This window comes from Porphyrobacter sp. MBR-155 (assembly GCF_040547625.1).
Lineage (GTDB): Bacteria > Pseudomonadota > Alphaproteobacteria > Sphingomonadales > Sphingomonadaceae > Erythrobacter.
In genome coordinates, this window is sequence record NZ_JBEPQB010000001.1 from 170,808 (window position 1) to 225,913 (window position 55,106).

Sequence of the window (55,106 nt, forward strand, 5' to 3'; positions counted from 1 at the left end):
GAGCCGATCACAGCAGCTTTCCAGCGCGAGGAACCCGGCCCGGTCGATCTGCGCCCAGAACGCCAGCGCGCGGCCCAATGGCAGATCGGGATCAAGCCCGCTGGCTTCATCGAGCAACCCCAGCGCGCCCTCGCGCCGAACCTCACCCGCATAGGGCGTCATCAGCCCCGCCAGCGCGCGGATCAGCGTGGTCTTGCCCGTGCCATTCGCGCCCGTCACATGGCACGCCGCGCCAGCTTCCAAGGCGAAGGACAGCCGCCGGAACAGCAACCGCTCACCCCGCCGACAGGCGAGGTCATGCACAGACAGGGCGGGCGAGGGTGCTTGCATTGGCTTGCCGCGTTAGGGAAAAGAGCGCCTGCAAACAAGCGACACCCAACAAGGAACCTGCGCCATGGCCGTCCCCGAACTCGACCCCAGCGAAATCGAACAACTCCTCGCCGATCATCCTGCATGGAGCCTGACGCGCGATGGCAAGGCGATCACCCGCACGTTCCAGTTCAATGATTTCTCTGAGGCCTGGGGCTTCATGAGCCGCGTCGCCCTGCTGGCCGAGGCGCAGGATCACCACCCCGAATGGTTCAACGTCTATGCCAAGGTCGAAGTGACCCTGACCACGCATGATGCCGGGCCAAGCGGCGGCTTGTCCCACCGCGACGTGCGGCTGGCGCACGCGATTGATGCGCTTTTGTGATTTCGCACGCCGTCCGGCGTGCGGTATCCTCGCTCATGCGACCTGAAGGTCGCATCGCTGCGGGCGGCCAGTCGGCCTTGCGGTCGCTGGCGCGACCGTTTCAGCACTACCCGGTTGCATCCGTCGCTTAACTTACTTCCCCAGCAACCCCTGCCGCCCGGCGGCGCGTTGCTGTTTGCGCACCTTGCCGGGCATCCAGCGCTTGGCAAAGGCCAGCTGGCGCGCGGTCTTGCCGACCAGATAGTGCAGATCATCACCGTGGACCGCGTTCCACACCGCCTCGGCGACCTGCTCTACCGGAGTGATTTCCAGCCCTGCGGCTTTGACCCGCGTGCGGATATCCTCGTTGGCGTTGCGATTGCCGGTGCCATCCAGCAGCGGGGTATCGATGAAGCTGGGGCAGATCGAGGAGACTTTGATCCCGTCCGGCGCCCATTCGGCATCAAGGCTTTCGGCAATCCCGCGCACCCCGAACTTTGTCGCGCTGTAAACGCTCATCCCGCTGCCGCCGTTAAGCCCCGCCGCGCTGGCGATGTTGACCAGCGCCGATCCGGGCGCGCTTGCCTTGAGATAGGGGTAGGCCGCCTGCGCGCCATACAGCACCCCGCGCAGATTGATGTCGAGGCAGGAGTCGATCTCGTCCTTGCTCAATTCGGCCAAAGCGCCGCCGGTGCCGATCCCGGCATTGTTGATCATCGCGTCAATCCGCCCGCCTGCCGCGGCGGCAAAGGCCGCCAGCACATCGTCCCAAGCCGCGCGGTCACGCACATCAAGCCGGTGCGCGAATTTTGCATCGCCATCGATCAGGGATAGCGTTTCAGCCATCCCGGCTTCGTTGACATCGGCAATCCCGACAAACCACCCGTGCGCGCCGAAATGTAGCGCGACGGCGCGGCCAATGCCCGATGCCCCGCCGGTGATGAAGATGCTGCGCTGCTGTGCCATATGATCCCTCTCGATTGCGTTTTGCAACCTGTGTAGAGCGGTCTGCGGCGCTTGTCAGCAGTGCGAATGCAGCGTCCCCGGGGCTATCCCCCGCGCGTTGCCTCAAGGCCCTGCACGTGCTGTGCGCCTTCGACGATCTGCGCGCTTGACGGCACCAGCGCATCGCCCAGCGGTTCAGCCCGCCCGCCAAGACATTCGGCGAGGAAATTTTCAGCGATGGCGTAGAAGGCAATGCTGTTTTCGGGGCGGGCAAAGCCGTGGCCTTCATCCGGATACAGCACATAGGTCACTGGTATCCCGGCGGATGTCATGGCGCTGACGATCTGATCGCTTTCCGCCTGTTTGACGCGCGGATCATTCGCGCCTTGCGCGATCAGCAACGGCTTGATGATCTGGTCAGCCTTGTAAAGCGGGCTGGCGGCGCGCAGCAAGGCGCGGCCTTCTTCGGTATTGGGGTCGCCCATGCGTTCGTGGAAGGTCTTGACCACCGGTGCCCAATAGGGCGGGATGGTTTCCAGCAGGGTTTGAAGGTTCGACGGGCCAACAATGTCGACCCCGCAGGCAAAGGTTTCGGGCGTGAACGCCAGCCCCGCCAGCGTGGCATAACCACCATAGGAACCGCCCATGATCGCCACCTTGTCGGCCTGCGCAATGCTCTTGCCGATCGCCCATTGGGTCGCGTCGATCAGGTCATCGTGCATCTTCAGGCCCCACTGCTTGTTGCCTGCATTGATGAAGTCCTTGCCGAACCCCGTCGAGCCACGGAAATTGACGCTGAGTACCGCGTAACCGCGATTGGCGAGCATTTGGTGGGTAGAATTGAAGCCATAGGTATCGCGCCCCCACGGCCCGCCATGCACCAGCAACACCATCGGCACCGGGCTGTCCGGGCGGCCATCGCCATCGGCATCGCTGCCCGGCGGCAAGGTGAGGTAGGATGGCAGGGTAAGCCCATCGCGGCTGGGGATTTCCAATCCGTGCATCACTTGCAACGGCATCCCGGCCAGCGCGGGCCGCGACGTGTAAAACGGGGTCAGCGTTTTGGCGGTGCGATCATAGATGTAGGTCGATACCGGCTGGGTCAGCGGATCATTCCAGACGATCCATGTCTGGTCATCATCGGTGCGGCTGGAGACGCCGAAATCGCCGTCCAGTCGTTCGCCCAGCCATGCCAGCGCAGCGCCGATATCAGGATCGATCGCAGTCCATTCGGTCTTGAGGTAATCGACCGCATAGGCCTGCACCTCGCCTGTCAGCGGATCGCGCATGGTGCTGACGATATCGGCCTTGGCATCTTCGGCAATCACCCGCTTTGCGCCGGTCGATGTGTCTTGCGCAAACACGGCGGCGGTGTTGCGCCCGCGGCTGTCGATCCAATACAGCGTGGCACCATCAGTGGTGTATCCGGCGGGCATGGTGGTGAGCGCATCCTCCATCGCCGTGGTCTCGAACGGCTCAGCCGCGACAACATCATTTTCAACGCTGAAATAATCAGTTCCCCCCGCCGCGTTCTGGCGCATCGCCATGCGCAAGGTCAGGCTGTCATCGGCCATGAACCGGGCGTAGGAATTATTCTGCAGCACCAACGAAAGCGCGCCAGTCGTCAGATCAAGCAGGTGGACATCGTGCCAGCGCGGATCGCGGTTGTTGATGCCGATCAGCAGCTTGTCCTTGTGGGTGGTCGACCCGCCGACGATCTGAACCCGCGTGTTTTCAAATGGGGTCAGCGTGGTTTCTGCGCCACTGGCGATATCGATGCGGTAAAGCAGGAAATTTTCGTCCCCGCCCTTGTCTTGGATATACAATACGCCGCGCGAATCCGGCGACCAGAAATGCTGGCGGATCGGACGGTCAGTCGCGCTGGTGATCGCGCGCGCAGCGGCCGGATCATCGGCCGGAGCGACCCAGATATTGAGTACCCCGTCCTTCGGCGCGAGCCAGCTGAGCCATTGGCCATCCGGGCTGATCTGCCCTGCCGCACGGGTCGGGTTGCCGAACAGGGCACTGCGCGCGATCAGCGGGGCGGTTTGCGTTTGGGCGGTCATTGCGGTTCCATCAGTGGCGGTGTGATTATTGGCAAGAACAGCAGCAGGCAGCGCCACAATGCTCGCCGCTACGGTGGTCAGGAAACGGGCCCGCGTGCGTGTGAATGGCGACATGACTGCTTTCTCCCGATCAGAGCCGGACAGGCTAAGTGTGTTGCATACGTAATACACAAAGACAGTAAGCGCAAGCGCTGGGATGTGCCTTACAATGCCGGGTTGGCGTAGAAATGCCACGTAAAGATCGCCATGCTGCCGCGCTGCGGGGCCCAGCGTTCGGCAAGCTGGCGGGTGGCCTTTTCCGCCGGGCGTTCGGGCAGATCGAGCAAGCGTTTCACCCCTTCCTGCACCGCCAGATCGCCCGCAGGCCAGATATCGGCGCGGCCTTCGGCGAACAGCAGGTAGATTTCGGCTGACCAGCGCCCGATGCCCTTGATCCGGGTGAGGTGTGCGATCGCGTCCTCATCGTCGGCAGGCAGTCCGCCCAAATCAAGTTCGCCAGCCTCAACCAATTCGCACAAGGATCGCGCATAGCCCTGTTTCTGATGCGATAGCCCGCAGGCGCGCAGGGTATCGAAATCGCGGGCGAGCAGGCAGGCCGGGGTGAAATCCGCGCCCAGTTCGGCCTCCAGCTTGCGCCACATCGAAGCCGCCGCCGCAACCGAGACTTGCTGGCCGACGATGGTGCGCAGCAGCGTCTTGTACCCGCGTTCCCGCAGGCGCGGTTCGGGATAGCCGATCCGTTCAAGCGCACTCGCCAGCTGCGGCTCGCGCAGCGCCAGCGCGCCCAGATCCGCGCGCAATCGTTCCGCCGTCAGCCCCACTGCCACTTTCCTTAACTTGCCTTGCGCTTCAGACTATCTTAGCAGCCCGCCAAACACCCTCACAGCGCACTCCCTTGCGCGCAATAGCCCAAAAGGAAGTTTGATCCATGCCCAGACTGGTCGTCACCAACCGCGAAGGCGAAACCAGCGAGATTTCCGTCGGCGATGGCCTGACCGTGATGGAAGCGATCCGCGACAATGGTTTTGATGAACTGCTGGCGCTGTGCGGCGGGTGTTGTTCGTGCGCGACGTGTCATGTCCATGTTGATCCGGCCTTCGCCGACAAGTTGCCGAAAATGAGCGAGGACGAGGATGATCTGCTCGAATCCTCCGATCACCGCGCGGCGACCAGCCGGTTGTCGTGCCAGATTGCCCTCACCGCCGATCTTGATGGTCTGCACGTCACGATTGCACCGGAAGATTGATCGCGGGGCGTTGGGAGCAGGCCGGTGGACGATGATCTGGCCCGTTTCCTGCGCGAAGAACTGGGCCATGCGCCCACCGGCTCTGCGGGGCCGTGGCGGGTGTGCGGGACGGTGTGGCTGTGGCAGGGCAGCGCTGGCGCTGCAACCAAAGGCAGCTGGTTTTTCCTGACCATCGACGGCGAGACGGCGGCCGCGATCCGCGCCCACGCTGTCAATGCCGCGGCCTGGGGATCGGTGTATGTCGTGGCGACGATTGGCGCGACGACATGGCGAACGTCGCTGTTCCCTTCCAAAGCGGCCGGTGGCTGGTTGCTGCCGCTAAAGGCCGCAGTGCGCAAGGCAGAGGGGATAGACGAAGGCCTTGCGGTCGAGGCCATGCTCGCGCTGGCATCCTGATCGCTGGACGCGCGCCTTGACCGTTGCGGCGAGCGGCGCGAGCGACTAATCCCTGACGCATGAACATTACCCGCCCCTTTGGCGATACGCTCGCCCTGATCGGTAACACCCCGATGGTAAGGCTTGCCGGCCCCAGCGCGGTGGCGGGCTGCGACATCTGGGGCAAGTGCGAATTCGCCAACCCCGGATCGTCGGTCAAAGACCGCGCGGCCTTGTGGATCATCCGCGATGCCGAGGCGCGCGGCGAATTACTGCCCGGCGGCACTGTGGTTGAAGGCACGGCGGGGAACACCGGGATCGGCATCGCGCTGGTCGCCAATGCGCGCGGTTACAAGACGATTATCGTCATGCCCGACAACCAGTCGCAGGAGAAGATGGACACGCTGCGGGCGCTGGGTGCGCAGCTGGTGCTGGTGCCGCCGACCAAATTCGCCAATCCCGGCCATTTCGTCCACACCTCGCGCCGCTTGGCCGAAGAAACGCCCGGTGCGGTGTGGGCCAACCAGTTCGACAATATCGCCAACCGCCGCGCCCATATCGAAGGCACCGCGCCCGAAATCTGGAAGCAGCTGGGCGGGCGCATCGATGGCTTCACCTGCGCGGCGGGCACCGGCGGAACGATTGCGGGTGTGGGCCTTGGCCTGAAAGCGCAGGACGAAAATATCCGCATCGCGTTGACCGACCCGCACGGCGCGGCACTGTATAATTACTACGCTCACGGCGAATTGCAGGCAGAAGGCTCCTCGGTTGCCGAAGGGATCGGGCAGGGGCGCATCACCGCCAATCTCGAAGGTGCAGTGATCGACACGCAATACCGCATCAGCGACGAAGAAGGCCTGATGTGGGTCGCGCGGTTGTTGAAGGATGAAGGCCTGTGCCTTGGCCTGTCATCGGGGATCAATGTGGCCGGTGCGGTAATGCTGGGCAAGGAGTTGGTAGCCGAAGGGCGCGCCAATCCGCAGGTGGCGACGATCCTTTGCGATACGGGCTTTCGTTATCTTTCAACGCTCTATAATCCAGAATGGCTGGCGGCCAAGGGCCTGCCGGTGTTCGATTGGCTGGTAAGCGCGCAGGAGAGCGGCGCATGACCGGGCCTTCGCTGCTTGATCGGTTGCGGGGCATGAACCAGCGCAGCCTGTTCGGGCCGGGAAGCGGTCGTCGCGGCCTGTTTTCCGATGAGCCGGGCGAGGGCGAAGGCCCCGCACCCGCGAGCCAAACGCGCGCCGAGGCGATCCAGCGGCTGCAGGTCGGGCTGTTCGGGATTGGCGCGATGGTGCTGCTTGTCGGGTTGGCGAGCATCATCGGCAGCCAGGCCGATCTGGCCGATGAAGCCGCCGTGCCTGATGCTGCACCGACTACCGAGCCAAGCCCCGCGCCATCGCAGGCCAATCCGCTCGCCGATGCCGGGGTGGTGCCCGATATTACGCTTGAGCCAAGCCCCACGCCATCACCCACCCCGCTCGACCTGCCGCCGCCACCGCGCCCATCCGGTTCGGGCAATGCCGCGCCGTCGCAGTAATCGCGGCCATGTGCTGGCGGCGATGCTGCTGGCGATGGCCGGATGCAACCCTGCGCCGACCGACGAGACGGGTGCAGCGCAATCGCCGCAGCAGACGATCGGATTGATGACCAGCCTGCCGCTATATTGGCCTGAGGGGGCGCAGCTGCACGAACTGGCCGCCGGAAACACCGCGCCGCCATGGCAGCGCCAAGCGATTGAGGCACGCTATCGGATTGCCCCGCTCGACACGCTCTCCCCCATTCCTGCGCTCCCCCCGGATGCGGCCGAGGTTGATCCGCTGGCCGGACTTGCACGGCTGGCAGTGATCCAGCCGCGCGGATTGTCGCCTGCGGATAATGTCGCGCTGGATGCATGGGTGCGGCGCGGGGGGCGGTTATTGCTGGTGCTCGATCCGGCGCTGACGGGGGATTACGATGCGCCGCTGGGCGATCCGCGCCGTCCGGTGGATGGCGCGCTGATCCCGCCCGTGGTGGCACGCTGGGGGCTGGCGATCAGCTTTGACGAAGGCCAGGAACTGGCAGTCACCACCACGACGCTGGCAGGCGGGCAATTGCCGCTGGCGCTGGCGGGGCGCATTGCCATCACCGATCCCGGCGTGGCTGATTGCACGCGGCTGGCCGCAGGTGCAGCGGCAAGCTGCCGGGTGGGCAAGGGCCGGGTGATGGTGATCGCCGATGCGGCGCTGTTCGAGCATCCGGAACTGGCGGGCGAAGGCGGGGAGCGGCTGCACGAAGTGCTGGCCGCCGCGCTGGATTAACCACCCTTGGGGAAATCGCGGGAGCAGTCAGACTCGGAGTCGCGACGCCCGGCAAAACCACCACAAATCGGCTGATTCGCGTGCGTGTCACGGGGAGATATCGCGTCAATCACCTGCCGAGTGAGCGCCCTGATATTGGCATTAATCAATTAAAAACAATATTATAGCAAGTTATCCCGCATTTTCCCGTAAAAATCCCTTCCATCTCCGTGTCTTCCCCGATATTACCGGGGGGTATCAGACATGCTTGCTCGCACCGCGCCCGGCTGATGGGCGTCGGCGCACCGCTCGCGCTTGCGCGGGCGGCGGGGAAGAAGGCGTGTTGCACAGGGCGAGAGGGGATCAGGGAGGGTGTCTGCGTTTGGAGGATATAGCGGCCAAGCCTACTCGCCTTCGGGCGATAAGGGCCGCTTTGTCCTGCCGCCCGCCTTCCGCAAGGCTGTAAAGGAAAGTTCAGGCGGCAACCGCATCCTGTGCCTTGCCGCGCATGACCGGTTCGATTGCCTGATCGGGTTCGGCCTGTCGCGCACTGACAAACTCAACCAGCAACTCGAACGCGAAGAAGAACGCGCGATCCGGTTGGGCGATGCCGATTTCGACCGCGATGTCCGCGCCCAGCAGCTCTTCGGCTTTGAACAGCTCCCCTTCGACGACAGCGGGCGCTTCATCATGCCCGAACATCTGCGCGATCTCGGCAAGGTTGGCGATGGGCTTTATTTTCAGGGCGCGGGCGATTTCTTCTTCGTCTGGAACCCGGCCGAACTCGCGCGGATGGACCCCGCGTGGAAGGGCGCGCAGGCCGCTTGCGCCAAGCTGATCGCCGCCGCAAACAAGGGGGCGGCGTGATGGTCGACGCTCCGCACATCCCCGTGCTGCTCGGCGAAGTGATCGCGGCGATCAAGCCTGCCCCCGGCATGACCATCATCGATGCGACCTTCGGCGCGGGCGGCTATACGCAGGCGCTGCTCGATGCGGGTGCGCAGGTGCACGCGTTTGATCGTGATCCCGATGCCATTGCTGCCGGGCAGGTGATGGTGGCGCAATATCAAGGCCGCCTCGCGCTTCACCCGGCGCGCTTTTCCGCGATGCGCGAAGAATTGGCGCGGCTCGGCATTGCGCAGGTCGATGCGGTGGTGATGGATATCGGCGTGTCCTCGATGCAGCTTGATCAAGGCGACCGGGGCTTTGCCTTCATGCACGATGGCCCGCTCGATATGCGGATGAGCCGGGATGGCGAAAGCGCGGCCGATTTCCTCAACACAGCCGATGAAGAAGCAATTGCGAACGTGCTCTATCGTTACGGCGAAGAACGCCAGTCGCGCCGCGTCGCCCGCGCGATTGTCGCTGCGCGCCCGCTGGCGACCACCGGCGAACTCGCCCGCGTGGTGCGCCGCGCGCTGGGCCACAAGCCGCACGACAAGAAAGACCCCGCCACCCGCACGTTTCAGGCGGTGCGTATCCATGTGAACGATGAATTGGGCGAGCTCGAAGCTGGCCTTGCCGCGGCCGAGGCGCTGCTGGGCGAAGGCGGGGTGTTGGCGGTGGTCAGTTTTCACAGCCTTGAAGACCGCATCGTCAAACACTTCCTGCGTGAACGCAGCGGCGCGGGGCGTTCCGTATCGCGCCACCTGCCCGGCGAAATCCCCGGCCCGCCGCCGACCTTCGCCAACCTGTCAAAGGGCATCCGTCCGACCGAAGCGGAACTTGCCCGCAACCCGCGTGCCCGTTCATCCACCTTGCGCCATGCAATCCGCACCGGCGCGCCAGCCAGGAGCATTGCAGCATGATCAGCAGCACTCAGGCAAGGTCGCTGGGATGGATGGCGGTGCTGGCGGTTTGTTTTGCGCTGGTCGTCATCCTCAGCTTCAAGGTTCATGCGGTCAAAAGCCAAGTGCTGCTGGCCGAACGCCAGGTGATCGCGCTGCAACGCGAGACGCTGCTGCTGGAAACCGAATTCCAGACCCGCGCCAGCCAGCGCCAGCTTGCCATGTGGAACACTGTCGAATTCGGTTACGCCGCCCCGCGTGCCGGGCAATTTCTTGATGGCGAACGTCAGCTTGCCAGCCTTGGCCAGCGGCCCGGCCCGAATGCGCCCGCACCGATCCGCCTTGCGCGGGCGGACATCCCCGATGGGAGCCTTGCCGCCGAAGCCCCGATGCGTTCACCAGTGTCGGGCGCGACCGTCACGCTCGCCTCGGCCGTCGGCGAAAGGGGCGCGGGCGAAGTGTTCAGCGATGCCTTTGGCGATTTCCTGATCGAAGCCTCCCCGATCCGCGCCGCGCAGGCCCAAACCATCTCCGCCAAGGGTGTTGGCGAATGAACACCATGACTGCCACCACGGCAGTCCCTTCAATTCCGGCTGGCCGCTTGCAGAGTGTCAATCTGCGGGCGCAATTATTGTGGACGGCCCGGTTCCGGGTGCTGTGGATCTTTGCCGCATTTGCCCTGATTACGCTGATCGCGCTGTTGCGGATCGCTTCTTTGGGGCTGGCCGGGCAAACCCCGCAGCGCACCAGCCTGCAGGACGCCTTGCTGCCTTCGCGCGGTGAGATTACCGATCGCAATGGTGCCCCGCTGGCACGCGCATTTCCGGCCTATGCCTTGTGGTTCGATCCCAAGGCAATGGGCGATGTTGGCGCGCCGCTGGTGCGCAGCCCGCAGGACGTGGCGCGCGAATTGAAGGCGATTTTCCCCGATATCGACGAAGCCCGCATGGCCAGCCGCCTGGCATCGGGCCGGGCGGGCTATCTGCGCCGCCGCCTGCTGCCCGAAGAGGCCAACAAGGTGTTTGCGCTGGGCGAAATCGCGCTGGAAATCCCGCGTGAGACTGATCGTTACTATCCCCAAGGCACGCTGGCAGCCCATGTGCTGGGCTATGTCGTCGAAGGCAAGGGCGGTCAGACCGGGATGGAGCAGGTGCTCGATGCGCGGCTCAGCAATCCCGATACGCGCGCAGAGCCGGTGGCGCTGTCGATCGATGTGCGGGTGCAGGGCGCGCTTGAAGATGAATTGCGGCGCGGGATGCTGGCAACCAACGCGATTGGCGCAGCGGGGATCGTGCTGGATGTCGATACCGGCGAGGTGATGGCGATGGCCTCCTTGCCCGAATTCGATCCCAATACCGCGGGCGCAGCCGGGGCCGAAAACGGGTTCAACCGTGTCACCAACGGGGTTTATGAACTGGGTTCGACCTTCAAACCGCTGAGCATTGCCGCCGCGATTGATGCAGGCGTGGTGCGCGATTTGGGCAAACCATGGAATGCCGCCCCGATTTCAGTTGGCCGCAGCACGATAAGGGATCTCAGGCCCAAGGGCGAAACGCTCAATGTCCCGCAGGCGCTGGTTTATTCCTCCAACACCGTGACCGCGCGGGTGGCGGATGAACTCGGCGCCGAACGCCTGCGCCGCACCATGATCGATCTGGGCATGGACAGCCGCCCGTTTATCGACCTGCCCGCGCGCGGGTTTCCGTTGTGGCCCAAGGGCAAGTGGACCCGCATCACCAACATGACCGTCAGCTATGGTCACGGCCTCGCCGTCACGCCGCTGCATCTGGCAAGCGCCTATGCCGCGATGGTCAATGGCGGGATCTGGCGTCCGTCGACGCTGATGAAGCTTGATCCGGCCGATGTGCCGCGTGGGCGGCGGGTGTTCAAGGAATCGACCTCGTCGCGGATGCGGCAGATGCTGCGGATGATCTCGCTTTATGGCACTGGCAGGAACGCCGATGCGCCGGGATACCGGGTCGGAGGCAAGACTGGCTCGGCCGAGAAAGCTTCGGGCGGGGGGTATAACAAAACCTCGCTGGTATCATCCTTCGCTGCTGCGTTTCCCATGGATGCGCCGCGATATGTGGTGGTGATCGTGATCGATGAGCCCAAAGGCACAGTGGCATCATCATTCCAGCGCACCGCCGCGTTCAACGCCGCGCCGGTGGTGGGCCGGCTGGTGCCGCGCATCGGCCCGATGCTGGGGGTGCAGCCCGATGAGCGGCGCGATGTCGATATTTCCGATCTGCAATATCTGGTGGACAAGCACTGATGCGGCTGGCCGACCTGATGCAGCGCGCGGGGATTGCGCCGGGCGGGGCGGGCGATGTCAGCGTCACCGGCTTTGCGATCGATCACCGCAAGGTTGCCCCCGGCACGGTGTTCGGCGCGTTTCAGGGCGCGGCGGTCAATGGTGAGGATTTCATCGCCGCCGCGATTGAGGCGGGCGCGGTCGCCATCGTCGCCCGGCCCGAAGCGCGGGTTGCAGGCGCGCTCCACATTGCCGATGCGCAGCCGCGCCGCGCCTTTGCGCAGCTGGCGGCGGGGTTCTTTGCCCCGGTGCCGCACACCATCGTGGCGGTAACGGGCACCAACGGCAAAACCTCGTGCGTGGAAATGACGCGGCAAATCTGGCGCATGGCGGGCGAACGCGCGGCGAGCATCGGGACGCTGGGGGTGACCACCCCCGATGGCTCGGTTTCGACCGGGCTGACCACCCCCGACATCGTCACCTTCCTCAGCAATATGAGCGGGCTGGCGCGTGAAGGCGTGACCCATGTGGCGTTTGAGGCATCAAGCCACGGCCTGTCCCAATACCGCAACGAAGGGCTGTGTGTGGCAGCCACCGCCTTCACCAATTTCAGCCGCGATCACCTCGATTACCATGGCACGATGAAGGGCTATTTCGCGGCCAAGATGCGGCTGTTTACCGAAGTCGCCGCACCCGGAACCCCGGCGGTGATCCATGATGCGGGCGATGGTTCGAAATGGACAGCACAGGCGATCGCCACCGCCTCAGCGCGCGGCTTGGATGTGTGCACCGTGGGTGAGGGCGGCAGTTTTTTGCGGCTCGTCAACCGGGAACCCGGCCATCTTGGCCAGACGCTGGTGATTGCGCATGGCGATGAGACGCGCTCGGTCAATCTCCCGCTGATCGGTGCCTATCAGGCTGCCAATGCGCTGGTTTCCGCCGGACTGGCGCTGGCGACGGGGATCGCGCCTGCTTCGGTGTTCGATGCACTCACCCGCCTGCAACCGGTGCGCGGGCGGCTGGAACGCGCCGCGCTCAACCCTGCCGGTGCGCCTGCCTATGTCGATTATGCCCACACCCCCGATGCGCTGGAGGCCGCGATTGCCGCGCTCCGCCCCCACGTGGCAAGCGGCGGCCGGTTGATCGTGGTGTTCGGCGCGGGCGGTGATCGTGACACCGGCAAACGCGCGTTGATGGGCGAAGTCGCCGCGCGCATGGCTGATCTTGCCATCATCACCGATGATAACCCCCGCAGCGAAGACCCCGCCGCAATCCGCGCCGCCATCATGGCCGGAGCAGGCGGATCAGCGCGCGAAATCGGTGATCGCCGCGCCGCCATCGCCGCCGCAGTTGGGGAAGCCGGGCCACGCGACATTGTGCTGATCGCTGGCAAAGGGCACGAGCAGGGACAAATATTCGGGTCTGGAGAAACTATGCGGATCGAAGCCTTCGATGATGTCGAGGTCGCGCGCCAATGCGCCGCGTTTGGTGGGAGCGCGCCGCGATGAATGCGCTGCACCCGATGCTGCGCCAATGGCCCGTTGCCGCGCGCGATGCCCTGCAACACGCATTGTGGAGCGCTGCTGAAATCGAAGCGGCGACGGGCGGGATTGCCAGCCACGATTTTCAGGCCGCGGGCGTCGAAATGGATTCGCGCGATGTCAAACCGGGCGATGTGTTCGTGGCGCTGCGCGGCGAAGCGATGGACGGTCACAAGTTCATCACTCAGGCCTTTGAAAAGGGCGCGGTTGCCGCGATTGTCGATCGTCCGGTCGATTTTCCCCACGTGCTGGTCGCAGATACAACCGCCGCGCTCCACGCGCTCGCCCACGCCGCGCGGGATCGGGCTGCGACGGTGCGGATTGCGATCACTGGATCGGTCGGCAAGACCGGGGTGAAGGAAGCGATTTTCGCCTGTCTTGACCGCGCCAGCCGCGGCGCAGCGCATCGCTCTGTGCGTAGCTACAACAACCATGTCGGTGTACCGCTCAGTCTTGCGCGGATGCCTGCGCGGGCCAAGTTCGGCGTGTTCGAAATGGGGATGAACCACGCGGGCGAAATCGCGCCGCTGGCCGATCATGTGCGCCCGCATATCGCGTTGATCACCACCATCGCGCCCGCGCATATCGAAAACCTTGGCAGCCTCGAAGCGATTGCCGACGAAAAAGCGCAGATATTTACCGGGCTGGTTCCCGGCGGCACGGCGATTATTCCCGCTGATGCCGAACACGCCGACCGGCTGATCGCCCATGCAAAGGCGTTCGGGGCGAGGGTCATCACGTTCGGGCGCGCAGATGGTGCGGACGTGCGCCTGCTCGATGCGATCCCGGCAGCCAGTGGCGGGGCGCTGGTCACGGCGGATATGGGCGATATCCGGCTGTGCTACACGATTGCCGAACCGGGCGAGCACTGGGTGCTCAATTCGCTTGGCGTGATGGCTGCGGTGCGCGCGGCGGGCGGCGATCTGGCGAGCGCCGGGCTGGCGCTGGCCGAAATGGGCGGGCTGAAGGGGCGCGGTGCGCGCCATACCTTAAATGTGCCCGGCGGCAGCGCGTTGCTGATCGATGAAAGCTACAACGCCAACCCCGCATCAATGCGCGCGACGCTCAAAACACTCGCCGCCACCAACGCCGTCCGCCGCATCGCGGTGCTGGGTAGCATGAAGGAACTGGGCGATTTTGCCCCCGCCTTTCACCGCCAACTGGCCGAGCCCTTGGCCGAAGCCGGGGTGAGCCACGCAATTCTGGTGGGTGACGAGATGCGCGCGCTGGCGGAGGAACTGGGGAAACTGCCCGCCGCCGCGCTTGGCAAGCCCATCACCTTCGCGCATTGCGGAACACCTGCCGAAGCCATCGCGGCGCTCGGGCAATATGGTCTTGCTCCGGGGGACGCGGTGCTGGTCAAGGGTTCCAATTCGGTCGGGTTGGGCCGGCTGGTGACACATTTTACCGATAACGCCCCTGCCGGAACCGCAGCGGGAGGCTGAGGCCCGAAGCACCGGGCGCCGAGGAACGATTAAATGCTCTATCTGCTTGCCGAGTGGCTTGGCTTCGAAGGCATCTTCAATCTGGTGCGCTACCAGAGCTTTCGCGCCGGGGCGACGCTGATGACAGCGTTGCTGATCGGCCTTGTAATCGGCCCGCGCTTCATCAACCTTTTGCGCGTGCGGCAGGGCAAGGGCCAGCCGATCCGCGAAGACGGGCCGCAAACCCATTTCGCCAAGCGCGGCACTCCCACGATGGGCGGGTTGATGATCCTGACCGCGCTGACGCTGTCGCTGCTGTTGTGGATGGATTTGGAAAGCCCGTTTGTCTGGGCCTGTCTGGCGGTGACAATCGGGTTCGGTTTCATCGGTTTCCTTGATGATTATGACAAGGTATCGAAGAACAGCCACGCAGGCGTTTCGGCGCGGGTGCGGTTGGCGCTGGAATTCGTGGTGGCCGGGGTGGCGAGCTACCTGATCGTCAGCCAGATCAACACCAACCTCTATCTGCCGTTTCTGACCGGCGTCAGCATCCCGCTCGGCCCGGCCTATTACGTGTTTGCCGCGTTTGTGATTGTGGGCGCGGGCAATGCGGTCAACCTGACCGATGGGCTGGACGGGCTGGCGATCATGCCGGTGATTATCGCTGCCGGCACCTTTGCGATCATCGCCTATCTGGTGGGACGGACTGATTTCAGCAGCTATCTTGGCATCCCGCACGTGCCCGGAGCGGGCGAGTTGGCGATTTTCTGCGCGGCGATCATGGGCGCGGGGCTGGCGTTCCTGTGGTTCAACGCGCCGCCCGCTGCGGTGTTCATGGGCGATACCGGATCGCTGGCCCTTGGCGGGGCGCTGGGCGCGATCGCGGTGGCTTCGCACCATGAAGTTGTGCTCGCCATCGTCGGCGGGCTATTCGTGCTTGAGGCGGTGTCGGTGATCGTGCAGGTGTTTTGGTTCAAGCGCACCGGCAAGCGAGTGTTCCGCATGGCCCCGATCCACCATCATTTTGAACAGCTCGGCTGGAGCGAAAGCAAGGTCGTGATCCGGTTCTGGATCATCGCTATCGTGCTCGCGATGATCGGCCTGTCGACGCTGAAGCTGCGGTAAGGGGCGATGCGCGCGTGATCACCTCCCCCGCCTTTGCCGGTCAACGCTTTGCGGTGCTGGGCCTCGCCCGATCGGGCGCTGCGGCGGCTGAGGCGTTGATGGCCAGCGGGGCAGAGGTGGTCGCGTGGGATCGGCAGGACGTGGCGCGCGCGCCGTTTGAAGGCCGTTGCCAGTTGGTCGATCCGCTGGAGCTTGACCTGACTGGGTTTGCGGGCGTGATCGTGTCGCCCGGCGTGCCATTGAACACCCATCCGATCGGGCCCCATGCGTGGCAATATGGCCTGCCGGTGATCGGCGATATCGAGCTATTTGCGATGGCACGGGCAAGCCTGCCGCCGCACAAGGTGGTCGGCATCACTGGCACCAACGGCAAATCGACTACCACCGCGCTGGTGCATCACATCCTGACCGAAGCTGGCGTGCCATCGGTTATGGGCGGCAATATTGGTGAGGCGATTCTGGCGCAGGAACCCTTGGCCGAAAAAGGCGTCTATGTGCTCGAACTGTCGAGTTTCCAGCTCGATCTCACCTTCACGCTCGATTGCGATGTCGCCGCGCTGACCAACATCACCCCCGATCACCTTGATCGCTATGCCGGGTTTGCCGCCTATGCCGCGTCCAAGGAACGCCTGTTTGCGATGCAGGAAACCGGCACCGCGCTGATCTGCGATGAGGATGCCCCGACCAGCGCGATTGCCGATCGCATCGCCGCAGCGGGCAAGCCGGTCGTGCGGGTCAAGACCGATGATCTGGCGGCCGCCGGGTTTGCCGAAGGGCGTTCGCCCTCGCTCGCCGGGCCGCATAATGCCCAGAACGCGGCGGTGGCGGTTGCCATCTGCCGCCAGCTTGGCCTGAACGATGCGACCATCGCCCACGGGCTCGCCTCCTACCGCGGCCTGCCGCACCGGATGGAGCGGGTGTGCGACGTCAATGGCGTGGTCTATATCAATGACAGCAAGGCGACCAACGCCGCCTCTGCCGCCCCGGCCTTGGCCGCGTTCACGCCCGATGCAGCCATCAATGACGGCGCGCCGCGCATCCACTGGATCGTTGGCGGCCTGCCCAAGGAAGATGGGCTGGGCGCCTGCGGTGATCACCTTGGCAATGTCGCGGCGGCCTATACCGTGGGTGAGGCTGGGCCGGTATTTGCCGACCTGCTCGAAGGGCGCGTCCGGGTTGAACGCTGCGAACTCATCAGCGAAGCCGTGCGCCGTGCTGCCGAGGCCGCGCGGCCGGGAGAGGTGGTGCTGTTGTCCCCTGCCTGCGCCAGCTATGACCAGTTCCGCGATTACGAAAAGCGCGGGCACCATTTCCGCCAGATGGTTGGTGCGATCACCGGCTGCGATACTGGCACAGGTGGCGCTGCAAGCCGGAGCCCCTTGCCATGACCGCGCCGACCTATACCGCAGCGGCGCGCGGACGCAGCAATTCGCTCACCCCGGTTTCGATCCAGCGCCGCTGGCGTGATGCCCTGCGCATCTGGTGGAGCGAAATCGACAAGGTGTTGCTGGCGCTGATCGTTACCCTGATGGCGGTCGGCATCGTCGCGGTGGCCGCCGCGTCACCTGCCAGCGCCGATCAGCTTTCGACCGCCACAGTCACGCTCGACGAATTCATGTTTTTCAAACGCCACATCGTGTTTCAGCTGATGGGCCTGACGCTGATGATCGGGTTGTCGTTTGCCAGCCGGGATCAGGCACGCCGCATCGGCATTCTGGTCGGAGCGATCATGCTGGCGCTGATGTTTCTGGTGCCGATCATCGGTGAGGAAAAAAACGGCGCGCGGCGCTGGATCAATCTGGGCATGTCGCTGCAACCGTCGGAGTTTCTCAAGCCCGGCTTTGCGATCATCTGCGCGTGGATTTTAAGCTGGCGGCTGCGCGATCCCGGCCTGCCGGTGATTCTTTATGTCAGCGCGCTGATGGCGCTTATCGCCGGATTGCTGATGTCGCAGCCCAATCTGGGAGATGCGATCCTGTTTGCGGGCATCTGGCTGGTGATGGTGTTGCTGGCGGGCATCCCCTGGCAACGCATCGGCGCAGTGATCGCACTGGGCACGGGCGCTTTGACGCTGGCCTATTTCTTCTACGACAATGCCCGCCACCGGATTGACGGGTTTCTGGGCGGCGGCACCGCGTTCGATCAGGTTGACCTAGCGCAGCGCACGCTGACAGCGGGCGGGTGGACGGGCAGCGGCTTGTGGCTCGGCATCCGCAAGATGAACCTGCCCGAAGCCCACACTGATTATATTTTCTCCGTGATTGGTGAGGAATTCGGGCTGATCATCTGCGCCCTGATCGTATTGTTATATTGCGGGTTGGTGCTGCGCGCGTTGATGCGGTTGGTGAATGAAGACAACCTGTTCGCGCTGCTCGCCGGTGCGGGGCTGATCACCCAATTCGGCGGGCAGGCCTTCATCAACATTCTGGTGAACCTCAAACTGTTCCCGTCCAAGGGGATGACTTTGCCGCTGATATCCTATGGCGGATCATCGACACTGGCGGTGTGCTTCACGCTTGGGCTATTGCTGGCGATCACCCGGCGCAATCCGTTCCTCGCTCGTGAGGGCGGCGGATTGCGCGGGTTGATCGATCGCAAGGAGGAACGCGCATGACCAGCCAGATACCGACAGGCGCGTCACGCCATTTCGTGTTGGCGGCGGGCGGCACCGGCGGGCACCTGATCCCGGCCTTCGCGCTGGCGGCAGAACTGCACGAGCGCGGGCACCACGTCGCGCTGATCACCGATGAACGCGGGGCGAATATCCCCGGCAAGCCCGATTACCTGACCGCCCACGTGTTGCCCGCAGGCCGGTTTGGCAAGAACCCGCTGGGCTGGCCTGCGGGTGTGCGTGCTGTGCTCGAAGGGCGGCGCATGGCGCTGCGGCTGTTTGACGCGTTCGAGCCTTCGGCCATCGTCGGCTTTGGTGGCTATCCCGCGCTGCCCGCACTGCTGGCGGCGACGGCGGCGGGGTTGCCGAGCGTGGTGCACGAACAGAACGCGGTGCTGGGCCGGGTCAACCGGCTGCTGGCGGGCCGGGTCGATGGAATCGCGACGTCTTATGCCAAGGTTGACCGGCTGAACCCGAAACACGCCGACAAGGTGCACCTGACCGGCAACCCGGTGCGCGCCGATGTGGGCGCTTTACGCGAACAGGATTTCCCCGCCTTTACCGAAGACAGCCTGCTGCGCATCCTTGTTACCGGCGGCAGTCAGGGCGCACGGGTCTTGTCCGAGGTCGTGCCCGATGGATTGGCGATGCTGCCCCCGGCGCTGCGTCAGCGTTTGCAAGTGACCCAGCAATGCCGCGCAGAGGATATCGACGCGGTGCGGGCGCGCTACGCCGAACATGATATTCCCGCCGAACTCGGCACCTATTTTGAAGATATGCACGAACGGCTGGCGGACGCGCATCTGTTTATCGGGCGCGCTGGCGCTTCGACCATTGCCGAGCTGACGGCGGTCGGGCGGCCCGCGATCCTGATCCCGCTGCCGATTGCGACCGACGACCATCAGGCCGCCAACACCCGCGAGATGGTCAAGGCGGGCGGAGCGCGGATGATCCGGCAGGCTGCGTTCCAGCCGAAAGAACTGGCCAAGCAGATACAGGCGATGGCGATGAACCCCGCCAGCCTCGCCAATGCGGCGCATTGTGCGTTCAATTGCGGGCGGCCCGATGCGGCGAAGGACTTGGCCGATCTGGTCGAAAGCATGAGCGGGATTGATCTGATGGACGTGATCCGGGTGGGAGAGGGCGCGCCCCGCGCCGCGCAAACCGCCACGCGCCCGCAGACCGCAACCCGCAAGGCTGCCAAGGACAGGGCCTACCCATGAAGGGTGTTGGAACCGATATCGGCACCATCCACTTCGTCGGCATCGGCGGGATCGGGATGTCCGGCATTGCCGAGGTGATGCGCAACCTTGGCTATACCGTGCAGGGCAGCGACATCGCCGAAGGGGCGAGCGTAGAACGCCTGCGCGCGCGCGGGATTACCGTGCATATCGGCCACGCGCGGGAGAATGTGGAGGGCGCGGCGGTCGTCGTCACCTCGACCGCGGTGCGCCGCACCAATCCCGAAGTTGCCGCCGCGCTGGAAAACCGCATCCCGGTGGTGCGCCGCGCGGAAATGCTGGCGGAACTGATGCGGCTCAAATCCACCGTCGCGGTGGCGGGCACGCATGGCAAAACCACCACCACCAGCATGATCGCGACCTTGCTGGATGCAGGCGGGGTCGATCCCACCGTCATCAATGGCGGGATCATCGAACAATATGGTTCGAACGCGCGGCTGGGCGATTCCGATTGGATGGTGGTTGAAGCCGACGAAAGCGATGGCAGCTTCCTGCGATTGGACGGCACCATTGCGGTCGTCACCAATATCGATCCCGAACACTTGGATCACTACGGCGATTTTGATGGGGTGAAACGCGCGTTTGTGGAGTTCATCCACAATGTCCCGTTCTACGGCGCGGCGGTCTTGTGCATCGATCACGCCGAAGTGCAAGCGGTGATCGGGCAGGTGCGCGATCGCAAGGTGGTGACTTACGGCTTCTCGCTGCAAGCCGACATCTGCGGGGTCAATGTGCGCAGCAGCGCAGGCGGGAACACCTTCGATGTGATCGTGCGTCAGCGCGGGGCGGAGGACAGGCGCATCGAAGGCGTGCACCTGCCGATGCCGGGGCGGCACAATGTCCAGAATGCACTCGCCGCGATTGCGGTGGCGATTGAAATGGGCTGCTCTGACGAAGTGATCCGCACCGGCTTTGCCCGGTTTGGCGGGGTGCGGCGGCGCTTCACCAAGGTTGGCAGCGTGGCGGTGGATGGCGGCGCGGCGACGATCATCGATGATTACGCCCACCACCCGGTTGAAATCCGCGCGGTGCTTTCCGCCGCGCGTGAGGCTGTTTCAGGCACGGAAGGCCGCGTGATCGCGGTCGCCCAGCCGCATCGCTATTCGCGGCTCAATGATCTGATGGAGGCGTTCCAGTCCTGCTTTGACGATGCCGATATCGCCTATGTCGCCCCGGTCTATTCTGCGGGTGAGGAGCCGTTGCCCGGTATCGATCACGCTGCGCTGGTCGCAGGGATGAAGGCGCGCGGGCACCGGGCGGCGCGGGTGATCGACGGAGCCGATACGCTTGCCCAAGCGCTGGCGGACGAACTCGCGCCCGGCGATATGGTTTTGTGCCTTGGCGCGGGGGATATTACCCGCTGGGCGGCGGGCCTTGCCCCGGCGATTGCCGCGAAGCGAGGCGCGGCATGAACCAGCCGGGCGATGATTATGAATATGATAGCGGCGCGGCCCCGACCTGCGCGGTTGATGGTGCGGTTGCCGCGCCCATCCCGCTCGAAGGCATTCGCGGCAAGCTGACCTGCAAGGCACCGCTTGCGCCCTATGTCTGGTTCAAGACCGGCGGCGCGGCGGACTGGTTGTTTGAACCGGCGGATCTGGATGATCTCAAGACCTTTCTCGAACGGCTTGGCGGGGAAATCCCGGTGATGGCGCTGGGCCTCGGATCAAACATGATTATCCGCGATGGCGGGGTTCCCGGCGTGGTGGTGCGGCTGGGCAAGGCGTTTGCGGGCTGCGCGGTGACGGGCGAAAACGAGCTTACCTGCGGCGGCGGGGCGAGCGGCATTCTGGTCGCCTCCACCGCGCGCGACAATGGCATTGCGGGGCTGGAGTTCCTGCGCGGCATCCCCGGTACGGTCGGCGGGTTTGTGCGCATGAACGGCGGGGCTTACGGGCGCGAGGTGGCCGATATTCTCGTCACCTGCGACGTGATTTTGCCCGATGGCGAGTTGGTGACGCTGCCGGCGGATGACCTTGGCTATACCTATCGCCATTCGGCGCTGCCTGACGGGGCGATTGTGGTTTCAGCGCGGCTGCGCGGCCACCCCGGCGATCCCAAAGAAATCGGCGCGGAGATGAACCGCATCGCCGCCGCGCGCGAAGAATCGCAGCCCTTGCGCACCAAGACCGGCGGTTCGACCTTCAAGAACCCTGCTGGCATGAAAGCGTGGCAGCTGGTCGATGAGGCCGGATGCCGGGGGTTGACGCTTGGCGGGGCGCAGGTCAGCGAAAAGCACACCAATTTCCTCATCAACACCGGCACCGCCACCAGCGCCGATATCGAAGGGCTGGGCGAATTGGTGCGTGAAAAGGTCTATGCGAACTCGGGCGTGAGCCTCGAATGGGAAATCCAGCGGGTGGGGCGGCCATGAGTTTCGACACCCCCCTCCACGTTGCAGTCCTGATGGGCGGTTGGGCGAACGAACGCGAAGTCTCGCTCTCCAGCGGCGCGGGCGTCGCCGATGCGCTGGAAAGCAAGGGCCACCGCGTCACCCGCATCGATATGGGGCGTGATGTTGCGCTGCGGCTGGCCGAGGCGAAACCCGATGTCGTGTTCAACGCACTCCACGGCGTTCCGGGCGAGGATGGCAGCGTGCAGGGGATGCTCGATCTGATGGGGCTGGCCTATACGCACTCAGGCCTCGCCACCTCGGTGATTGCGATTGACAAGCAGCTGACCAAACAGGCGCTCGTCCCCCACGGCATACCGATGCCCGGCGGGCGGATTGTCACCTGCGAGGAACTGTTCGAACGCGACCCGCTGCCGCGCCCCTATGTGCTCAAGCCCGTCAACGAAGGATCGTCGGTCGGCGTCGCCATCATCACCGAGGGTAGCAATGTCGGCAACCCGATCAGCCGCGATGCGAAAGGCCCGTGGCAGGAATTTTCCGAACTGCTCGCCGAACCCTTCATCAAGGGCCGCGAGTTGACTTCGGCGGTGATAGACAGCGCGCAAGGCCCGCGCGCGCTCGGCGTCACCGAACTCGTGATCGAAAACGGTTTCTACGATTACGAGCACAAATACACCGCCGGGCGCACGCAGCACATTTTCCCCGCGCAACTGCCGCCCGAAATCACCGCCCTTTGCGAACATTACGCGGTGCGCGCGCATCAGGTGCTGGGTTGCCACGGCACCAGCCGCACCGATTTCCGCTGGGACGACGAAGCGGGCGAGGCGGGGCTGTTCGTGCTGGAAACCAACACCCAGCCGGGGATGACCCCGCTCAGCCTCGTCCCCGAACAGGCGGCGCATTGCGGCATTCCCTATGCCGATCTGGTCGAAATGCTGGTGGCAGAGGCGCTGCGGGTGCACGCGCTGAAACAGGCAGGAGGATCGCATGGCGCAGCAGATCCGGCGTAATGGCACCACCGGGGTGCGCCGCGCCGCCAAGGCGCAGAGCCGCAGCCTGACCGCGCGCCGCGCGCAAGGGCGGGCAAGCCGGTTCCTCGATTGGCTGATGGGCCTGCTGCCGTTCACCGAAGACCAATGGAGCCGCATCTGGCTCGCTATGATCATCGGCGGCGCGGTGGGGATCGCCTTCGTTATCGCTAGCCTCGCCGGTGTGCCTGCGCTGGCCGAAGCGCAGGTGGCGCGGATTGCCGCCGATGCGGGCTTTGAAGTGCGCAACGTGCGCGTCACCGGCACGTCCCGCATGGACGAACAGCAGGTCTATGCCCGCGCGCTTGCCCAGCGCAATCAGGCGATGCCCGATGTGGATATTGCCGCCCTGCGCGCCGAATTGCGTGCACTGCCGTGGGTCGAGGACGCGCGGGTTTCAATCCAGCTGCCGCACACGCTCGCCATCGATATCGTCGAACGCACGCCCCACGCGGTGCTGGAAAAGGCCGACCGGCTGGTGTTGATCGACGCGGGCGGGGTTGAGCTTGAACCGATCAGCGCGGACAAGGCCAAGGGAATGCTGCACCTGTCCGGGCCGGGGGCTGCCAAGCAGGCCCGCAATCTGGAACAATTGATCGCCGCCGCGCCCGCGCTTGGCCCGCAGGTCGAAGCCGCCGAATGGGTCGGCAACCGCCGCTGGAACCTCACCTTCAAGACCGGGCAATTGCTCGCGCTGCCCGAAGGCGAGGTTGAGGCCGCCACTGCTCTGGTCAAATTCGCGCGGCTGGACGGGCAGAACCGCTTGCTGGGCGGCAAGGTGCTGGCCTTCGACATGCGCTCACCCCCGCGCCTGTATATGCGCCTGCCCGAAGGCGTGCGCGAAGGGCCGGTCATCGCCGCCAATGATGGAGGGGGCGAATAATGGCGTCGCGCGCTGCCCCCGCTCGCCGGCTCGCCCGCACCTTTGCGGCTGTGAATGTCGGCAGTTTCCGCATTTCTGCGATGATCATGGGCGAAACCGAAAGCGGTGAATTGCAGGTGCTGGGATCGGGCCACCGCGCCAGCGCCGGGATCAAACGCGGTTATGTCACCGATATGGAAAGCGCGACCTTCGCCATCCGCGATGCGGTGGAACGCGCCGAAAAAAGCGCCAACAGCAACGTGCGCAGCGTGTGGATCGCCTGCGCCGGGGCAGGGCTGGCGAGCAGTGTGGTCGCGGTCGATATCGAGATTGGCGGGCGGCGGATCGAGGATGAGGATGTCGAACAGCTGTTGATCCATGCGCGCGCCATGATCCAGCCTGACGGGCGCACTGTGCTGCACGCGCAGCCCGCGCATTACACGCTCGACGGCGCGCACGGGGTAGCCAATCCGCGCGGGCTCCATGCCGAACGGCTGGGGGTCGATATCCACGTGATGCTGGCCGATGGCGCGCCGGTGCGCAATCTGACCGAAGCGGTGCAGAACGCGCATCTTGAAGTTGAAGGCGTGGTTGCCGCGCCGCTGGCAGCGGGCCACGCCTGTCTGTCGGTCGAAGAACGCGAATTGGGCGTGGCGCTGGTCGAAATCGGCGCGGATGTTACCAATGTGGCGGTGTTTGCAGGCGGGATGCTGCTGGGGCTGCGGGCCTTGCCAATTGGATCGGCTGATATCACCGATGCGATAGCCAGCAGTTTCGGCATCCGCCGTTCGCAGGCGGAGCGATTGAAATGCGTCGCCGGATCGGCGGTTGCCAGCCCGGCTGATCACCGCGAACTGATCCCGGTCAGCGCGCCCGGAGAAGCAGGGGGCGAAGCCGGCGGTGACACGCCCGTCGGCCCGCTGGCGCGCGGCGCGGATGACAAGAACCGGATCGTGCGCGCCGAACTGATCTCGGTCGTCACCCAGCATCTGGAAATCCTCACAGGTGAGGTCGGCAAGGCTCTGAAGGAAATGGGATTTTCCGGCGCGCGCGCAGGGCAAGTGGTACTCACCGGCGGCGGGGCAGAAATGGCCGGGATGGCCGATTTCGTGCAGGGCGCGCTGGGGATGCCGGTGCGGCTGGGGCGACCGCCGCAGCTTGCCGGAATGCCCGAAGCGCATCACGCCCCCGGTTTTGCGACGTTGGCGGGGCTGTGCCTTTACGCCGCCGAAGACCCGGTTGATATCCGCGCAGTGGGCGCTGGGCGTGGCGGGGTCTATCGCGGTTTCGCGCGTGAAAGCGGGACGATGGCGCTTGCAACGCGGCTGTTTCGTGCGCTCAAGGAGTATTTCTGAGGTGGCTGATCATAGGTTCGCCGCGACCTGTCACCTGACCGAGCATTGTGGATAAGGCCTTCGCAGCTATAAAATGTGCAACCTTATTATGTCACAGAGGAAATAAAGTGGGGCGCGCGTCGAACATTCTGATTACCTGCGCCTGGAGGGCAAGCTGATGAGCATCAATATCGGACCTGCGGTGATCGACGATATGCGTCCGCGCATCACGGTTATCGGCATTGGCGGCGCGGGCGGAAACGCCATCGCCAACATGATCCAAGCTGAGATTGAAGGCGTCGAATTCATCGTCGCCAACACTGATGCGCAGGCGCTGAGCACCTCGCCAGCGGAACGCCGCATCCAGCTTGGCCCCGAAATCACCGGCGGCCTTGGGGCAGGTGCGCGGCCCGAAGTTGGCAAAGCCGCTGCTGAGGAAACCGTTGCCGAAGTCGAAAGGGCGCTCGAAGGCGTCAACATGTGCTTCATCGCGGCGGGCATGGGCGGGGGCACCGGCACCGGGGCCGCGCCGGTCATCGCCGAAGCCGCGCGCCGCATGGGCGTGCTGACAGTAGGCGTCGTCACCAAACCGTTCCTGTTCGAAGGCACGCGCCGGATGCGCGCCGCCGAAGCCGGGATTGCCGAACTGCAAGACCATGTCGACACGCTGATCGTCATCCCCAACCAGAACCTGTTTCTGGTCGCCAAGGCTGAAACCACTTTCAAGGAAGCGTTCCAGCTTGCTGACGAAGTGCTGCAGCAGGGCGTGCGCTCGATCACCGATCTGATGGTGATGCCGGGCCTCATCAACCTCGATTTTGCCGACGTGCGATCGGTCATGAGCGAGATGGGCAAGGCGATGATGGGCACGGGTGAGGGTGAGGGAGAAAACCGCGCGCTCGAAGCCGCCGAACAGGCGATCGCCAATCCGCTGCTCGACGGGGTGAGCATGGCCGGTGCCAAGGGCGTCATCATCTCGATCATCGGCGGCGAGGATATGCGCCTGCTCGAAGTCGACGAGGCCGCTAACCACATCCGCGAACTGGTTGATGAAGATGCCAACATCATCTGGGGCAGCGCCTTCAATCCCGATCTGCAGGGCAAGATCCGCGTTTCGGTGGTCGCCACCGGGATCGAACAGAGCGCCGCTGGTGCGGTTGAACGTTCGCAGCCGGTATCGCTCGGCGTTTCGCGCGCGCCCAAGCGACCGGTGCTGGAACTGTCCGAAGACGATGGGCTGATGGAACTGCCGTCCGAAGAGACCGAACAGCCTGCCGCCGCTGCTCCTGTCATCCCCGCGTTTGAACTGACCCCGCCCGAAATGTCGCCTGCGGCTTATTCGGATGAGGACGGGGACGAGGATGAGGCGCTGGAGCTTGCCGATGAGGCAGAGGAGCAACCGGCAGTTGCTGCGCCGTTTGATCTTAGCGGGATGCAGGAATCAGATGGTTACGCCGATGAATATGATGACGATGTCGATGGCATTGTCGATCCGCTCGCCGGACTTCGCAGCGATGAAGATGAGGGCCTTGGCTCCGATTCGTCCCAAGCCGCCCCGGCGGTATCGGGCGAAGATGATGACGCGCTTGAACTCGGCGAAGAATACGCACCCTACACCGATGCAGAGGACGAACCCGATGCAAGGGGCGGGCCGGTGCAGGATGATCTGCTTGCCAATGCCGACCGGCTGGCCGCCGAAAACCGCCCGGTCGAAGCGAAGCTGGGCGGCAATCGTCGGCGCTCGCTGCTTGGCGGTGCGGACGGTGATGGCGGCGATGCCGGTGCGGCTTCCAATGCTGGCAGCACTTTGTTTGAACGCATGGCCAACCTGTCGCGCAGCACCGCGCGCGATGACGATGATGATGGCGACGATGATGGCCCCGCGCTCAGCATCCCGCGTTTCCTCGGGCGGCAGAATAACCAGTAACCGTTGCCAGCCAGCAATTGCCGCAGGAATGCGCCCGGCGATCCATCCGGCGTATTGGCGGTGCCATTCGCCGCTTAGGCAGGCTGATGGCTCTGGCGGGCGACGGTTGGTCGGCTAAATGCAACTGATGAAAGCTGGTTTCCTTGGTTTTGCCCCGCTGACGCTGACGTTGGCGGCGGTCGCCGTGCCGTTCGTCGCATCCCCCGCAGCGGCGCAGGATGTGATCGCGCGCGAAGTGGTGCAGCCACTGCCTTCGCCCGAAGTCCAGCGCCTGAACCGCGCATTGGTCGCGCTGTCCAAGGCCCCGCGTGACCGCGATACCTTGGTTGAGGCCGGGGCGGCGGCGATGGGCGTTGATGATCTTGACGCCGCGATAGGGTTCTTTGGCCGGGCGGCGGAACTTGACCCCAACCATCCGCGTGTGGCGCAGGGGTTGGCTGGGGTTTACCTGCGATCAGGCCGCGCTGGTGAGGCTTTGGTGCAGTTTGAACGGGCGCTGGCGGCGGGGGTGCCGGCGCGTGAGGTGCTCACCGATCAGGCGCTGACGCTTGATCTGGTGGGGGAACAGGCGGCGGCGCAGGCGGCCTATACGCGCGCGCTGGAACTCGATCCGGCGAATGACGAGGCCCGCCGCAGGCTCGCGATCAGCCATGCGATTGCGGGCAACCGTGTGCAGTTTGAAGAAGCCTTGCGCCCGCTGATCGGCAATCGTGATATGGCGGCGCAGCGTGCCCGTGCCTTCGGTCTTGCGATCCTGGGCGATAGCGACCGCACGGCGGCGATTGTCGAACAGATCATGCCGCGCGATATGGCGACCCGGCTGGTGCCCTATCTCGGCTATATGCCGCGCCTGACCAAGCCGCAGCAAGCCGCCGCCGCCAACCTCGGCATTTTCCCGCGCGCTGCTGACATTGGCCGTGATGATCCACGTCTGGCCCGGTTCGCGGCAGAAGAACGCGCCGATAGCAGGCTTGCCCCGGCAGGCCCGCCGCTCGATGCGCGCACAAGGCCGCCGTCAACGCTCGCAGAACTCGTGCCGCCCGCTCCTGCCCCGGTTAAGCCTCCGGTCGCGGTGCCTGCGCCAACGCCAACGCCCGCCCCTGACCCCGCTCCCGCGCCAGCGCCGCCCCCTGCTCCACCTGCGCGGGTGGCCGATGCCTTTGCTGATCTCAGCAGCGCGGCGTTGCCCGATGCGCGGGTTGGCGGCGATGCGGTTGACCTCAGCCGTATCACCGTCAAGCGCGAAGCCCCGCCGCCGCCGCCTGAAAAGCCCAAGCCCAAAGAGCCGGTCAAACCCGTCCATCCTAGCCGCGTGTGGGTGCAGGTTGCAACCGGCCGGAACGCCAAGGCGCTGGGGTTCGATTGGCGCCGCATTTCGCGCGGCGGCGGCGATACGCTGGCCAAGCTGAAACCGCACACCACCCCTTGGGGTGAGGCGCACCGCCTGCTGGCCGGGCCGGTCGACACCCGCGAAAAGGCGCAGGCAATGGTGCGCGAGCTTAAGGGCAAGGGGATCGACAGCTTCCTCTATGTCAGCCCGGAAGGTGAAGAAATTCAGCTGGTTAAATAGTAATTTCCGGCTCTCCCCCACTTTCTTTGCACAGGCTTTGCACAGCTCTATCCGGTTCTCCCCAGCCACTGGGCGATGGCGCATTGCCAACCCCCGCGGTCGGCGTCCAAACGTGCTTCGGACGGCGTGATCGTGCCTTCCCCCCAAGCGAAAGAGCGCCGATGAGAGTGAGCAATATGGAATATTCCGCCGAGGACGATGCCGCCCCCGTCGAAATGCTCGCCAACCTGTTCGCAGCGCGTGGCTGGCCGTATGAGATGGTTTCCGACGACGAAATGAGCGGCGAGGTGCAGGGCAGCTGGACCAATTACCAGCTGCGCGCGATCTGGCGCGCTGAAGACAGTGTGCTGCAATTCCTGTGCCTGCCCGATATCCGCGTCACCGATGACAAGCGCGCGTCCGCCTATGAATTGCTGTGTCTGGTCAACGAACAGATGTGGCTGGGGCATTTCGATATCTGGTCGAACGGCGATGTGCTGCTGTATCGCCACGGCGCGTTGCTGGGCGATGACGGGCGGCTGAGCCTCGACATGGCGCAGGCGCTGGTCGAATGCGCGATCGACGAATGCGACCGGTTCTACCCGGCGTTCCAGTTTGTGCTGTGGGGCGACAAGACCCCGCGCGCGGCGCTGGAGGCGGCAATGGTTGACGCGGCGGGCGAGGCCTGAGAGGTTCGACCTCATATGATAAACCAACTTCTCATTATCGGATGCGGCAATATGGGCGGGGCCATGCTTGCCGGGTGGCTGGCGGCGGGGGCTGACCCTGCGCGGTTTGCGCTGCTCGACCCCGGCCTGCCCGCTGCGCCCGATGGCGTAACACTTTATCGCAGCGCCGATGATGCCGCAGCGGCGGGCGCGCATGACGCGGTGATGCTGGGGTTCAAACCGCAGCAATTGGGCGCGCTTGCGCCGGGATTGCAGCGACTGACCGGCAGCGGCGTTACGGTGTGTTCGCTGCTCGCCGGGATGACCTTGGCGCAGCTGGCGCAGGCGTTTCCCGATGCGGGCGGCCATGTGCGGGTGATGCCCAATCTGGCGGCGCGGATCAACAAATCGCCGGTCATCCTGCTCGAACAGGGCTTGGATGAAGCCGCCCGCACCGATCTGTTTGCACTGTATGACCTGCTCGGCAGTGCCGTGTGGCTGGACGATGAGGCGCAATTCGATCTCGTCACCGCGCTGGCCGGGTCGGGGCCGGGCTTTGTCTATCGCTTTATCGATGCGCTGGCGGGCGCGGCGATCGATCTGGGGCTGGATGCCGATACGGCTGCGCAGCTTGCGCTCGCCACGGTTGACGGCGCAGCGACGCTTGCCGCCGCAGCCGATGTCAGCCCCGCCGCGCTGGCCGACCGGGTGGCAAGCCCCGGCGGGATGACCCGCGAAGGGATGAATGTGCTCGACAATGGTGATGCCTTGCGGCGGTTGTTGGCCGAAACCTTGCGCGCCACCCGCGACAAGGGCGCGGCGCTTTCCAAGGGCGATTAACATTAACGCCCGTTAAGATGAATGAAGTGCATAGTTTGCAATCCGGTTTCGCTTGAAAAGCGCACAGGAAAGCCCGATATTGCCGATCATGGAGAGCGCGACGTTTCGCGCTTTGATTGCAAGGATTAGAGGTTTCGCAATGGCTGACTGGAAAGACACCTCGCGCGATGCGCAGCGGTTGAGCTCCGTGCCCCGCGCGGGCGGCGATGTTGCCGGCCGTGCAGGGTATGATGAGGGCCTGCGCTCATACATGCTCTCGATTTACAATTACATGACCTCGGCGGTGCTGCTGACCGGGATCGTGGCTCTGGTGGCTGCCAGCAGCGGCTTTGCCGCCGCGATGGCGGGCACTCCGTTGATGTGGGTGGTGATGCTTGCCCCGCTCGGCTTTGTGCTGGCGATGAGCTTTGGCTTGCACAAGATGAGCCGGGCGACGCTGAACATCCTGTTCTGGTCATACGCGGCCGTGATGGGCCTGTCGCTGTCAACGATCTTCCTGGTCTTCACCGGGGAATCGATCGCCGTGACCTTCTTCGCGACGGCGGGTGCCTTTGCCGGTCTCAGCCTGTGGGGTTATACCACCAAAAAGAACCTGTCCGGCTGGGGCAGCTTCCTGATTATGGGGGTGATTGGCCTTATTATCGCCAGCGTCGTCAACCTGTTCCTGCAGTCGGGCGCGATGTCGTTCGTGATCAGCGGGCTGGGCGTGCTGATTTTTGCGGGCCTCACCGCCTATGATACGCAGCGGCTGAAAATGCAGTACGAACATCTGCGCGGCACCCAGTTCATGGGCAAGGCCGTGATCATGGGCGCGCTGACGCTGTATCTCGACTTCATCAACATGTTCATGTTCCTGCTGCAGTTCCTCGGCAATCGCGAGTAGCCGCTAGTTCCGGGTCAAAACCTGACGCGGACGCTGAATATCCGATGCCCGGAACCTTTCGTCAGGTTCCGGGCATTTGCTTTGTTGCGTGACGCCGCTATCTCGCGCACTTCAGCTTTGAGCAAGCTGGCGGGCGCGATATAAGCTCGTCAAAGCGGCTGCACCGCTGACAACAAGAGAGGTTGATTGATCCATGAGCGCGGCCACCCACAAGCCTTCGTCAACGTTCCAAAGGCGCAGCGCCGCGCCGCGCGCGCCGTTCGGGTTGAAGATCACCACGGTTGCGGTCGGCAGCGCCTTGCTGGCGGCCTGCGCCACGCCCGCTCCGCCGCCGCCTCCACCGCCGCCGCCGCCCCCGCCTCAGGCCGTGGTTGAGGCCGCGCCCTATCGCCCGCTGCCGCCGGGCGGCGCGCATTACCTGATGGAGATTCCGGCCCGCGGGCCTGATGGGCGGCGCGTCACCGTCAACAGCAACCTTTCTGACGACCAACTGGTGTGGAACTTCCGTTCAGCCTGGAACGTCGCGGCGCTCAATTGCCTTGCGCCCGAATATCAGCCGATCCTTGATGGCTATCGCGCTTTTCTGAACGGCAATGTCCGGCCATTGAAGGCGGTGAATGACCGGATCGAAAAGACCTATACCAGCCGTTTCCGGGCGCGCCGTGATGCGATGGTGGCGCGCGATGGCTATACCACGCAGGTCTATAATTTCTTCGCACTGCCGCCCGCGCGCGCCGGGTTCTGCCGCGCCGCGCTTGATGTTGCCAACCGTATGCTGGCCGCGCCGCGAACCGATCCGCTCAGCTTTGCCCGCGCCAATTTTGATGTGCTGTTGATGCCGTTTGACCAGTTCTTCAACGAATACGAAGCCTATCAGCAGGCCTCTGCGCAGTGGGATGCCAAGTGGGGCGCGCAGTATGGTGCCTCGCAGCCCGGCTGGGTGGTGGTGCAACAGGCCCGCGCCAGCGGTGCCACCGTGCCCAATTTCGCCAGTATGGTCAGCCAGACGGCGGAGGCGCAGACTGTGATCGACCCGGCAACCGGCGTCGCGGTGCCGGTGATCCCGGTCACCGAAGGGTTCGTGTCGCAGCCGGTGGTGGAACCGATCACAGCCTCGCCCGGAAGCCAATCCGGCGAGTAGTGGTGCCGTGCCAGCAGCGGTAAAATCTTGCGTTGCATGGGTGCGTGCTTCGGGTTAATGCGCGCGCCTGCCTGATCGGGGTGCCCGTCAGGCCAACTTGGAACGGGGCCGTAGCTCAGATGGGAGAGCGCGTCGTTCGCAATGACGAGGTCAGGGGTTCGATCCCCCTCGGCTCCACCAGGTTGACCAGGATGCGCGGCGAGGATCGCGAACAGGCAAGGTGCTATGGAAGCGCAAGGGCAAACGGGCGTTTGAGGCCGATGATGACCTGCAATAACCATCCGCAATTGCAATCATCACCCAGCGCAGCACGATAGTTTCGCCACGTCCTTGTCAAACGTCTGCGCGGCCAGTTTCAGCCCTTCGACTGTCGTCAGGTAGGGGAAGATCGTCGCACCCAGTTCTGCCGTAGTCATGCCGTATTTGATCGCCAGCACCAGCGTCTGGATCGAATCCGCGCCTTCGGGGGCCATGATCTGCCCGCCAAGCAGGCGGTCGGTGCCCTTGTTGGCCACAAGCTTGATCATCCCGCGCGTATCGCGCGCCGCCAATGCGCGGGGCACGGCGTCGAGCGGGAGCAGCGAGGTTTTCACCTCCAGCCCCTGCGCCCGCGCCGCCGCTTCGGTCAGGCCGACGCTGGCGACCTGCGGATCGCTGAATACCACGGCGGGCATGGCGGCATTGTCATAACGGTGCTGGTTGCCGGTAACGGCATTGCGCGCGGCCAGTTTTGCCCCGTAGGCCGCCATGTAAACGAACTGGTCGCGCCCGGTGACATCGCCTGCGGCATAGATGCCGGGGACGCTGGTTTCGAGGTATTCGTCCACCACGATCCCGCCCTTGCGATCCAGCGTGATGCCGCGCCCTTCCAGCCCCATCCCATCGCTGTTGGGCTGGCGGCCGGTGGCGATCAGCACCTGCTCGGCGGCGATGACCGCGCCTGCTTCATGGCCATCGCAGGTGAGTTCGACCCCTGCGGCAGTTTGCGCAATGCCTTGATACCGCACCCCGGCACACACTCGCACGCCCTCTGCCTCCAGATAGGTTTGCAAGGCGGCGCTCAATTCTTCGTCGAGTTCGGGCAGCAGGCGGCTGCGGCAGCAGATGGTGACCTCAACCCCCAGCCGGGCAAACATCTGGCCCAGTTCCACGCCAATCACCCCGCCGCCGATCACCAGCAGCGATGTGGGCAGGCGTTCCAGCGCCAGCGCCGTGGTGCTGGTGAGGAAGGGCACGGCCTCCAGCCCTGGGATTGGCGGCACGGCGGCACGCGCGCCCATCGCCAATATGATCTTCCCCGCCTTCATCGGCGCATTGCCGACCATCAGCGCCGCACCATCAAACCGCACCTTGCCCTCGATATAGCTGACGCCTTCGTAAGCGGGCAGCAGATCGGCATATTTCTTCTGCCGCAAGTCGCCCACCAGCGCATCCTTCGATGCCGCCAGCGCGCTCCAGTCTTCAAGCTGCACAGCGCCGCCAACGCCGGGGAAGCGCGCGGCGGCGCGTCCGCCATGCACCGCCTCGGCCGCACGGATCAGCGCCTTTGACGGCACGCAGCCGACATTGACACAGGTGCCGCCGATCGTGCCGTGGCCGATCAACGCCACGCTCGCGCCGAGTTCCGCCGCCGTGATCGCAGCGGAAAAACCCGCCGATCCCGCGCCGATAACGGCCAGATCAAATCCGTCCTGCCGGGGCAGGGTGCAACAATCGTTCATGTGTTAACTTTCAACTGGCTTCAGATGGCCCGCGCCGGATAGCCCGCATTGGTCGATGCAGCGGCAATCGCAGTGGCGCTGGTGCGCTTTGGATCATAGCTGGCGCGCGCGGTCTTGGCGTCGAAATCCACTTCGACAGCGCTGACCCCGGTAACGCCTTCCATCGCCGTCCTGACGGTGATCGGACACATCGCGCAGGTCATGTTTTCGATGGCGAAAGTGGTCTGCGCCTGCGCGGCATCGGCCACCACGACGCGGTCTGCGCCGCCATTGCTGAGCGCAAGTGTCAGCCCGCCGCCAGCCAGCGCCAGAACCGCGACGCCGATCATCATTGTCTTATTCATGCGATTATTCCTTTTCAGTAAAACCAAGGTGCCCACCAGTCGATGGTGAGCGCAAGGAGCACGATGGCGAGGCCCAGCCACAGCACCGTCTTTGTGGTGCGCGCCGACTGTGGCCGCGCGCAGTAAGAGCCATCTTCGCACAGGTCTTTCGGCTTGAAATAGACGTGCCAGAAGCCATAGCTGATCAGCGCCAGCGTAACCGCGCCGACATAGGGTTTATACGGTTCCAGCGCGGTCAGATTGCTGATCCACGCGCCCGAAATGCCCACCGACACCAGCAGCAGCGGCACGATGCAGCAGGCCGAAGCCAGCCCCGCGCCGATCAGCGATCCCGTCGCCAGCCAGTTTGCCGGTTTCGGTTCCGGTATTTTGGCCGGGTTTGGCAATCCGGTTTCCGGTGTTGATGCCATATTCTGATTCCTGCCTTCCAAGTTGATGATTCGGAGTATAGTGTCTGTAGCAACCACAGGCTCAAGAGGTTTTTTCATGACCCATCAGAGTGGCATCCTGCGCGCGCAGCTGGCGCGGCTGACTGGCTGCAATCTGGAAACGATCCGCTATTATGAAAAGGTCGGACTGCTGCCCGATCCGCCGCGCAGCGCCAATGGTTACCGCGTCTATCCGCCCGATCTGGTGCAGCGGTTGCAGTTCATCATGCGCGCGCGCGATCTGGGGTTCACGATGGAGGAAATCCGCTCGCTCTTGTCCCTCACCGATGCCGGGGAGCAGACCTGCGCCGAGGTGATGGCGCGCACGCAGGATCACCTTGCCGATGTGCGGCGAAAGATTGCCGATCTACAGCGGATCGAGGTGACACTTACGAACTCGCTGGCCCAATGTTCGGGTGATACCGCACCCGATTGCCCCATATTGGACGCGCTCAACTGCGCCTGAGGTGCACCCACTTTGTTTCACGTGAAACATTGGGTCAAGTGCGGCCTAAGGCGGGTCAAGGGCATGGCAAGGCCAACCTAACCTCCACGGTTCCCGCAGTTGCTGGTCGGGCTTGCAGGCGGGCGGGGCGAGCAGTAAGGCAATGCGCCCCATGCAAGAGAGTTACATGCAGGAAACGCAATCAACCCCCGCGCTCACTGGCCGCCCGGTCATTTCTGCCACTGGCCTTTTCACGCCCACAGAGTCGATCACCAACGAAGAACTGGTGGCCAGCTTCAACGCTTTTGCCGATCGCCACAATGCCGCCAACGCGGCTGCGATTGCTGCGGGAGAAGTGGAACCCCTGCCGCATTCCTCGGTCGAATTCATCGAGAAGGCGAGCGGGATCAAAGCGCGCCATGTGATGAGCAAGGCGCCGATCCTCGATCCTGACGTGATGGCCCCGCGCTGGGATGAGCGCGGCAATGACGAAATCTCGATCATGGCCGAAATCGGCGTCGCAGCGGCGCGGGCTGCGCTGGAACGGGCCGGGCGCGACCCGCAGGATGTGGACGCGGTGCTGTGCGCAGCGTCGAATATGCAGCGCGCCTACCCCGCGATGGCGATAGAGATTCAGCAGGCGCTGGGGATCGACGGGTTCGGGTTCGACATGAATGTTGCCTGTTCTTCGGCCACCTTCGGCATTCAGACCGCCGCCGATTATATCCGTTCGGGCAACGCCAAAAGCGTGCTGGTGGTCAGCCCTGAAATCACCTCGGGCCACCTCAACTGGCGCGACCGCGATAGCCATTTCATCTTTGGCGATGTCGCCACTGCTGTGCTGGTCGAGGATGCGGCGATTGCTCCGGCGGCGCATTGGGACATCCTCGGCACCAAGCTCAAGACGGTGTTTTCCAACAACATCCGCAACAATTTCGGCTTTTTGAACCGGGCGTCGCCCGAAACCGAAGGCACTGCGGACAAGCTGTTCGTGCAAGAAGGGCGCAAGGTCTTCAAGGAAGTGGTGCCGATGGTGGCACAGATGATCCTGGATGAAGCCGCGCGACTGGGGATTGAGCCTAGCGACTTGCGGCGGCTGTGGCTGCATCAGGCCAATGCCGGGATGAACCGGCTGATTTCGCAGCGGGTTTTGGGCCACGAAGCCTCGGAGGATGAAAGCCCGACCGTGCTCGACACCTACGGCAATACTTCAAGCGCGGGGTCGATCATCGCGTTTCACCTGCATCACGATGATCTGAACGCGGGTGATACCGGGCTGATTTGCAGCTTTGGCGCGGGCTATTCGGCGGGCACGGTGTTCGTGCGCAAGGTTGGCTAGGGCCACTTGCGCGCCGACTTGCTTGCGGGCGCGGCCCCCACTCCCTAGAAGCGCTCCGATGGCAGGTGAAATCCTCGATAACAAAGGCCGCGGTGAGGCAGGCTGGAACTGGCCCGCAATCCATCCGGAAGGGCGCAAATTCGGGCTTATTGCGACCGCGATCAGCCTGTTTTTCCTGCTCGTTCTGGGTTGGGACATCGTCGGCTGGCCGCTGTTATTGCTGTCGGCCGGGGTATTCGCGTTTTTCCGCGATCCCGAACGCGTGGTGCCGCAGGCCGATTCCGCGATTGTTGCGCCCGCTGATGGGTTGGTGACATTGATCGAGGAAGTGCAACCGCCGCTGGAATTGCAGATCGATGATGGGTCAGGCATTGCCGGTCTACCTACCGGCCCGGTCACGCGCGTTTCGATTTTCATGAGCGTGTTCGATGTTCACATCAACCGCACGCCGGTGGGCGGAACGGTGCGGCGAGTGGTGTATATCCCCGGCAAGTTCATGAACGCCGAGCTTGATAAGGCGAGCGACGAGAATGAACGCCAGCATATCCTGATCGAACGCGGCGATGGGCTGAAGATCGGTTTCACCCAGATCGCCGGACTGATGGCGCGGCGGATTGTTCCGTTTGTGAAGCCCGGCGATATGGTGGCGAAGGGTCAGCGGGTGGGCCTGATCCGGTTTGGCAGCCGGGTGGATATATATTTGCCCGCCGGAACTGATCCCAAGGTGATGATCGGGCAGACGACGATTGCGGGTGAGACGGTGCTGGCAGAAATCGGCCAGCGTGGATTGATCGAAGGGATCGCCCAATGAGCCGCGCTCCCAAACAGCGCCGGATGCCGTTTTTCCCCGCGCGGCTTGGCCCCAAGGCGGCTGAGGATGAAGATGTGGGCGACAGTTTGCGCCATGCCAGCCCTGCTGGTGGCCTGACCCTTCGCGCGATGTTGCCCAATGCGATTACGGCAGCGGCGCTGTGCGCGGGGCTGACGGGCATCCGCTTTGCGATCGATAGCAACTGGTCTTACGCGATCCTGCTGGTGATCCTTGCAGGGGTGCTTGACGGGATCGATGGGCGGATCGCGCGGTTGCTGAACGCGCAGTCGCGGTTTGGGGCGGAACTGGACAGTCTGGCGGATTCGCTATCCTTCGGGGTGGCCCCGGCGCTGATCCTGTTCCTGTGGTCGCTCAAGGATTTGCCGAGCTTTGGCTGGTTTGCTGCGCTCGCCTTCGCAATTTGCTGCGCGCTCAGGCTGGCGCGGTTCAATGCCGGGATTGATACTGACGAACAACCGCATAAATCCGCGGGCTTCCTGACCGGGGTGCCTGCGCCGGTGGGGGCGGGGCTGGCCTTCACGCCGTTCTATCTGTGGACTGAAACCGGGGTGGAACTGTTCCGCAACCCGGTGCTGATGACCATATGGCTCGCCGTGATCGCTGTTTTGATGATTTCCAACATGGCAACGTTGAGCTGGGCCTCGCTGCGGCCGCGAAAGACCATCCGGCTGGGGCTAATCGCCTTTGTCGGGCTGGCCTTTGCCGCGATGCTGCTGGAACCGTGGTGGACGCTGAGCGCGATCAGCATCATCTATCTTGTGTTGATGCCCTATGGCCTGTTCAAATATGGGCGGATCAAGCGGCGGCGCAGGCAGGAACAGACCGCATCCGCCGCGCCTGCGGACGGCGAACCGGCGTAACCCGCACCGCATCGCGCCGCACCCGCAATTCGGGCGCATTGACCTGCACCGCAAATCCCGTCTGCATCAGCGCGGCTTGCTGCATCAACTGCACATAGGCTTCGCGCGCCTTGATCGCGCTGTCGGTGATGGTGAGCACCGCAAGGATTGCGGCGAAGGTGAACAGCAGAGTGATGGCAAGTGCAAGCATGGCGGTGTCCTTAACTGACAGTCGTTCATTGTTTGTTCTTTCGCTATGTTCCCCATATGATCCGCCGTGTCAAGCGGCTTTCCTACAGGCGCGGCGGGGATTTTTTGCGGGCAGGGCAATCGGGGCTGGATTTTGTGGCCGCGCAAAGCTAAGGGCGCGCTCGCACGTTGGTGGGCATAAGGCTCCCCCGCGCGCAAATTCACATGGAAGGCGCACATACCGGTGCCGTTTGCGGGAGCTCCGCAGCGCGGTTCCAGCCTTCCAGAGGAACAACCGGAAAGGAATTACCTATGGCGGCACCAGTCGTCACGATGCAGCAATTGATCGAGGCCGGCGCTCACTTCGGCCACCAGACCCACCGCTGGAACCCGCGCATGAAGCCGTATATTTTCGGCGCGCGCAACAGTGTTCACATCATCGACCTGTCGCAGACCGTGCCGTTGTTCGCGCGCGCGCTCGATTTCGTCGAATCGACCGTGCGTTCGGGCGGCAAGGTGCTGTTTGTCGGCACCAAGCGTCAGGCGCAGGAACCGATTGCCGAGGCTGCGCGCATGTCGGGCCAGCATTTCGTCAACCACCGCTGGCTGGGCGGGATGCTCACCAACTGGAAGACGATTTCGGGTTCGATCCGCCGCTTGAAGGCGCTCGAAGAACAGCTTTCGGGTGACACCAGCGGTCTGACCAAGAAGGAAGTGCTCCAGCTCACCCGTGAACGTGACAAGCTGGAAATGTCGCTCGGCGGCATCCGCGACATGGGCGGCATTCCTGACGTGATGTTCGTGATCGACGCCAACAAGGAAGACCTCGCGATCAAGGAAGCCAACGTGCTTGGCATTCCGGTGATCGGGATTCTCGACACCAACGTCGATCCTTCGGGCATTGCTTTCCCGGTTCCCGGCAACGACGACGCCAGCCGCGCTGTGCGTCTGTATTGCCAGGCGATCGGTGAAGCCGCGCTGGCGGGCAAGGGCAAGTTCCAGGCTGACGTGTCGAGCGATTTCGGCGCGATGGCTGAACCCCCGGTCGAAGCCGTGGCCGAAGCTGTGGTCGAAGCTCCGGCTGCCGACGACGTTGCTGGCGAAGCCGCCGAAGCCTGATTTCTCGTGTGACCGGCGCGCATTTTTGATGGGTGCGCGTCAATCACCCGTCACAATCTCTCTATAGCGCGCCCGGCATTGCCTCCCTCTGCGGAAAGGGCAGGGCCGGGCGCCCTTGAAACTGAATGAAAAGGATATTCTCATGGCTGATTTCTCCGTCGCCGACGTGAAGAAGCTGCGCGAGCGCACTGGCGCTGGCATGATGGACGCCAAGAAGGCGCTGACCGAAGCGGGCGGCGATATCGAAGCTGCGGTTGACGCGCTGCGCGCCAAGGGCCTCGCCACCGCGCAGAAGAAGTCGAGCCGCACGGCGGCTGAAGGCCTCGTCGGCGTCGCGGTTGTCGGCACCCGCGGCGTTGCGGTTGAAGTGAATTCGGAAACCGATTTCGTCGCCAAGAACGAACAGTTCCAGGATTTCGTGCGCAAAGCCACGCAGGTAGCGCTCGGGCTGGGCAGCGATGATGTTGATGCGTTGAAGGCGGCGGCTTACCCCGACGGCGGCACCGTGGCGGACAAGCTGACCGACAATGTCGCTACCATCGGTGAAAACCAGCAGATCCGCCGGATCAAGTCGGTGGCCGTCGATAAGGGCGCAGTGATTTCGTACATGCACACTGCCGCTGCCGAAGGTCTGGGCAAGATCGGCGTGCTGATCGCGCTGGAAAGCGAAGCGGGTGCCGACGTGCTCGAACCGCTGGGCAAGCAGCTGGCGATGCACGCCGCTGCCGCCTTCCCGATGGCGCTGGATGCCGATGGGCTTGACCCCGAAGTGCTCGACCGTGAACGCAAGATTGCGGCGGAAAAGGCTGCCGAAAGCGGCAAGCCTGCTGACGTGCAGGCCAAGATGGTCGATGGCGCGGTGAAGAAATTCGCCAAGGAAAACGCGCTGCTCAGCCAGATTTTCGTGATGGACAACAAGACCGTCATTTCCGATCTGGTCGCGCAGGCCGGCAAGGCTGCGGGCACCGCGATCGTGCTCAAGGACTATGCCCGCTTCCAGCTGGGCGAAGGCATCGAGAAGGAAGTGAGCGACTTCGCAGCGGAGGTCGCCGCAGCAGTCGCAGGGTAATTGCCCGAATCGTCGGGAAAAACGCACGGGTCGGGTGGTATTGACCATCCGGCCCGTTGTTTTTGGGGCGAGCCCGGCGCAACCGGTCGTTGCGATCGACAAGGGGGTTTCATGAATTTGTGCAAGTGCGCGTTGGTCGGTTCGATGTTGCTCGCCGCTTGCTCCGCCCCGCTTTCCTCGCAAGCGGGCGTCAGTGCTGACAGCGCACTTCCCAGCCAGCGCGGTGCAGGGCAGGCATACGAGCTACTGGGCTCGCAAGTCTTCGACCTGCCCGACCCGGCCAGCGGCATAACCTATCAGGCCTATGTTAGCCTGCCACCAAGCTATGATGATCGCAACGCGCGAAGCTATCCGGTCGTTTATGTGACGGATGCCGATTACGGTTTCCCCATATTGCGCCTGATTGGTCGCCGCATGAACGGGGCCGGCCCACGGATCGAGGAATTCATTCTTGTCGGTCTGTCCTATGGCAAAGGGCAAGATCCGATGGCCAGCCGCCGGCGCGATTACACCCCGACTGTCAACGGTGCCTCCGGTGCGCCAGCCGGAGCCGTCCATGGAGAATCGCTGCGTTATCGTGATTATCTGCGCGATACGGTGCTTCCGTTCGTTGAAAGTCGCTTTCGTGCGGCACCGGGCCGGCGTGTTTATGTCGGCCATTCCTACGGCGGGTTGCTGGGCGCGCAAATACTGATGACGGAACCGCAGATGTTCAGCGGCTATGTGTTGGGCAGCCCATCGTTCTGGTACGACAGGAAATATCTGCTGAGACAAACGCGAAGCCTGCTGAATCAGATTACTGCAATCGATACCGATGTTTATGTCTATGTTGGCGAATTTGAAGCACAACGAGCAGGTGATAAGCGCTACAATCAAGAGGTGGATATGGTGGCCGATAACGCGACCTTTGCCGGTCTGCTCAGCGCCCAAAATTATCCTGGCCTCAATCTGAAAGCAGAGGTGCTGGCGGACGAGGATCATCTGTCGGTGGCGCCACGCGGCTTCACCAAAGGTCTGCTGCACACGCTTCCGGCGCGCACTCAGGCGGAATAGGCCCTCACCCTAAACTGGGCCTTTCCCTTTGCGCATTGGCCGATTGGCGGTTAAGTGCGGCGCACTCAAATCATTGGCTCAAGATTCCACCCGGAGCATCGTAACCCCATGTCACTCCCTCCGATCAAGCGCGTGCTGCTCAAGCTTTCGGGCGAGGTGCTCATGGGCGGACAGCAGTTCGGAATTGATCCGGCCTTCGTCGCCGAACTCGCCAAGGAAGTGAAGGCGGCGAAAGACACCGGGCTTGAAATCTGCCTGGTGATCGGCGGCGGCAATATCTTTCGCGGGATGGCGGGCGCAGCAGCGGGCATGGATCGCGCGCAGGCCGATTACATGGGGATGCTGGCGACGGTGATGAACGCGCTGGCGATGCAGAACGCGCTCGAACAGATTGGTGTCCACACCCGCGTGCAGAGCGCGATCCAGATGGATCAGGTGTGCGAACCGGTGATCCGCCGCCGCGCTGAACGCCATCTGGAAAAAGGGCGCGTGGTGATCTTTGCCGCAGGGGTGGGCAGCCCCTATTTCACCACCGATAGCGGCGCGGCGCTGCGCGCGGCTGAAATGAAGTGCGACGCGCTGCTGAAAGGCACCAGCGTGGACGGGGTGTATGACAGCGATCCCAAACACAACCCCGCAGCAAAGCGTTTCGATACGGTAACTTACGACCGGGTGCTCGCCGATAATCTCAAGGTGATGGACGCATCGGCGGTGGCGCTGTGCCGTGATAACGAAATCCCGATTGTGGTCTTCTCGATCCGTGAGCAGGGCAACCTTGCCCGCGTGCTTTCAGGTGAAGGCGTACAGACCATTGTGCAAGATAACTGAAACGCAAGACAGCTGATAGAAGAGGGGAGCCTACCCATGCCGCAATATGACAAGGCCGATGTCGAGCGCCGAATGAACGGCGCGGTGGAATCCTTGAAGGGCGATCTTCAGGGCCTGCGCACGGGCCGCGCCAATACCAGCCTGCTCGATCCCGTCGTGGTCGAAGTCTATGGCGCGATGATGCCGCTCAATCAGGTCGCCACGGTATCGGCGCCCGAACCGCGTATGCTGAGCGTGCAGGTGTGGGACAAATCGAACATGACCCCGGTGGAAAAGGGCATTGCCCACGCCAATCTGGGCCTCAATCCGATCATTGACGGACAGACTCTGCGCCTGCCGATCCCCGATCTGACGCAGGATCGCCGCAAGGAGCTGGCGAAACTGGCCGATCAATATGCCGAAAAGGCCAAGATCGCGATCCGCAACGTGCGCCGCGATGCGATGGAAAGCCTGAAGACCGACGAAAAGAAGAAGGAAATCTCCGAGGATGAGCGCAAGCGGTCTGAGGATGAAGTCCAGAAGCTGACCGACAAATATGTCGCCGACACCGACGAGGCGGCGGCGAAGAAAAAGCAGGAAATCCTGACGCAGTAAGGCGGGGGGTATCGGATCGTTAGGAACAGATTTGGATCAGGACCGCGCAAAACACGTTGCCATCATCATGGATGGCAATGGCCGCTGGGCCAAGAAACGCGGGCTGCCGCGCGCGGTTGGGCATCAGCGCGGGGTGGAGGCTGTGCGGCGCTTGGTGCGCGGGCTGGAACCGATGGGCCTGGAATGCCTGACGCTCTATGCCTTTTCGTCTGAAAACTGGAAACGGCCCGATGATGAGGTCGATGATCTGATGAACCTGATGCGGCGGTTCATCAAATCCGACCTTCCCGAATTTGTCGCCAACAGCGTCAAGCTCAAGATCATTGGCGATTGGCAGTCGCTCGCGCCGGATATCGTGGCGATGCTCGAAGATGCGCTGACACAAACTGCAAATGGCACCAAGACACTGGCGGTGGCGCTTAATTACGGCGGGCAGCACGAGATTGCGCGTGCGGCGGCGAAGGCCGCGGCGATAGGGGCCGTCACGGTGGAGAGTATCGCCGCGCAGCTCGACACCGCTGATCTGCCGTCGCTCGATCTGCTGATCCGCACCAGCGGCGAAGTGCGCCTGTCGAATTTCCTGCTGTGGCAATCGGCCTATGCTGAAATGCTGTTTGTGGACACGTTATGGCCCGATTTTGAACCTGCGCATCTGACGCAGGCGCTGGATGATTTTGCCCGGAGGGAGCGGCGCTATGGTGGACGCTGAAACGCCCCGCGTGCCTGACTCCAAAGGGGGGGCTTCGGATTTGCCTGTGCGGCTGGCGTCGGCCATCGTGATGTTGGTGATTGCAGGCGGGGCGCTGTGGCTGGGCGGCTGGTTCTGGAGCGCGTTCATCCTGCTGCTGGTAGGCGGCGTGCTGTGGGAATGGAACCGCTTGGTTGGCCGCTTTGGCGTGTCAGGGCTGGCTGAAACGCTGTGGTTCTTTGCCGGGGTGGTTTATATCGGCGGGGCAGGCCTTGCGATGATGGCGCTGCGCAACGGGCCGACCTTTTTCCCGGTGGATGGGCAAAGCTATGGCTACGGCCCGTTTGAGGTGCTGGCAGGCTATATCCTGCCGATCATCGCGGTGGATGTCGGGGCCTATTTCGCGGGCCGCACGATTGGCGGGCCAAAGATTGCACCGCGCATCAGCCCGTCCAAGACCTGGGCCGGGTTGGGGGGCGGGGCGACGGCGGCGGCTTTGGTTGCGGTTGTGATCGAACTCACCGATTTCGGCCCGGCAGCAGGCGCGCCCGGCTATAATCCGCTCAGCATTGGCTTTGCGGTGTTCGCCGGGGTGTTGATCGCAGTGTTGGCGCAGGCGGGCGATTTCTTTGAAAGCTGGATGAAACGCCGCGCCGGGGTGAAGGATTCGGGCGCGCTGATCCCCGGCCACGGCGGGCTGTTTGACCGGCTCGATGGCTTTCTTGCGGTATTCTTTGTGCTGTTTGTGATTGCCACAATGCTCGCTTTGCTGGGATGATGGGGCAATGACGCGTGCTCTTACCCTGCTAGGTGCCACCGGATCGATTGGCGCATCGACGCTCGATCTGGTGCGGCGTGAGCGTGAACGATGGCGCATAGAGGCGCTGACCGCGCATTCGAGCGCTGCCGAACTGGCCGCGTTGGCGCGCGAATTTGGCGCGAGAATCGCCGTGGTCAGCGATGAGGCGTGCCTGCCCGCATTGCGCGATGCGCTGGCGGGCAGCGGGATAGAAGCCGCTGGCGGGCGAAAGGCGCTGTGCGAAGCGGCCGCGCGCCCGGTGGATGTGACCGTGGCGGCGATTGTCGGCTGCGCAGGCCTCGCCCCGGTAATGGCGGCGATCGAACGCGGCGGCACCATTGCGCTCGCCAACAAGGAAGCGCTGGTTTCGGCGGGCGAGGTGATGATGCAGGCGGTCGCCCGTCACGGCGCGACCCTGCTGCCGACCGATAGCGAGCATAATGCGATCTTCCAGTGCCTCAGCGGCAATCGCCTGTCGGATGTGGCGAAAATCACCCTGACCGCCAGCGGCGGGCCGCTGCGCACGTGGAGCGCCGAGCGGCTGACGGCGGCGACCCCGGCAGAGGCTGTGGCGCATCCCAACTGGTCGATGGGCGCGAAAATCAGCGTCGATTCCGCGACTATGATGAACAAGGGGCTCGAATATATCGAGGCCTTTCACCTGTTCCCGGTCGGGCTGGACCGGCTGGGCATCGTTGTCCACCCGCAAAGCGTGATCCATTCAATGGTGGAATTCCGCGACCGGTCAACGCTGGCGCAACTCGGCCCGTCGGATATGCGCGTGCCGATTGCTTCGTGCCTCGCCTGGCCGCAGCGGATGGAAACGCCGCTTGCCCCGCTTGATCTGGCGGCGATTGGCGAGCTGACCTTTTTCCCGCCCGATGAAACCCGCTTCCCTGCGACGCGGTTGGCGCGAGAAGCGATCGTGGCGGGCGGAAGTGCGCCCGCGATCCTCAACGCCGCGAACGAGGTGGCAGTCGCCGCCTTCCTCGCCGGTCAGATCGGGTTCACCCGCATTGCCGCAATGGTGGAGGAGACGTTGCAGCGCAGCAATGATGCTCCGCGTCCGGCCACGCTTGATGAAGTTCTGGCCGTCGATCAATCCGCGCGGCGGCAAGCGCTCACTCTGTTGGAGACCAACGCCTTTGTTTGATGCACCCCCGTTCTGGATGTATGCGGTCGGCTTCCTGCTGCTGCTCGGCCCGCTGGTAACCGTGCATGAACTTGGCCACCTGCTGGTCGGGCGGTTGTTCGGCGTCAGGGCCGATGCGTTCTCGGTCGGCTTCGGCAAGGAAATCGCCGGGTTCACAGACCGGCAGGGCACCCGCTGGAAACTCTCGGCGCTGCCTTTGGGCGGTTATGTCCAGTTCAGGGGTGATATGAACCCCGCCAGCGTGCCCGATCCCGATGCGCCCTGCGAAGAAGGCAGTTTCCAGCACGCCGCCCTGTGGAAGCGCGCGCTGATCGTGGCGGCGGGGCCGATCACCAACCTGTTGGTGGCGGTTGCAATCTTTGCCGCGTTTTTCGCCATTCTGGGCAAACCGACCATCACTGGCGATGAAGATTCGCGCACCATCGGCCGTTTTACCGAAGCCAGCGTGGCAGAAGCTGCGGGGCTTCAGGTGGGCGATACGGTGGTTGCGATTGATGGCCGCACGATTGCTGATTTCAGCGAATTGCGCACCACCGTTGCCTTGCATCCGGGCAAGCGCATGGTGTTTACGGTTGAGCGGGCAGGCGAGCAGATCACCATTCCGCTCACCACCGCGCGGGTAGTGGAAACCGACGGTTTCGGCAATCAAAGCGCGATTGGCCAGATTGGCGTTGCCGCTGCAGGCGGGGCCTATGAACTCGAAGAGGTTGGCCTGCTTGAGGCGATCCCGTTGGCGGTCAAGCAATGCTGGGATCTGATGGGCATGATGATCACCGGCATTCAGCAGATCATCATGGGCGATCGATCGGTTGATGAACTTGGCGGCCCGCTCAAGATCGCCAAATTCTCTGGCGAACAGATGAGCCTTGGCGCTGTTGCCTTCATCAATTTTGCCGCTTTGATCTCGCTTAATTTGGCATTCATCAACTTCTTGCCAATCCCCGCGCTCGATGGCGGACATCTGATGTTCTATCTGGCCGAGGCGATCCGCCGCAAGCCGGTAGGGCCGCAGGTGACCGAATGGGCTTATCGCACCGGCATTGCGCTGGTGTTGGTGTTGATGGTGGTGGTGACGGTGAATGATCTGTTCTCGCTTCCCATCTTCGGCTCTTGAGGCAAGACTGGCGCGGGCCAGCGGGTTTGCCGGGGAAAGCGCCCCGGTCCGTGTCCTATCCGCGCCGGTGCGGCTTGATTGCGATGGGCACATCGGGCAGAGGCGGGGGCCAGATTTTCAGGGTGCGACAGGCGATCGCACATAAGGTCACTTGCAAGGGTGCATATTGAGGGTCGCAAGGGTGTGACGCCAATACGGCACGGACGGTTGGAACGGGATTTTAGCTGCATGAACGCAATAAGCGAGGCGGGCGTAATGCCGGTCAATGGCAATCTGGCGCATTCGCTGCCGCAGCGCGCGCGCTTTGTCGCGCTGCTGTGCTGTGGCTCGATGCTGGCCGGTGTGCCGGGGGCCGCCTTTGCGCAGCAGCAGGACGCCGCAACAGCGCCCGTTGCCCAGCCTGCCGCAGAGCCTGCGCCCGCCGCGAGCAGCAACGTGATCCGCACGATCAACGTCGTCGGTTCCGAACGGTTGGAGCCGACCACCATCCTCAGCTATATCCGCCTGCGGGTTGGTCAGGAATACACAGCGGTAGCCGCCGACGAAGCCCTCAAGGATCTTGGCGCGACCGAGTTGTTCGCCAATTACACGATCGACAACAGAAACGGCAACGTCGTCATCACCGTGGTCGAAAACCCGGTGATCAATCGCATCGTGCTCGAAGGCAATAAACGCCTCAAGCCCGACAAGATACTGCCTGAAATCAAGCTCGCCCCGCGCCAGATATTCACCCGTTCCAAAGTGCGCGCCGATGTTTCCCGCATTCTTGAACTGTACAAGCGGCAAGGCCGGTTTGCCGCGCAGATTGAACCCAAACTGGTGCAACTGCCGCAGAACCGCGTCGATATCGTGTTCGAAATTACCGAAGGCCCGAAATCCAAGGTTCGCCAGATCAACATTCTTGGCAACGAGAAGTTTTCCGACGGCGATCTGCGCAGCGAAATGGTGACCAAGCAGGCACGTTTCACCAGCTTCTTCAGCTCCAATACCAGTTATGACCCTGATCGTCTGGCGTTTGATCAGCAGAAGCTACGGCAGTTTTACCTGACCGAAGGCTACGCTGATTTCCGCGTGGTTTCGGCGGTGGCCGAACTGACGCCCGATCAGGAAGACTTCATCATCACTTACGTGGTGGAGGAAGGCGAACGCTACAATTTTGGTGAGGTCAAGGTCGACAGCCAGCTGCGCGATTTTGACAGCGATTCGATGAGCGGCAATCTGCCGATGAAGTCGGGCGATTTCTACAATGCCAAAACGGTTGAAGATACTGTCGAGCAGTTGACCGAGTTGGCTGGGCGGTTTGGCTATGCCTTTGCCGATGTGCAGCCGCGCTTCAACCGCAACCCTGACGATCTGAAAATGAATGTCACCTTCGTCCTACGCGAAGCGCCGCGCGTTTATGTTGAGCGGGTTGACGTCAACGGCAATACGTTGACGCAGGACAAGGTCGTGCGCCGCGAATTCCGGCTGGCGGAAGGCGATGCGTTTAATTCGCTGGCGATTCTGCGTACCAATGCGCGCATAAACTCACTGGGTTATTTCCAGGAAAATTTCGAGATCAAGCAGGTCGAAGGCAGCGCCCCTGACCGCATCGTCCTTGAGGCCAATGTCGAAGAAAATCCAACCGGTGAATTGCAGTTTTCGGCGGGCTTTTCTTCGATTGAACAATTTATTCTAGCAGGCAGCATCCGGCAGCGCAACTTCCGTGGGCGCGGGCAGACAATCGGCCTCAGCTTGAATTGGTCGCAGTTCTCGCGCTCGGCGCAGGTCAGTTTCTCCGATCCGTTTATATTTGATCGCAATATATCCGGCGGGATTGATATTTTCCGCAGAGATTCAAATAGTTTCAATTTTACCAATAATGATCGTAACACCACCTTCAAGCAGTCAACAACGGGCTTTTCGTTGCGCGCCGGGGTTCCGCTGACAGAGTTCATGTCGCTGATTGGCAGCTACACTCTCAGCAACGACGATGTAACGCTCGACGAGAATCTGTTTTTCTCGGATATAAATGGCGACGGCATACGTGAATGCGATCCGCTGCTGGCTGGCCGTTTTTTGTGTGATACACTCGGTTCCCGGCTAAGCTCAATCGTCGGCGTCAGCCTCAACTACAACTCGCTCAATTCTCGTCTCCGTCCCACGCGCGGGCGCACGCTGTCGCTCAGCAGTGAAGTGGCTGGGCTGGGCGGGGATGTGCGCTATGTGCGTTTCCGTGGGCGCGGGCAGCAGTTCTGGAATCTTGGCAATAGCGGCTTCATCTTCTCGGTGCTGGCCGAAGGCGGGACCATTATTGCCTTGCAGAACCGCCCGGGCGAAGGCGTTGATGACATTTTTCTGACGGATCGTTTCTTCCTCGGTGAGCCGCAGTTTCGCGGCTTTGCCATTCGCGGCGTTGGCCCACGCGTCCTGACCCAGCAATATGTGCGCGATGCCGATGGTAATCCGGTTCTGATCACAGACCCCGATCAGACCCGCGATGACGCAATTGGCGGGCGCAATTACTACCTCGGTCGCGCCGAGCTTGAAATTCCGCTCGGTTCCGGCGCGCGCGAACTTGGCCTGAGGCCTTCGATCTGGGCTGATATCGGCGGATTGTGGGGCGTGACGCAGCCGGTGCTACAGGACAATCCCAACGGCGTGCAGCAACGCGATGCGCAAGGCAACCCGATCTTCCTGACCCCGCGGCTTGATAGTAATGGCGTGCCGGTCGTTCCGGGCGTGCTTGATTTCACCACCAACCCGCTGGCGCCCGATGGCACGGCCAATATCCCTTCGATCCGCCCCGGCAGCGCAATCAAGGAGACATTCCTTGGCGATTCGGTTAGCCCGCGCATCACAGTCGGGTTCGGGGTTAACTGGAACTCACCCTTTGGGCCGTTTCGCATCGACATTTCCCGCACCATTCGCAAGGTCGAAGGGGACGATGATCGTAGTTTTTCATTCAACGTAGGAACCCAATTCTGATGACACTTTTCACCAAGCTTCTCGCTCCTGCTGGCCTTGCGCTTACGGCGCTGGCTGCGCTTCCCGTTCACGCCCAGATCGAAGGCCGTGTCGCCACGGTCGATATTTCGCGCACGATCATCGCGACCACGGCGTTCCAGCAGGCCTATGAACAGGTCAACCAGACCTATACGCAGCAGAACGACCTGCGCCGCACCAAGGCGCAGGAACGTCAGACCTTGCTGGCCACATTCGACACCAATGGTGACAAGCAGGTTGATGACGCAGAACTGGCAGCCAAGCAGAACTCAGGGGACTTCACCAAGCTGCAAACGCTGGAACAGGAAATTCAGGCGCTCAACAATCAGATCGACGGCGCGCGCATCTTTGCGATCGAACAGATCATCGTGCACTACGGTGCAGCCCTGCAGGATGTCACCACAGCGCAGCAGATCAAGCTGGTGATTGATCCGGGTTCGTTGTTGTTTGCCGTGCCCGAGGCCGATGTTAGTCAGCAGGTGACCACGGCGCTCAATGGTAAGGTTGCATCTGTCGGGGTGGTTCCTCCAGCAGGTTGGCAACCCAGCCGTGAGGGCGCACAGCTCTATCAGGAAATCCAGCAACGCCTGCTGACCGCGCAGATGATGCAGCAACAGCAACAGCAGCAGGCGCAGCAGGGCAACACCGCCGCCCCGGTTGGGCGTTGAGCCGGGCGTTGCGGTAGGAGGCTACGAATGAGCGATGCGGGCAGCGCACCAGCGCAGGTGCTGGATTATGATATCGGCAAGGTCTTGCAGGCGCTGCCGCATCGCTATCCATTGTTGCTGGTCGACCGGGTGCGTTCGATCACGCTGGGTGAACGGATCCACGCGATCAAGGCCGTGAGCATGAACGAACAGTTCTTCCAGGGCCATTTCCCCGGCGCGCCGATCATGCCCGGCGTGCTCCAGATCGAGGCGCTGGCGCAGGCCGCCGGCATCCTCGGGATCGAGACGATGGAACTGGCGGGAACGGGCAAGCTGGTGATCTTCATGGGGATCGAGAACGCCAAGTTCCGCGCGCCCGTGACGCCGGGCTGCCTGCTCGATCTGCACGTGGAATTCACTCAGAAGCGCAGCCGGGTCTACAAGTTCAAGGGCGTGGCCAGCGTCGAGGGCAAGACGACGTGCGAGGTCGAGTTTACCGCAATGATGGTGGATAAGGTTTGATTTGCCCACCCGCGTCTGCGCGGGCGAGGATTTCGCAGCCCGAAGCGGAAGCTAACAACAATGACTCCGCACACAGGCTTGCCATGTACGGCAAACCCGACTAAGCGCGCCGCTTCCCATTCATAGCAACGCCGGTCGGTACCGGCGTCACGCTGCAAAGGATCACGTCATGAAGGCCGAAGGTCACCCCGAATACCACATGATCACGGTCAAGATGACCGATGGCACCGAATATCAGACCCGTTCGACTTGGGGCAAGGAAGGCGACACCATGTCGCTCGAAATCGATCCCCTCAGCCACCCGGCATGGACCGGTGGGCGTCAGCAGGTCAGCGAAGGCGGGCGTGTGGCCGCGTTCAACAAGCGGTTCGGCGGGCTCAGCCTTAAGAAGTAATTCCGTTACACGCTGCGCCGCCGCAAGGCCGCGCGCGACAGTTCGCGGCCCTCGGGTCGTGGGAGGAAGGCGGCCTGACGGGGTCGCCTTTTTCGTTTCAGGCTGCGCAGTTGATGCAGCGGGTCGCGATTGGCCGCGCTTTCAACCGTTCAAGCGCAATTGCCTTCCCGCATTTGGCGCAGGTGCCATAGGTACCATTGTCGATCCGGGTCAGAGCAAGGCGCAATTGGCGTGCCTCGGCGCGCAGCACATCATCGACGCCTTCCAGCGCCTCGTCATCGGCCAGATCAATCGCCTGTTCGGAGAAATCCGCGTCCAGCGGGTGGCGCAGGTCGTCCTCAATCTCGGTTGAGCGTGCGGTCAATTCCGCGAGCCGCTGCCGCAGTTGTTCGGCGATCTTCAAATAATCTTCCATCAGCCTCTCCACTCGTTTTCGCGATACCATTTGGTGATCACGTATTTGACGCCCTTGCGCACCTTCATCCCGTGATGCAGCGTCGCATGATTGACGCCGCCATCAACGAGGCGATTGTTCCAGCACAGCAATTTGCCTTCCTCCGGCTGGAATGTCTTGTCCAGCAGTTTGAACCGGGTAGCGCCGCCCGCCTCGACGTCATTGAGATATATCATGAACGTCCAGGTGCGCTGGCCTGACAATGTGCAGAACCGGGCGAAATCATGCCCGCCCGGATCAAAGTAATCGGTGTGGGCCTTGAACTCCTGCCCTTGCGCATAACGCTGGCCCTGCAACGGTTCGCCGTAAGCCGGATCGATGCCCGAAAGTTGGGTCAGCATCGCCTCAATCCGCTGTACCGGGGGCAGATCGCCTGCCAGATCGCAGGTTTCGCTGGTGCGAAAATACGCATCACCATTATCGTCGGCGATGGTTGATGGGCGGCGATCACGCTCGATCAGCGCGATCAGATCGGTGCACAGGTCAGGCGGCACGAATCGCCGCAGCTGAAATATTTCGGCCTTGATTGTGGGGACGCGCTGCATCCCGATGTGCGCCATCAGCCGCGTGGTTACGGAGTCGCTGGTCAGGGTCATGACGAGGCACGATAAATCCGCATGGCTGCTTGGCAATGGTTTCGGTACCCACGCAATAATCTTGCGCATGGGCGGCGGTAAAACAGTTTTCGCTTCCCAACGCGAACCCTTTGTGCAAGAGGCGCCTCCCCGTCCTCAGCGGACTTGACCGCGCGTCAGCCATGCGTAAACCGCGCGCCTTGCGCGGGCTTGGCAGCGACCGGAAAGGTGGTATGCGGGCAGGGGCGTGTGGCGATCATAGCTCAGCTGGTTAGAGCGCCGGTTTGTGGTACCGGAGGTCACGGGTTCGAACCCCGTTGGTCGCCCCATCTTCCCCTTTCAGCCTGTTTTTCCTGCGCGCGGCAAAGGGATATCACGCATGACCGCTTTCTGGACTGAGGCCGATTTCGACGCGCATGAACTGGTGCAACTGGTGCACCATCAGGCGAGCGGGCTGACAGCGATTATCGCGGTGCATTCCACCCATCTCGGCCCGGCGGCGGGCGGAACGCGGTTCTGGCATTATAATGAACCGGCGGGTGCGATGCGCGATGCGCTGCGGCTGTCGCGCGGGATGAGCTACAAGAACGCGATGGCAGGCCTGCCGATGGGCGGCGGCAAGGCAGTTATCCTTGCCGATGAACAGCGGATCAAGACGCCCGCCATGATCGCCGCATTCGGCGATGCGGTAGAGGCGCTGGGCGGACGCTATGTCACCGCTGAAGATGTCGGCATCACCGAGGCTGACATGGTCGCGGTGTCACAGCGCACGGCGCACGTCTCCGGCCTGCCAGTGACGGGCGAAGGCAGCGCGGGCGGCGATCCCGGCCCGTTTACCGCATTCGGCATCTATCTGGGGATCAAGGCCGCAGTTCAGCACAAGCTGGGCACGGATAGCCTGTCGGGCGTTCATGTCGCGGTGCAGGGCGTTGGCAGCGTGGGCAGCGGTGTGGCGCGGTTGCTGGCGAAAGACGGCGCGAAGCTGACGCTGGCCGATATCAACGCGGCCCGCGCGGGCGCGCTGGCACAGGAACTGGGCGCGACGTTGGTCGCAAGCGATGCAATCATGACAACGCCGTGCGACGTGTTCAGCCCCAATGCGCTGGGCGCGGTGCTGGATGATGAAAGCATCGCCCGGCTCGATTGCCCGATTGTCGCGGGCGGGGCCAATAATCAGCTCGCGCGGGCAGAACACGGCGCGGTGCTGGCGGCGCGCGGCATTCTCTACGCACCTGATTATGTCATCAACGCCGGCGGCATTATTTCCGTGGCGACCGAATACCTCGCGCGGCGCGATGGCCACGCCAGCGATATTGCCGAGGTCAACGCGCTGCTGGCGCAGATCCCCGGCAGGCTCGAAGCGATCTGGCAGGAAAGCGATGCCACCGGCGTTTCGTCCGATGTGGTCGCTGACCGGATGGCGCAAAAATTGATCGGGCGCGGCTGAAACGGCTTGCTTGCCGGTGACGAATTGACTGATGCATGAATTGCAGTCTTGTCCGGTTCGGGTGTAACGCTACAAGCCCGACCAGACGCACATAGATATGCACATTTACGCCAACCCCACCCGTTTCCTGTCACTGGCAAAGTGGCTGATGCCGCTCCTGTTCTGGAGCGGCCTGGTGCTGTCCGTGGGTGCGCTGGCGTGGGGGTTGGTGGCGGTGCCGCCTGATCGGCTAATGGGCGAAACGGTGCGCATCCTATTTATCCACGTTCCCGCCGCATGGCTGGGCATGGGGGGCTGGGCCGGGATCGCGATTTCCAGCGCCATGCTGCTGATCTGGAAACACCCGCTGGCCGCGATTGCTGCGCGCGCGATTGCGGTGCCGGGGATGGTGTTTTGCGCGATCTGCCTTGCCACCGGATCGATCTGGGGTCGCCCGACATGGGGCACCTGGTGGGAATGGGACGGGCGCTTGACCTCGATGCTGGTGCTGCTGTTCCTCTATGTCGGATATATCGCGCTGACGCAGGCCACTGCGCGCGAAGGCGGATCATCGAAAATTGCCGCGATTTTCGGGCTGGTCGGCGCGGTGAACGTGCCGATCATCAACCGCAGCGTGGTGTGGTGGAACTCGCTCCACCAACCGCCCAGCATCACTGCGGGCAAAAGTGCGATTGATGCGACGTTTCTGGTGCCGCTATTGGTGGCGGTGGTGGGCTTTTCGCTATTATTCGGGGCAATCGTGCTGATGCGGATGCGTGCGCTGATCGCCGAGCAACAGGTCGAAGCACGCTTGCGGCGGCGCGCATTGGATGATGATGCGTCTGCGGTTGGCGTTCCGGTAATGGAGCAGGCGTAATGCGCGAACAGCTCAACCAGTGGGATTTTGTGATGTTGGCCTATGCCGTCAGCGCGATTGCGCTTGGCGGGTTGATCATTTGGGCGTGGCGCGCAATGCGCCGGGCCGAAGCGCGGCGCGATGCCGTGCGCCGGCGCTGAGGTAAGGAAACGCCATGAAAGCCAAGCATCAACGCCTTATCCTCATCATCGCCGCGCTGATCGCGATTATCGGCGCGGGCCTGATCGCGGCGTGGACTTTGCGCAATCAGGCCAACTATTTTTACCTACCCGAACAGATGGCGGCTACACCCCCGTCGGTCGGGCAAGCGGTGCGCCTTGGCGGGATGGTGCAGCCTGGATCGCTTGCCACCGAAGCGGACGGAGTGACGGTCAATTTCATGGTCACCGGCAACACCGAAGATGCGATCCCCGTGCGGTATAGCGGCATCCTGCCCGATCTGTTCGTCGAAGGATCGGGTGTGGTTGCGGAGGGAAGCCTTGGCGCGAACGGCGTGTTCATGGCCACCAACCTGCTGGCC

Annotated in this window: 58 protein-coding genes and 2 tRNA genes (2 of these 60 cut by a window edge); 50 read left to right on the forward strand and 10 right to left on the reverse strand. The window is 63.2% G+C overall.

Going from position 1 to position 55,106, the window contains the following annotated elements; translation table 11 throughout:
* On the reverse strand, positions 1-330 hold the 5' portion of the coding sequence (gene ccmA / locus ABIE62_RS00790) for a heme ABC exporter ATP-binding protein CcmA (RefSeq protein WP_354322726.1). 282 nt of this gene lie to the left of the window's left edge; 330 of the gene's 612 nt are visible here — the first part of the coding sequence; the start codon lies at positions 328-330; the stop codon falls past the left edge of the window.
* 64 nt (positions 331-394) lie between these two features.
* Between ccmA and ABIE62_RS00795 the strand changes: the two genes are divergently transcribed.
* Positions 395-694 carry a 4a-hydroxytetrahydrobiopterin dehydratase gene (locus ABIE62_RS00795; RefSeq protein WP_354322728.1) on the forward strand — a complete coding sequence of 100 codons (300 nt, stop codon included), beginning with the start codon at positions 395-397 and terminating at the stop codon, positions 692-694.
* Positions 695-826: 132 nt separating this feature from the next.
* Here the strand turns inward: ABIE62_RS00795 and ABIE62_RS00800 are convergent, their stop codons facing one another.
* From ABIE62_RS00800 to ABIE62_RS00810, 3 genes are all read right to left on the reverse strand, one after another.
* A complete protein-coding gene (locus ABIE62_RS00800) occupies positions 827-1,639 on the reverse strand; it encodes an SDR family oxidoreductase (protein ID WP_354322730.1) in 813 nt (270 codons plus the stop codon).
* Between the two features lie 83 nt (positions 1,640-1,722).
* The gene (locus ABIE62_RS00805) at positions 1,723-3,798 is read right to left on the reverse strand and encodes a S9 family peptidase (RefSeq protein ID WP_354322732.1); all 2,076 of its coding nucleotides are present in this window, start codon (positions 3,796-3,798) and stop codon (positions 1,723-1,725) included.
* An 89-nt stretch (positions 3,799-3,887) separates the two neighbouring features.
* On the reverse strand, positions 3,888-4,505 hold the full coding sequence (locus tag ABIE62_RS00810) for a DNA-3-methyladenine glycosylase family protein (RefSeq protein ID WP_354322734.1): 618 nt from the start codon (positions 4,503-4,505) through the stop codon (positions 3,888-3,890).
* Positions 4,506-4,612: 107 nt separating this feature from the next.
* Between ABIE62_RS00810 and ABIE62_RS00815 the strand changes: the two genes are divergently transcribed.
* The 27 genes from ABIE62_RS00815 (at position 4,613) to ABIE62_RS00945 (ending at position 32,332) form a co-directional block, all read left to right on the forward strand.
* Positions 4,613-4,930, forward strand: a complete 318-nt coding sequence (locus tag ABIE62_RS00815; RefSeq protein WP_354322735.1) for a 2Fe-2S iron-sulfur cluster-binding protein — start codon at positions 4,613-4,615, stop codon at positions 4,928-4,930.
* A 24-nt stretch (positions 4,931-4,954) separates the two neighbouring features.
* On the forward strand, positions 4,955-5,326 hold the full coding sequence (locus ABIE62_RS00820) for a DUF1905 domain-containing protein (RefSeq protein ID WP_354322737.1): 372 nt from the start codon (positions 4,955-4,957) through the stop codon (positions 5,324-5,326).
* 59 nt (positions 5,327-5,385) lie between these two features.
* The gene (locus ABIE62_RS00825; protein ID WP_354322739.1) at positions 5,386-6,414 is read left to right on the forward strand and encodes a cysteine synthase A; all 1,029 of its coding nucleotides are present in this window, start codon (positions 5,386-5,388) and stop codon (positions 6,412-6,414) included.
* Complete coding sequence (locus tag ABIE62_RS00830) at positions 6,411-6,845, forward strand: hypothetical protein (RefSeq protein WP_354322741.1); 435 nt, start codon at positions 6,411-6,413, stop codon at positions 6,843-6,845. The genes ABIE62_RS00825 and ABIE62_RS00830 overlap by 4 nt, the downstream gene beginning before the upstream one ends.
* On the forward strand, positions 6,826-7,605 hold the full coding sequence (locus ABIE62_RS00835; RefSeq protein WP_354322743.1) for a motility-associated ABC transporter substrate-binding family protein: 780 nt from the start codon (positions 6,826-6,828) through the stop codon (positions 7,603-7,605). Before ABIE62_RS00830 ends, ABIE62_RS00835 begins: the two co-directional genes overlap by 20 nt.
* A 351-nt stretch (positions 7,606-7,956) precedes the next feature.
* The gene (locus tag ABIE62_RS00840) at positions 7,957-8,451 is read left to right on the forward strand and encodes a division/cell wall cluster transcriptional repressor MraZ (RefSeq protein WP_354322745.1); all 495 of its coding nucleotides are present in this window, start codon (positions 7,957-7,959) and stop codon (positions 8,449-8,451) included.
* Entirely contained in the window at positions 8,451-9,392 is a 942-nt protein-coding gene (gene rsmH / locus ABIE62_RS00845; RefSeq protein ID WP_354323023.1) for a 16S rRNA (cytosine(1402)-N(4))-methyltransferase RsmH, read from the forward strand. Before ABIE62_RS00840 ends, rsmH begins: the two co-directional genes overlap by 1 nt.
* Positions 9,389-9,925, forward strand: a complete 537-nt coding sequence (locus ABIE62_RS00850; RefSeq protein ID WP_354322747.1) for a hypothetical protein — start codon at positions 9,389-9,391, stop codon at positions 9,923-9,925. The genes rsmH and ABIE62_RS00850 overlap by 4 nt, the downstream gene beginning before the upstream one ends.
* A 5-nt stretch (positions 9,926-9,930) precedes the next feature.
* Positions 9,931-11,646, forward strand: a complete 1,716-nt coding sequence (locus ABIE62_RS00855) for a peptidoglycan D,D-transpeptidase FtsI family protein (protein ID WP_454184767.1) — start codon at positions 9,931-9,933, stop codon at positions 11,644-11,646.
* Positions 11,646-13,133 carry a UDP-N-acetylmuramoyl-L-alanyl-D-glutamate--2,6-diaminopimelate ligase gene (locus ABIE62_RS00860; RefSeq protein WP_354322750.1) on the forward strand — a complete coding sequence of 496 codons (1,488 nt, stop codon included), beginning with the start codon at positions 11,646-11,648 and terminating at the stop codon, positions 13,131-13,133. Before ABIE62_RS00855 ends, ABIE62_RS00860 begins: the two co-directional genes overlap by 1 nt.
* Positions 13,100-14,611: a UDP-N-acetylmuramoyl-tripeptide--D-alanyl-D-alanine ligase gene (locus tag ABIE62_RS00865; RefSeq protein ID WP_454184762.1), complete on the forward strand. Its 1,512-nt coding sequence runs from the start codon at positions 13,100-13,102 to the stop codon at positions 14,609-14,611. Before ABIE62_RS00860 ends, ABIE62_RS00865 begins: the two co-directional genes overlap by 34 nt.
* A 33-nt stretch (positions 14,612-14,644) precedes the next feature.
* Positions 14,645-15,715: a phospho-N-acetylmuramoyl-pentapeptide-transferase gene (mraY, locus tag ABIE62_RS00870; RefSeq protein WP_354322752.1), complete on the forward strand. Its 1,071-nt coding sequence runs from the start codon at positions 14,645-14,647 to the stop codon at positions 15,713-15,715.
* 14 nt (positions 15,716-15,729) lie between these two features.
* Positions 15,730-17,103 carry a UDP-N-acetylmuramoyl-L-alanine--D-glutamate ligase gene (murD, locus tag ABIE62_RS00875; RefSeq protein ID WP_354322753.1) on the forward strand — a complete coding sequence of 458 codons (1,374 nt, stop codon included), beginning with the start codon at positions 15,730-15,732 and terminating at the stop codon, positions 17,101-17,103.
* Positions 17,100-18,329: an FtsW/RodA/SpoVE family cell cycle protein gene (locus ABIE62_RS00880; RefSeq protein ID WP_354322755.1), complete on the forward strand. Its 1,230-nt coding sequence runs from the start codon at positions 17,100-17,102 to the stop codon at positions 18,327-18,329. The genes murD and ABIE62_RS00880 overlap by 4 nt, the downstream gene beginning before the upstream one ends.
* Entirely contained in the window at positions 18,326-19,549 is a 1,224-nt protein-coding gene (gene murG / locus ABIE62_RS00885; RefSeq protein ID WP_354322757.1) for an undecaprenyldiphospho-muramoylpentapeptide beta-N-acetylglucosaminyltransferase, read from the forward strand. Before ABIE62_RS00880 ends, murG begins: the two co-directional genes overlap by 4 nt.
* Entirely contained in the window at positions 19,546-20,979 is a 1,434-nt protein-coding gene (gene murC / locus ABIE62_RS00890; RefSeq protein WP_354322758.1) for a UDP-N-acetylmuramate--L-alanine ligase, read from the forward strand. Before murG ends, murC begins: the two co-directional genes overlap by 4 nt.
* A complete protein-coding gene (gene murB / locus ABIE62_RS00895; protein ID WP_354322760.1) occupies positions 20,976-21,941 on the forward strand; it encodes a UDP-N-acetylmuramate dehydrogenase in 966 nt (321 codons plus the stop codon). The genes murC and murB overlap by 4 nt, the downstream gene beginning before the upstream one ends.
* Entirely contained in the window at positions 21,938-22,930 is a 993-nt protein-coding gene (locus ABIE62_RS00900; protein ID WP_354322761.1) for a D-alanine--D-alanine ligase, read from the forward strand. The genes murB and ABIE62_RS00900 overlap by 4 nt, the downstream gene beginning before the upstream one ends.
* The gene (locus tag ABIE62_RS00905) at positions 22,908-23,831 is read left to right on the forward strand and encodes a cell division protein FtsQ/DivIB (RefSeq protein WP_354322763.1); all 924 of its coding nucleotides are present in this window, start codon (positions 22,908-22,910) and stop codon (positions 23,829-23,831) included. The genes ABIE62_RS00900 and ABIE62_RS00905 overlap by 23 nt, the downstream gene beginning before the upstream one ends.
* Entirely contained in the window at positions 23,831-25,165 is a 1,335-nt protein-coding gene (gene ftsA, locus ABIE62_RS00910) for a cell division protein FtsA (RefSeq protein ID WP_354322764.1), read from the forward strand. The genes ABIE62_RS00905 and ftsA overlap by 1 nt, the downstream gene beginning before the upstream one ends.
* A 157-nt stretch (positions 25,166-25,322) precedes the next feature.
* The gene (gene ftsZ, locus ABIE62_RS00915; protein ID WP_354322766.1) at positions 25,323-27,071 is read left to right on the forward strand and encodes a cell division protein FtsZ; all 1,749 of its coding nucleotides are present in this window, start codon (positions 25,323-25,325) and stop codon (positions 27,069-27,071) included.
* Between the two features lie 127 nt (positions 27,072-27,198).
* Positions 27,199-28,641: an SPOR domain-containing protein gene (locus tag ABIE62_RS00920; protein ID WP_354322767.1), complete on the forward strand. Its 1,443-nt coding sequence runs from the start codon at positions 27,199-27,201 to the stop codon at positions 28,639-28,641.
* A gap of 161 nt (positions 28,642-28,802) precedes the next feature.
* Positions 28,803-29,309, forward strand: a complete 507-nt coding sequence (locus tag ABIE62_RS00925; RefSeq protein WP_454184763.1) for a type III secretion system chaperone family protein — start codon at positions 28,803-28,805, stop codon at positions 29,307-29,309.
* A 15-nt stretch (positions 29,310-29,324) separates the two neighbouring features.
* Positions 29,325-30,128 (forward strand): pyrroline-5-carboxylate reductase family protein, encoded by an 804-nt coding sequence (locus ABIE62_RS00930; RefSeq protein WP_354322769.1) that lies wholly within the window; start codon positions 29,325-29,327, stop codon positions 30,126-30,128.
* Between the two features lie 139 nt (positions 30,129-30,267).
* Positions 30,268-31,011, forward strand: coding sequence for a Bax inhibitor-1/YccA family protein (locus ABIE62_RS00935; protein ID WP_354322770.1), 744 nt, complete (start codon positions 30,268-30,270; stop codon positions 31,009-31,011).
* A 193-nt stretch (positions 31,012-31,204) separates the two neighbouring features.
* Positions 31,205-32,152, forward strand: coding sequence for a hypothetical protein (locus ABIE62_RS00940; RefSeq protein ID WP_354322771.1), 948 nt, complete (start codon positions 31,205-31,207; stop codon positions 32,150-32,152).
* A gap of 104 nt (positions 32,153-32,256) precedes the next feature.
* A tRNA-Ala gene (locus ABIE62_RS00945) sits at positions 32,257-32,332 on the forward strand.
* Between the two features lie 116 nt (positions 32,333-32,448).
* Here the strand turns inward: ABIE62_RS00945 and merA are convergent.
* From merA to ABIE62_RS00960, 3 genes are read right to left on the reverse strand one after another with little or no spacing between them, the layout of a single operon-like run.
* Positions 32,449-33,873, reverse strand: a complete 1,425-nt coding sequence (merA, locus tag ABIE62_RS00950; protein WP_354322772.1) for a mercury(II) reductase — start codon at positions 33,871-33,873, stop codon at positions 32,449-32,451.
* 20 nt (positions 33,874-33,893) lie between these two features.
* Complete coding sequence (locus tag ABIE62_RS00955; protein WP_354322773.1) at positions 33,894-34,217, reverse strand: heavy-metal-associated domain-containing protein; 324 nt, start codon at positions 34,215-34,217, stop codon at positions 33,894-33,896.
* Between the two features lie 14 nt (positions 34,218-34,231).
* Entirely contained in the window at positions 34,232-34,627 is a 396-nt protein-coding gene (locus tag ABIE62_RS00960) for a mercuric transporter MerT family protein (protein WP_354322774.1), read from the reverse strand.
* A 76-nt stretch (positions 34,628-34,703) separates the two neighbouring features.
* Between ABIE62_RS00960 and ABIE62_RS00965 the strand changes: the two genes are divergently transcribed.
* From ABIE62_RS00965 to pssA, 4 genes are all read left to right on the forward strand, one after another.
* Positions 34,704-35,111 (forward strand): MerR family transcriptional regulator, encoded by a 408-nt coding sequence (locus ABIE62_RS00965; protein WP_354322775.1) that lies wholly within the window; start codon positions 34,704-34,706, stop codon positions 35,109-35,111.
* Between the two features lie 151 nt (positions 35,112-35,262).
* Complete coding sequence (locus tag ABIE62_RS00970) at positions 35,263-36,429, forward strand: beta-ketoacyl-ACP synthase III (RefSeq protein ID WP_354322776.1); 1,167 nt, start codon at positions 35,263-35,265, stop codon at positions 36,427-36,429.
* Positions 36,430-36,487: 58 nt separating this feature from the next.
* A complete protein-coding gene (locus ABIE62_RS00975) occupies positions 36,488-37,240 on the forward strand; it encodes a phosphatidylserine decarboxylase (RefSeq protein ID WP_354322778.1) in 753 nt (250 codons plus the stop codon).
* On the forward strand, positions 37,237-38,121 hold the full coding sequence (gene pssA / locus ABIE62_RS00980; protein WP_354322779.1) for a CDP-diacylglycerol--serine O-phosphatidyltransferase: 885 nt from the start codon (positions 37,237-37,239) through the stop codon (positions 38,119-38,121). Before ABIE62_RS00975 ends, pssA begins: the two co-directional genes overlap by 4 nt.
* Here pssA and ABIE62_RS00985 read toward each other — a convergent pair.
* A complete protein-coding gene (locus ABIE62_RS00985) occupies positions 38,057-38,311 on the reverse strand; it encodes a hypothetical protein (protein WP_354322780.1) in 255 nt (84 codons plus the stop codon). The genes pssA and ABIE62_RS00985 overlap by 65 nt on opposite strands.
* A gap of 290 nt (positions 38,312-38,601) precedes the next feature.
* Between ABIE62_RS00985 and rpsB the strand changes: the two genes are divergently transcribed.
* The 13 genes from rpsB to rpmE all read left to right on the forward strand — a co-directional run bounded on the left by rpsB (position 38,602) and on the right by rpmE (position 51,254).
* The gene (gene rpsB / locus ABIE62_RS00990; RefSeq protein ID WP_354322782.1) at positions 38,602-39,408 is read left to right on the forward strand and encodes a 30S ribosomal protein S2; all 807 of its coding nucleotides are present in this window, start codon (positions 38,602-38,604) and stop codon (positions 39,406-39,408) included.
* 142 nt (positions 39,409-39,550) lie between these two features.
* Entirely contained in the window at positions 39,551-40,477 is a 927-nt protein-coding gene (gene tsf, locus ABIE62_RS00995; protein WP_354322784.1) for a translation elongation factor Ts, read from the forward strand.
* 144 nt (positions 40,478-40,621) lie between these two features.
* The gene (locus tag ABIE62_RS01000) at positions 40,622-41,530 is read left to right on the forward strand and encodes an alpha/beta hydrolase (protein WP_354322786.1); all 909 of its coding nucleotides are present in this window, start codon (positions 40,622-40,624) and stop codon (positions 41,528-41,530) included.
* A 108-nt stretch (positions 41,531-41,638) separates the two neighbouring features.
* The gene (gene pyrH, locus ABIE62_RS01005; RefSeq protein WP_354322788.1) at positions 41,639-42,358 is read left to right on the forward strand and encodes a UMP kinase; all 720 of its coding nucleotides are present in this window, start codon (positions 41,639-41,641) and stop codon (positions 42,356-42,358) included.
* A gap of 36 nt (positions 42,359-42,394) precedes the next feature.
* Positions 42,395-42,952 (forward strand): ribosome recycling factor, encoded by a 558-nt coding sequence (gene frr, locus ABIE62_RS01010; protein ID WP_354322790.1) that lies wholly within the window; start codon positions 42,395-42,397, stop codon positions 42,950-42,952.
* 67 nt (positions 42,953-43,019) lie between these two features.
* Complete coding sequence (gene uppS / locus ABIE62_RS01015) at positions 43,020-43,661, forward strand: polyprenyl diphosphate synthase (protein WP_354323027.1); 642 nt, start codon at positions 43,020-43,022, stop codon at positions 43,659-43,661.
* Positions 43,648-44,418, forward strand: coding sequence for a phosphatidate cytidylyltransferase (locus ABIE62_RS01020; RefSeq protein ID WP_354322792.1), 771 nt, complete (start codon positions 43,648-43,650; stop codon positions 44,416-44,418). The genes uppS and ABIE62_RS01020 overlap by 14 nt, the downstream gene beginning before the upstream one ends.
* A 7-nt stretch (positions 44,419-44,425) precedes the next feature.
* Positions 44,426-45,592, forward strand: a complete 1,167-nt coding sequence (gene dxr, locus ABIE62_RS01025) for a 1-deoxy-D-xylulose-5-phosphate reductoisomerase (protein WP_354322794.1) — start codon at positions 44,426-44,428, stop codon at positions 45,590-45,592.
* A gap of 16 nt (positions 45,593-45,608) precedes the next feature.
* Positions 45,609-46,706, forward strand: coding sequence for an RIP metalloprotease RseP (gene rseP / locus ABIE62_RS01030; RefSeq protein ID WP_354323029.1), 1,098 nt, complete (start codon positions 45,609-45,611; stop codon positions 46,704-46,706).
* Between the two features lie 255 nt (positions 46,707-46,961).
* The gene (bamA, locus tag ABIE62_RS01035) at positions 46,962-49,673 is read left to right on the forward strand and encodes an outer membrane protein assembly factor BamA (protein WP_454184768.1); all 2,712 of its coding nucleotides are present in this window, start codon (positions 46,962-46,964) and stop codon (positions 49,671-49,673) included.
* On the forward strand, positions 49,673-50,359 hold the full coding sequence (locus ABIE62_RS01040) for an OmpH/Skp family outer membrane protein (protein WP_354322795.1): 687 nt from the start codon (positions 49,673-49,675) through the stop codon (positions 50,357-50,359). Before bamA ends, ABIE62_RS01040 begins: the two co-directional genes overlap by 1 nt.
* 27 nt (positions 50,360-50,386) lie before the next feature.
* The gene (fabZ, locus tag ABIE62_RS01045; RefSeq protein WP_354322796.1) at positions 50,387-50,860 is read left to right on the forward strand and encodes a 3-hydroxyacyl-ACP dehydratase FabZ; all 474 of its coding nucleotides are present in this window, start codon (positions 50,387-50,389) and stop codon (positions 50,858-50,860) included.
* Between the two features lie 169 nt (positions 50,861-51,029).
* Positions 51,030-51,254: a 50S ribosomal protein L31 gene (gene rpmE, locus ABIE62_RS01050; RefSeq protein ID WP_354322797.1), complete on the forward strand. Its 225-nt coding sequence runs from the start codon at positions 51,030-51,032 to the stop codon at positions 51,252-51,254.
* Between the two features lie 97 nt (positions 51,255-51,351).
* Here the strand turns inward: rpmE and ABIE62_RS01055 are convergent, their stop codons facing one another.
* Together ABIE62_RS01055 and ABIE62_RS01060 are read right to left on the reverse strand one after the other, a co-directional pair.
* On the reverse strand, positions 51,352-51,669 hold the full coding sequence (locus ABIE62_RS01055; RefSeq protein ID WP_354322799.1) for a TraR/DksA family transcriptional regulator: 318 nt from the start codon (positions 51,667-51,669) through the stop codon (positions 51,352-51,354).
* Entirely contained in the window at positions 51,669-52,304 is a 636-nt protein-coding gene (locus ABIE62_RS01060) for a prolyl hydroxylase family protein (RefSeq protein WP_354322801.1), read from the reverse strand. The genes ABIE62_RS01055 and ABIE62_RS01060 overlap by 1 nt, the downstream gene beginning before the upstream one ends.
* A gap of 231 nt (positions 52,305-52,535) precedes the next feature.
* Between ABIE62_RS01060 and ABIE62_RS01065 the strand changes: the two genes are divergently transcribed.
* The 5 genes from ABIE62_RS01065 to ccmE all read left to right on the forward strand — a co-directional run.
* Positions 52,536-52,612: transfer RNA gene (locus ABIE62_RS01065), tRNA-His, on the forward strand.
* A gap of 50 nt (positions 52,613-52,662) precedes the next feature.
* Positions 52,663-53,730 (forward strand): Glu/Leu/Phe/Val family dehydrogenase, encoded by a 1,068-nt coding sequence (locus ABIE62_RS01070; protein WP_354322803.1) that lies wholly within the window; start codon positions 52,663-52,665, stop codon positions 53,728-53,730.
* Positions 53,731-53,827: 97 nt separating this feature from the next.
* Entirely contained in the window at positions 53,828-54,586 is a 759-nt protein-coding gene (gene ccmC, locus ABIE62_RS01075) for a heme ABC transporter permease CcmC (protein WP_354322804.1), read from the forward strand.
* The gene (gene ccmD / locus ABIE62_RS01080) at positions 54,586-54,726 is read left to right on the forward strand and encodes a heme exporter protein CcmD (RefSeq protein WP_354322805.1); all 141 of its coding nucleotides are present in this window, start codon (positions 54,586-54,588) and stop codon (positions 54,724-54,726) included. The genes ccmC and ccmD overlap by 1 nt, the downstream gene beginning before the upstream one ends.
* 14 nt (positions 54,727-54,740) lie before the next feature.
* On the forward strand, positions 54,741-55,106 hold the 5' portion of the coding sequence (gene ccmE, locus ABIE62_RS01085) for a cytochrome c maturation protein CcmE (protein WP_354322807.1). It continues 99 nt past the right edge of the window; only the first 366 of its 465 coding nucleotides appear in the window; the start codon lies at positions 54,741-54,743; the stop codon falls past the right edge of the window.

What these genes read in the sequence shown, in the direction of transcription:
- ABIE62_RS00795 (WP_354322728.1), top strand. Translation starts at nt 395, where the DNA reads ATGGCCGTCCCCGAACTCGACCCCAGCGAAATCGAACAACTCCTCGCC.
- ABIE62_RS00800 (WP_354322730.1), bottom strand. Translation starts at nt 1,639, where the DNA reads ATGGCACAGCAGCGCAGCATCTTCATCACCGGCGGGGCATCGGGCATT.
- ABIE62_RS00805 (WP_354322732.1), bottom strand. Translation starts at nt 3,798, where the DNA reads ATGTCGCCATTCACACGCACGCGGGCCCGTTTCCTGACCACCGTAGCG.
- ABIE62_RS00815 (WP_354322735.1), top strand. Translation starts at nt 4,613, where the DNA reads ATGCCCAGACTGGTCGTCACCAACCGCGAAGGCGAAACCAGCGAGATT.
- ABIE62_RS00825 (WP_354322739.1), top strand. Translation starts at nt 5,386, where the DNA reads ATGAACATTACCCGCCCCTTTGGCGATACGCTCGCCCTGATCGGTAAC.
- ABIE62_RS00830 (WP_354322741.1), top strand. Translation starts at nt 6,411, where the DNA reads ATGACCGGGCCTTCGCTGCTTGATCGGTTGCGGGGCATGAACCAGCGC.
- ABIE62_RS00835 (WP_354322743.1), top strand. Translation starts at nt 6,826, where the DNA reads ATGCCGCGCCGTCGCAGTAATCGCGGCCATGTGCTGGCGGCGATGCTG.
- rsmH (WP_354323023.1), top strand. Translation starts at nt 8,451, where the DNA reads ATGGTCGACGCTCCGCACATCCCCGTGCTGCTCGGCGAAGTGATCGCG.
- ABIE62_RS00850 (WP_354322747.1), top strand. Translation starts at nt 9,389, where the DNA reads ATGATCAGCAGCACTCAGGCAAGGTCGCTGGGATGGATGGCGGTGCTG.
- ABIE62_RS00855 (WP_454184767.1), top strand. Translation starts at nt 9,931, where the DNA reads ATGACTGCCACCACGGCAGTCCCTTCAATTCCGGCTGGCCGCTTGCAG.
- ABIE62_RS00860 (WP_354322750.1), top strand. Translation starts at nt 11,646, where the DNA reads ATGCGGCTGGCCGACCTGATGCAGCGCGCGGGGATTGCGCCGGGCGGG.
- ABIE62_RS00865 (WP_454184762.1), top strand. Translation starts at nt 13,100, where the DNA reads ATGCGCCGCGTTTGGTGGGAGCGCGCCGCGATGAATGCGCTGCACCCG.
- mraY (WP_354322752.1), top strand. Translation starts at nt 14,645, where the DNA reads ATGCTCTATCTGCTTGCCGAGTGGCTTGGCTTCGAAGGCATCTTCAAT.
- ABIE62_RS00880 (WP_354322755.1), top strand. Translation starts at nt 17,100, where the DNA reads ATGACCGCGCCGACCTATACCGCAGCGGCGCGCGGACGCAGCAATTCG.
- murG (WP_354322757.1), top strand. Translation starts at nt 18,326, where the DNA reads ATGACCAGCCAGATACCGACAGGCGCGTCACGCCATTTCGTGTTGGCG.
- murC (WP_354322758.1), top strand. Translation starts at nt 19,546, where the DNA reads ATGAAGGGTGTTGGAACCGATATCGGCACCATCCACTTCGTCGGCATC.
- murB (WP_354322760.1), top strand. Translation starts at nt 20,976, where the DNA reads ATGAACCAGCCGGGCGATGATTATGAATATGATAGCGGCGCGGCCCCG.
- ABIE62_RS00900 (WP_354322761.1), top strand. Translation starts at nt 21,938, where the DNA reads ATGAGTTTCGACACCCCCCTCCACGTTGCAGTCCTGATGGGCGGTTGG.
- ABIE62_RS00905 (WP_354322763.1), top strand. Translation starts at nt 22,908, where the DNA reads ATGGCGCAGCAGATCCGGCGTAATGGCACCACCGGGGTGCGCCGCGCC.
- ftsA (WP_354322764.1), top strand. Translation starts at nt 23,831, where the DNA reads ATGGCGTCGCGCGCTGCCCCCGCTCGCCGGCTCGCCCGCACCTTTGCG.
- ftsZ (WP_354322766.1), top strand. Translation starts at nt 25,323, where the DNA reads ATGAGCATCAATATCGGACCTGCGGTGATCGACGATATGCGTCCGCGC.
- ABIE62_RS00920 (WP_354322767.1), top strand. Translation starts at nt 27,199, where the DNA reads ATGAAAGCTGGTTTCCTTGGTTTTGCCCCGCTGACGCTGACGTTGGCG.
- ABIE62_RS00925 (WP_454184763.1), top strand. Translation starts at nt 28,803, where the DNA reads ATGAGAGTGAGCAATATGGAATATTCCGCCGAGGACGATGCCGCCCCC.
- ABIE62_RS00930 (WP_354322769.1), top strand. Translation starts at nt 29,325, where the DNA reads ATGATAAACCAACTTCTCATTATCGGATGCGGCAATATGGGCGGGGCC.
- ABIE62_RS00935 (WP_354322770.1), top strand. Translation starts at nt 30,268, where the DNA reads ATGGCTGACTGGAAAGACACCTCGCGCGATGCGCAGCGGTTGAGCTCC.
- ABIE62_RS00940 (WP_354322771.1), top strand. Translation starts at nt 31,205, where the DNA reads ATGAGCGCGGCCACCCACAAGCCTTCGTCAACGTTCCAAAGGCGCAGC.
- merA (WP_354322772.1), bottom strand. Translation starts at nt 33,873, where the DNA reads ATGAACGATTGTTGCACCCTGCCCCGGCAGGACGGATTTGATCTGGCC.
- ABIE62_RS00955 (WP_354322773.1), bottom strand. Translation starts at nt 34,217, where the DNA reads ATGAATAAGACAATGATGATCGGCGTCGCGGTTCTGGCGCTGGCTGGC.
- ABIE62_RS00960 (WP_354322774.1), bottom strand. Translation starts at nt 34,627, where the DNA reads ATGGCATCAACACCGGAAACCGGATTGCCAAACCCGGCCAAAATACCG.
- ABIE62_RS00965 (WP_354322775.1), top strand. Translation starts at nt 34,704, where the DNA reads ATGACCCATCAGAGTGGCATCCTGCGCGCGCAGCTGGCGCGGCTGACT.
- ABIE62_RS00970 (WP_354322776.1), top strand. Translation starts at nt 35,263, where the DNA reads ATGCAAGAGAGTTACATGCAGGAAACGCAATCAACCCCCGCGCTCACT.
- ABIE62_RS00975 (WP_354322778.1), top strand. Translation starts at nt 36,488, where the DNA reads ATGGCAGGTGAAATCCTCGATAACAAAGGCCGCGGTGAGGCAGGCTGG.
- pssA (WP_354322779.1), top strand. Translation starts at nt 37,237, where the DNA reads ATGAGCCGCGCTCCCAAACAGCGCCGGATGCCGTTTTTCCCCGCGCGG.
- ABIE62_RS00985 (WP_354322780.1), bottom strand. Translation starts at nt 38,311, where the DNA reads ATGCTTGCACTTGCCATCACTCTGCTGTTCACCTTCGCCGCAATCCTT.
- rpsB (WP_354322782.1), top strand. Translation starts at nt 38,602, where the DNA reads ATGGCGGCACCAGTCGTCACGATGCAGCAATTGATCGAGGCCGGCGCT.
- tsf (WP_354322784.1), top strand. Translation starts at nt 39,551, where the DNA reads ATGGCTGATTTCTCCGTCGCCGACGTGAAGAAGCTGCGCGAGCGCACT.
- ABIE62_RS01000 (WP_354322786.1), top strand. Translation starts at nt 40,622, where the DNA reads ATGTTGCTCGCCGCTTGCTCCGCCCCGCTTTCCTCGCAAGCGGGCGTC.
- pyrH (WP_354322788.1), top strand. Translation starts at nt 41,639, where the DNA reads ATGTCACTCCCTCCGATCAAGCGCGTGCTGCTCAAGCTTTCGGGCGAG.
- frr (WP_354322790.1), top strand. Translation starts at nt 42,395, where the DNA reads ATGCCGCAATATGACAAGGCCGATGTCGAGCGCCGAATGAACGGCGCG.
- uppS (WP_354323027.1), top strand. Translation starts at nt 43,020, where the DNA reads ATGGATGGCAATGGCCGCTGGGCCAAGAAACGCGGGCTGCCGCGCGCG.
- ABIE62_RS01020 (WP_354322792.1), top strand. Translation starts at nt 43,648, where the DNA reads ATGGTGGACGCTGAAACGCCCCGCGTGCCTGACTCCAAAGGGGGGGCT.
- dxr (WP_354322794.1), top strand. Translation starts at nt 44,426, where the DNA reads ATGACGCGTGCTCTTACCCTGCTAGGTGCCACCGGATCGATTGGCGCA.
- rseP (WP_354323029.1), top strand. Translation starts at nt 45,609, where the DNA reads ATGTATGCGGTCGGCTTCCTGCTGCTGCTCGGCCCGCTGGTAACCGTG.
- bamA (WP_454184768.1), top strand. Translation starts at nt 46,962, where the DNA reads ATGCCGGTCAATGGCAATCTGGCGCATTCGCTGCCGCAGCGCGCGCGC.
- ABIE62_RS01040 (WP_354322795.1), top strand. Translation starts at nt 49,673, where the DNA reads ATGACACTTTTCACCAAGCTTCTCGCTCCTGCTGGCCTTGCGCTTACG.
- fabZ (WP_354322796.1), top strand. Translation starts at nt 50,387, where the DNA reads ATGAGCGATGCGGGCAGCGCACCAGCGCAGGTGCTGGATTATGATATC.
- rpmE (WP_354322797.1), top strand. Translation starts at nt 51,030, where the DNA reads ATGAAGGCCGAAGGTCACCCCGAATACCACATGATCACGGTCAAGATG.
- ABIE62_RS01055 (WP_354322799.1), bottom strand. Translation starts at nt 51,669, where the DNA reads ATGGAAGATTATTTGAAGATCGCCGAACAACTGCGGCAGCGGCTCGCG.
- ABIE62_RS01060 (WP_354322801.1), bottom strand. Translation starts at nt 52,304, where the DNA reads ATGACCCTGACCAGCGACTCCGTAACCACGCGGCTGATGGCGCACATC.
- ABIE62_RS01070 (WP_354322803.1), top strand. Translation starts at nt 52,663, where the DNA reads ATGACCGCTTTCTGGACTGAGGCCGATTTCGACGCGCATGAACTGGTG.
- ccmC (WP_354322804.1), top strand. Translation starts at nt 53,828, where the DNA reads ATGCACATTTACGCCAACCCCACCCGTTTCCTGTCACTGGCAAAGTGG.
- ccmD (WP_354322805.1), top strand. Translation starts at nt 54,586, where the DNA reads ATGCGCGAACAGCTCAACCAGTGGGATTTTGTGATGTTGGCCTATGCC.